Origin of the sequence: Burkholderia sp. Z1, assembly GCF_014893795.1 — a bacterium.
Lineage (GTDB): Bacteria > Pseudomonadota > Gammaproteobacteria > Burkholderiales > Burkholderiaceae > Burkholderia > Burkholderia theae.
In genome coordinates, this window is record NZ_JACFYL010000002.1 from 170894 (window position 1) to 227086 (window position 56193).

Here is a 56193-nt window from a genome sequence, read left to right on the forward strand (position 1 = left end):
TCGTAGAAGGTGCGGCTGCGGCCGATGTGGGCCACGCCGAAGGAGAGGTGATCAATCATGTGCATTGGCTCCTTGAACTGAAAGGGGACGTCAGTGCGGCAAACCTGCTTACAGGCACCATGCCAGCCGCTTGTAGCGGAGCGCGCCGAGCATGCTGTCGTGGAACGGGCGGCTGCCGTCGTTGTGGATAACTCTGCAGGAAAGGCGATCGATCATCTGTGGCTCCTTGAACTGAAGGGGACGTCAGTGCAGTCAACCTGTTTTTAACCACCATGCTGGTTATGTTAGGAAGCGTCCGCGAGCTTGTCAACCGGCATGGTGGTTAGATACGATGCGTGCATGAGCAATACGCAACCTTCCGTCACGATGGACTGCCTGATTCCGGCGCCGCCCGAAACCCTGAGCATCGATTTCGCGAACACGCTGTACTGGCGCGGCAGCGACCCGCCGACGGAAACCTTCGGAACGATGGACGACCTGCTGGCGTGGTGCCGCGAGCAGGCCCGCGTGCCGGCCGGCCTGGCCGACCGGTGCCGCGCCCGTGGCGTGGAGGAAGACGAGCCGGCGATGCTGGCGCGCGCGCTCGCGTTGCGCGAGGCGCTGTATCGGCTCTTTCATGCGCAGGCCGAGCGGCGCGAGCCGCAGGCCGACGATCTCGCGCTGCTCGGCGGTTTCCTGGCGGAAGCGTCGCCGCGCGTCGCGCTGGCGCGCGTCGACGGCGGTTATGCGTGGCGGATCGGGGAAACGGGCGCGACGCTCGCGGGGCTGCTGAGCCCGGTGCTGTGGTCGGCGATCGACCTGCTCGGCGGCGCGCGGCTCGCGAAGGTCAAGCGTTGCGCGAACGACGCATGCCAGTGGCTGTTCATCGACGACAGCAAGAACGGCAGTCGCCGCTGGTGCTCGATGTCGTCGTGCGGCAATCGCGCGAAGGCGTACCGCCACTATCACAAGGCCGACTGACGGGCCCGTTCTGCCGTGCGCGTACCGGCGCGTCGAACCCGAGTAGGCCTATTTCGCCGACAGCTTCCGCCACAGCGTCGTCTTGCTGATGCCGAGCATCGCGCATGCGCGGTCGCGATCGCCGCCGCAGGCGTCGAGCACCGCGCGGATCTCGTCGGCTTCCGCGCGGCGGCGGCGCGCGTGCAGCGTCTGCGCATCGTCGGTGTCGGCCGCGTCGGGCGGTGCGGCGAACAGCTCGGGCGCGATCGCCTGCAGCGCGTCGGGATCGAGCGCGCCGCACGCGGCGGCCGGATCGTTTTCGTCGACTTCCTCGGCCAACTCCACCGCGATCCGTTCGATCACGTTCTGCAGTTCGCGCACGTTGCCGGGCCACCGGTAGCGCGCGAGCGTCGCCCGGGTTGCGCCGAGCACGCGCGCCGCGTCATCGGCGTCGCGCAGGCGTTCGGCGAGGCGCGGTTCGCGCCGTGCGGCCTGCACGAGCAGCGTGGCGGCGAGTGCGGGGATGTCGGCCGCGCGCTCGCGCAACGGCGGCAGGCCGACGTTCAGGATGTTGAGCCGGTAATAGAGATCCGCGCGGAACGTGCCGGCCTCGACGGCCGCGAGCAGCGGACGGTGCGTCGCGGCGATCACGCGCACGTCGATGCGGATCGGCTCGGTCGAGCCGAGGCGGATCACCTCGCGCTCCTGCAGCACGCGCAGCAGCCGGCTCTGCAGCGACGGCGGCATCTCGCCGATTTCGTCGAGAAACAGCGTGCCGCGGTGCGCGGCCTCGAACAGGCCGGTCTTGCCGCCGCGCCGCGCGCCGGTGAACGCGCCTTCCTCATAGCCGAACAGCTCGCTTTCGAGTAGCGCTTCCGGAAACGCGCCGCAATTGACCGCGACGAACGGATAGCTGCGCCGCGCGGACAGCGCGTGCAGGCTCTGCGCGATCATTTCCTTGCCGGTGCCGCTTTCGCCGAGCACGAGCACGGTCGCGTCGGATTTTGCGTAGCGGCGCACGAGGTCGCGCACGCGCGCCATCGGCGCCGATGCGCCGACCACGTCGTCGAGTGCATAACGCGCCGCGAATTGCTGCGTGGTCGGCTGCGAACGCAATGCGCGGTCGAGCCGTTCGACCGCGCGCGATTCCTGGAACGTCAGCACGCTGCCCGACGTCACGCCGCGATCGACGAGCGGTCCGCGGTGCACGACGTAGCGCACGCCGCGCACGGTCGCGAGCGTGTCGCCGTCCTCGCCGCGCAGCGTGCGCAGCTCGGGCCGCAGGTCGACCAGCGCACGGCCGACGGCCGACGCGGGTTCGACCCCGAGTGCCGACGCGAGCCGCTCGTTGATCGCTTCGACGCGGCCGCGCGCATCGAGCGCGACCACGCCGTCGCGCAGGTGTTGCAGCAGGTTGTCGAGCCGCTGGCGGCGGAACGCCTCGGCGTGCGTCGCATACGCGACTTCAAGCGCCGTATCGACGGCCTTGCGCACCGACGCATGCGAATACAGGAACACCGCGCCCATGCCGGCGCTGGCCGCGAGATCGGTGACGAGCCCGGGGCCGACGATCGTCTCGATGCCGCGATCGCGCAGGTCGTGCACGCAGGCTTCCGCTTCCTGCGCGGACTGATATGACGCAAACTGCACGTCGAGGCCGTATGCGGCGACGAAGCGGCGCACCTCGGGCGGTGTTTCTCCGGCGCTGACGAGCGCGATCCGCGACGCGTCGCGCCGCGCGCGCGCGAGCGCCTGCATCACGTCGAAGCCGGTCGGCGACACGACCACGACCGGCACCTGCGCGCGCGTCTTCAGGAAGCCGCCGTTCGAGCCGGCCGCGACGATCACGTCGGGCCGCATCGTGCCGGCCTCGGCGATCGCGCTGAGCGCATCTTCATACGCGCGCGTCACGATGCGCACGTCCGCGCGTTCGTCGAATTCGCCGGCGATCTCGCGAAACAGCTCGCGCAGGCGGCTGATGCCCATCGCCCAGATGCGCGGGCGCACCGCGCGATCGGCTGGCCCGACGGGCTTGGTCGAGGAGAGGTCCATGACGGTCGATTATGCGCGCGGGATTTCATTTTTGAAACATGAAATTGCCAAATTGAAATCGATGGGCACCGCAGCGCCCGGGCCGGTTGCTTAAGAATCAGTGGGTTAGCGGTGTTTCGCGAGCTGGCCCGGTCCTTGCTGTTATCGGGCATTCCTTCAGGAGGCCGTTCATGAGCAATACGCATCTTCAGAGCGCCGGCGCGAAATTCCGCGCGGCAGTCGCGGCGGAGCAGCCGCTGCAGGTGGTCGGCGCGATCACCGCGTACGCGGCCAAGATGGCGCAGGCCGTCGGCTTCAAGGCCGTGTACCTGTCGGGCGGCGGCGTCGCCGCGAACTCGCTCGGCATTCCCGACCTCGGCATCAGCACGATGGAAGACGTGCTGATCGACGCGAACCGGATCACCAATGCGACCGACCTGCCGCTGCTGGTCGACATCGATACCGGCTGGGGCGGCGCGTTCAACATCGCGCGCACGGTCCGTTCGTTCATCAAGGCCGGCGTCGCCGCCGTGCACATGGAAGACCAGGTCGGCCAGAAACGCTGCGGCCATCGTCCCGGCAAGGAAGTCGTCCCGACCGACGAAATGGTCGATCGCATCAAGGCCGCGGTCGACGCGCGCACCGACGACCAGTTCGTGATCATGGCGCGTACCGACGCGGCCGCGGCCGAAGGGATCGATTCGGCGATCGAGCGCGCGGTGGCTTATGTCGAGGCCGGCGCGGACATGATTTTCCCGGAAGCGATGAAGACGCTCGACGACTATCGCCGCTTCAAGGCGGCCGTGAAGGTGCCGATCCTCGCGAACCTGACCGAGTTCGGCTCGACACCGTTCTTCACGACCGACGAGCTGCGCGAGGCGAACGTCGACATCGCGCTGTACTGCTGCGGCGCGTATCGCGCGATGAACAAGGCCGCGCTGAACTTCTACGAGACGGTGCGTCGTGACGGCACGCAGAAGGCGGCCGTGCCGACGATGCAGACGCGCGCCGAGCTGTACGACTTCCTCGGTTATCACGAATACGAGCGCAAGCTCGACGAGCTGTTCGCGCAGGGCAAGAAGTAACGCGCCCGCCCCCCACGAGACACGAATCTGGAATCGGAGAATCCAAACATGAGCGAGACGAAAGACGCAGCAGCACCGGCCGCCGCAGGCGCATTCAAGCCGAAGAAGTCGGTGGCGCTGTCGGGCGTGACGGCCGGCAACACGGCGCTGTGCACGGTCGGCAAGACCGGCAACGACCTGCACTACCGCGGCTACGACATTCTCGACGTCGCCGAGTCGTGCGAATTCGAGGAAATCGCGCACCTGCTCGTGCACGAAACGCTGCCGAACCTGACCGAACTGGCCGCGTACAAGACCAAGCTGCGCGCGATGCGTGGCCTGCCGAACGCGCTGAAGGCGGCGCTCGAGCAGATCCCGGCGTCCGCGCATCCGATGGACGTGATGCGCACGGGCGTGTCGGTGCTCGGCACCGTGCTGCCGGAGAAGGACGACCACAACCTGCCGGGCGCGCGCGACATCGCCGACCGCCTGATGGCGTCGCTCGGCTCGATGCTGCTGTACTGGTATCACTTCTCGCACAACGGCAAGCGCATCGAGACGGAAACCGACGACGACTCGATCGGCGGCCACTTCCTGCACCTGCTGCACGGCAAGACGCCGTCGAAGTCGTGGGTCGAAGCGATGCACACGTCGCTGATCCTGTACGCGGAGCACGAATTCAACGCGTCGACGTTCACCGGCCGCGTGATCGCGGGCACGGGCTCGGACATCTACTCGGCGATCACCGGCGCGATCGGTGCGCTGCGCGGGCCGAAGCACGGCGGCGCGAACGAAGTCGCGTATGAAATCCAGAGCCGCTACAGCTCGCCGGACGACGCCGAAGCCGACATCCGCCGCCGCGTCGAGAACAAGGAAGTCGTGATCGGCTTCGGCCACCCCGTCTACACGATCTCCGATCCGCGCAACAAGGTGATCAAGGGCGTCGCGCACAAGCTGTCGAAGGAAGCGGGCGACCTGAAGCTGTACAACATCGCCGAGCGCCTCGAATCGGTGATGTGGGACGCGAAGAAGATGTTCCCGAACCTCGACTGGTTCAGCGCGGTGTCGTATCACATGATGGGCGTGCCGACCGCGATGTTCACGCCGCTGTTCGTGATCTCGCGCACGTCGGGCTGGAGCGCGCACATCATCGAGCAGCGCGTCGACAACAAGATCATCCGCCCGAGCGCGAACTACACGGGCCCGGAAGACCTGCAGTTCGTGCCGATCGAGAAGCGCTGAAACGCCAGCCGCGCGCACCGGCCACCCGCGTGATGCGGGGCCGGCGCGCGCCGGACGTCATACCCGAGTTCCCCACATGATGAATACCGCCAACCGCAAACCCCTGCCCGGCACGTCGCTGGACTATTTCGACGCGCGCGCCGCGGTCGACGCGATCGCGCCCGGCGCCTACGACACGCTGCCGTACACGTCGCGCGTGCTCGCCGAAAACCTCGTGCGCCGCTGCGATCCGGCGCTCCTCGCCGAGTCGCTGAAGCAGATCATCGAGCGCAAGCGCGAACGCGACTTCCCGTGGTTCCCGGCGCGCGTGGTGTGCCACGACATCCTCGGGCAGACGGCGCTCGTCGATCTCGCCGGCCTGCGCGACGCGATCGCCGACGGCGGCGGCGACCCGGCGAAGGTGAACCCGGTCGTGCCCGTACAACTGATCGTCGACCACTCGCTCGCCGTCGAATGCGGCGGCTTCGATCCGGACGCGTTCGCGAAGAACCGCGCGATCGAGGATCGCCGCAACGAGGATCGCTTCCACTTCATCGAGTGGACGAAGAAGGCGTTCGAGAACGTCGACGTGATCCCGCCGGGCAACGGCATCATGCACCAGATCAACCTCGAGAAAATGTCGCCGGTGATCCAGGTCAGCGGCGACGGCGTCGCGTACCCGGACACCTGCGTCGGCACCGACAGCCACACGCCGCACGTCGACGCGCTCGGCGTGATCGCGATCGGCGTCGGCGGGCTCGAAGCCGAGAACGTGATGCTCGGCCGCGCGTCGTGGATGCGCCTGCCCGACATCGTCGGCGTCGAGCTGACCGGCAAGCGCCAGCCCGGCATCACCGCGACCGACGTCGTGCTCGCGCTGACCGAGTTCCTGCGCAAGGAAAAGGTGGTCGGCGCGTACCTGGAATTCCGCGGTGCGGGCGCGGCGAGCCTCACGCTCGGCGATCGCGCGACGATCTCGAACATGGCACCCGAATACGGCGCGACGGCCGCGATGTTCTTCATCGACGGCCAGACGACCGACTACCTGCGCCTCACGGGCCGCAGCGACGAGCAGGTGAAGCTCGTCGAGACCTATGCGAAGGTAGCCGGCCTGTGGGCCGACACGCTGGACGGCGCGCAGTACGAGCGCACGCTGACGTTCGACCTGTCGAGCGTGGTGCGCAACATGGCCGGCCCGTCGAACCCGCACAAGCGGCTGCCGACGTCCGACCTCGCCGCGCGCGGCATCGCCGGCCAGTGGGAAGAGAAGGCGGGCGAGATGCCCGACGGCGCGGTGATCATCGCCGCGATCACGAGCTGCACGAACACCAGCAACCCGCGCAACGTGATCGCCGCGGCCCTGCTCGCGCGCAACGCGAACGCGCGCGGCCTCGTGCGCAAGCCGTGGGTGAAGAGCTCGCTCGCGCCCGGCTCGAAAGCGGTCGAGCTGTATCTGGAAGAAGCGAACCTGCTGCCGGAACTCGAGAAGCTCGGCTTCGGCATCGTCGCGTTCGCGTGCACGACCTGCAACGGGATGTCCGGCGCGCTCGACCCGAAGATCCAGCAGGAGATCGTCGATCGCGACCTGTACGCGACGGCCGTGCTGTCCGGCAACCGCAACTTCGACGGCCGCATCCATCCGTATGCGAAGCAGGCATTCCTCGCGTCGCCGCCGCTCGTCGTCGCGTATGCGATTGCCGGCACGATCCGCTTCGACATCGAGAAGGACGTGCTCGGCCACGATCAGGACGGCAAGCCCGTCACGCTGAAGGACATCTGGCCGACCGACGAGGAGATCGATGCGATCGTCGCGTCGAGCGTGAAGCCCGAGCAGTTCCGCAAGGTCTACGAGCCGATGTTCGCGCGCAGCGCCGATGCGGGCGAGCGCGCGGCGCCGCTGTACGACTGGCGCGCGCAGAGCACGTACATCCGCCGTCCGCCGTACTGGGAAGGCGCACTGGCCGGCGAACGCACGCTGCACGGGATGCGTCCGCTCGCGGTGCTCGGCGACAACATCACGACCGACCACCTGTCGCCGTCGAACGCGATCCTGCTGGACAGCGCGGCCGGCGAATACCTCGCGAAGATGGGCCTGCCGGAAGAAGACTTCAACTCGTACGCGACGCACCGGGGAGACCACCTGACCGCGCAGCGCGCGACCTTCGCGAACCCGACGCTGATCAACGAGATGGCGGTCGTCGACGGCGCGGTGAAGAAGGGCTCGCTCGCGCGCGTCGAACCGGAAGGCAAGGTCATGCGGATGTGGGAAGCGATCGAGACGTACATGAATCGCAAGCAGCCGCTGATCGTCGTCGCCGGCGCCGACTACGGCCAGGGCTCGTCGCGCGACTGGGCCGCGAAGGGCGTGAGGCTCGCGGGCGTCGAGGCGATCGCCGCCGAAGGGTTCGAGCGGATTCACCGCACGAACCTGATCGGGATGGGCGTGCTGCCGCTCGAGTTCAAGCCCGGCACGAACCGGACGACGCTCGGCATCGACGGCACCGAGACCTTCGACGTGATCGGCGAGCGCACGCCGCGCGCCGACCTGACGCTCGTGATTCACCGCAAAAACGGCGAGCGTGTCGAGGTGCCGATGACGTGCCGCCTCGATACGGCCGAGGAAGTGTCGATCTACGAAGCGGGCGGCGTGCTGCAGCGCTTCGCGCAGGATTTCCTCGAATCGTCGCAGGCGGCCTGACAGGGTTACATCGAGAACACGGACATGGCTCACATTTCTCAAATCAGGATTCCCGCGACCTACATCCGCGGCGGCACCAGCAAGGGCGTGTTCTTCCGGCTGCAGGACCTGCCCGATGCCGCGCAGGCGCCGGGCGCCGCGCGCGACGCGCTGCTGCTGCGCGTGATCGGCAGCCCCGATCCGTACGGCAAGCAGATCGACGGGATGGGCGGCGCGACGTCGTCCACCAGCAAGACGGTGATCGTGTCGAAGAGCTCGCGACCCGGCCACGACGTCGATTACCTGTTCGGGCAGGTCGCGATCGACAAGGCCTTCGTCGACTGGACCGGCAACTGCGGCAACCTGTCGGCGGCGGTCGGCCCGTTCGCGATCAGCGGCGGCCTCGTCGATCCGGCGCGCGTGCCGCGCGACGGTGTCGCGACCGTGCGGATCTGGCAGGCGAACATCGGCAAGACGATCGTCGCGCATGTGCCGGTCACGAACGGCGCGGTGCAGGAGACGGGCGACTTCGAACTGGACGGCGTCACGTTCCCGGCCGCCGAGGTGCAGCTCGAATTCATGGACCCGGCCGCCGAGGAAGAGGGCGCGGGCGGGTCGATGTTCCCGACCGGCAACCTCGTCGACGATCTCGCGGTGCCGGGCGTCGGCACGCTGAAGGCGACGATGATCAACGCGGGGATCCCGACGATCTTCGTCGAGGCGGAGGCGATCGGCTATACGGGCACCGAACTGCAGGACGCGATCAACGGCGACGCGAAGGCGCTCGAGAAGTTCGAGACGATCCGCGCGCACGGCGCGTTGCGCATGGGGCTGATCGATACGCTCGATGAAATCGCGACGCGGCAGCACACGCCGAAGATCGCGTTCGTCGCGAAGCCGGCCGATTACGTCGCATCGAGCGGCAAGCGCGTGAATGCGGGCGACGTCGACCTGCTGGTGCGCGCGATGTCGATGGGCAAGCTGCACCACGCGATGATGGGCACGGCGGCGGTCGCGATCGGCACGGCCGCGGCGATCCCCGGCACGCTCGTCAATCTGGCGGCGGGCGGCGGTGCACGCAACGCGGTGCGCTTCGGGCATCCGTCGGGCACGCTGCGCGTCGGCGCGGAAGCGCAGCAGCAGGAGAACGGCGAGTGGACCGTCACGAAGGCGATCATGAGCCGCAGCGCGCGTGTGCTGATGGAAGGCTGGGTGCGGGTGCCGGGGGATGCGTTCTGACGCATGCCGGTTCCGGCGTGCCGAGCGGTACGTGTTGTTTGCCCCGATCCCTGCGAAGCGGAAGTCGCTGCGCAGGGATTTTTCGTTTGGCGCGCCTGGGGCGCTATGTATGGGATCGGCGTAGGCGCTAACACGCTAACGCGGGTCGACCGCGAAGCATGGGACCCACGTAAGCGCTAAAGCGCTAACTCCATCCAGCCACGCCATGGGACCCACGTAAGCGCTAAAGCGCTAACGTGGGTCGACAGGAGAATCACATGTCGCTTGATGCGCCGCTTTCTGGCATCCACATCGTCGAATTCGAAGGCCTCGGCCCCGGCCCGCTCGCGGGCTGGATGCTCGCCGGGATGGGCGCGCGGATCACGCTGATCGCGCGCCCGTCCGGCCGCACGAGCGCGCCGGACGCGCTGCGGGGCCGCGACGGCGACCTGCTGCGCGAAGGCAAGACGATCGTCGAACTCGACCTGAAGGCGCCGGCCGGCCGCGACGCCGCGCTCGAACTGATCGCGCAGGCGGATGCGCTGGTCGAAGGGCTGCGGCCCGGCGTGATGGAGCGGCTCGGCCTCGGGCCCGACGACTGTGCGCGCCGCAATCCGACGCTCGTGTACGGACGGATGACGGGCTGGGGTCAGCACGGCCCGCTCGCGGCCGCGGCCGGGCACGACCTGAACTACGTCGCGCTGACGGGGCTGCTGTCGCTGTCCGCGCCGCGCGACGGCCGGCCGGGTTTGCCGCCGACCGTCGTCGGCGATGCGGGCGGCGCGCTCGGGCTCGCGTTCGGGATCGTCTGTGCGCTGTTCGACGTGCGCGGCGGCGGGCCGGGGCGCGTGGTCGACGGCGCGATCGTCGACATCGTGTCGATGCTCGGTTCGCTTGCGCTGTGGGCGCGCGCGAACGGGCAGCTCGACGGCGCACAGCCGAGCCTGTTTCACGACGCGCCGTTCTACGACGTGTATCGCTGCGCGGACGGCGAATACGTGACGATCGGCGCGCTCGAACCGCCGTTCTATGCGCTGCTGGTCGAACGGCTCGGGCTGACCGACGTCGATCCGGCGTCGCAGTACGACCGCACGCGCTGGCCCGCGCTGAAGGCGCGTTTCGCCGACGTGTTTGCCGGGCAGCCGTCCGCGCACTGGCGCGCGCTGCTCGAAGGCACCGACGCGTGTTTCGCGCCGCTGCTGAGCGTGGCCGACGCGGTGGCGCATCCGCACAATGCGGCACGCGGGATCTATCGCACCGACGAGCATGGAAACGTGCGGGCGCGCGTGGCGCCGCGGTTCCTGCCGTTGACGGGCGGTGGGACCGAGTAACGCGCGTCGAACTTCACGGCCGGGAGCGAATTCGGCATGGCCTGTATGGCACTCTGAATCGAGCTAAATATGGTGCTAAATAAAGTACAATAAAAATTCGATCGAACAAGGAGCGGACATGCCCCACACCATCCTGGCCAGCGTGACGGCGAGCGTCTCGGAGCTGAAGCGGAACCCGATGGGAACCGTGGCGGCAGGAGAGGGCTTCCCGGTCGCGATCCTGAATCACAACGAGCCCGCGTTCTATTGCGTCCCGGCGAAGACATGGGAGGCGATGGTCGAACGTCTCGAAGATATCGAAGACAACGCGCTGGCCGACTCGCGCGCCAAGGAGAAAGTCGTCAAGGTCAAGCTGAATGACCTTTGAGCTCGCTTTTCTCGAACCTGCGTTGAAGGAGTGGAAGAAGCTCGATCGCACGATTCGCGATCAGTTCAAGGCCAGACTTGCCGAACGGCTCGAGAATCCGCGCATTCCTTCGGCGAAGCTGCACGGTCATCCGGACCGCTACAAGATCAAGCTGCGCGGTGTCGGCTATCGCCTCGTGTACGAAGTGCGCGACGCGGAGGTCGTCGTACTCGTGGTGGCGGTGGGGCGTCGCGAGCGCGATGCGGTCTATCTTGCCGCGATGAAACGCTAGCGCGCACGCGCTGCGTATTCGGCGTTCGCTCATCGACCTCGGGCCGGGCAGCCGCTCAGGCCGTTTCCTCCGGCATATCCGGCGCCTTGCCGTCGCCGACGCGGTTGATCGTGCCTTGCGCGATCGCGACGAGCCGCTCGTGATCGCCGTCGATGACGAACACGTGACACTGGCAGGTCGCCTGGTGCCGGCCCGCGTAGACGAGCTTCGCGCGGGCGACGAGCGTGCCGTTCACCGCCGGCCGCAGGTAGTTGATCTTGTATTCGGCCGTGATCACGCGCGGGCCGAGCACGAGCGCGCCGGCGAACGTCAGCGCGTTGTCGGCGAGGTAGCTGATGACGCCGCCGTGCACGAAACCGTGCTGCTGCCGCAGTTCTTCGCGCACGTGCAGGCACAGCGACACCTCGTTGTCGCCGATATGCATCAGCTCCGTGCCCAGCAGCATGCTGAACGGTTGCGCACGCAATGCGCCGCGCGCGTGGTCCGTGAAGTCGGTCATCCGCTTTCCTCGAAATGAGTGCCCGCTTGCGCTGAACTCTAGGAAGGGGGCTGCGGATAAGCAAGGAAATTCGTCCACGTTTCCTGCAATTTACGGCGCGATGCGACGCGATTGTTGCGTCGAACGCGGGAGTTGTCCTTGTTTACGGGCGATTCGGCGGGAATGCGCGAGCGACGCGCGTTATTAGTCGGCTTCATCGCCGGCTGAGCCTAAAGTCCGACGAAGAAATGCCGCTAATGCCGGGGCATTGCCTCATCTCGCTCCCCAGGAATCTCCCCATGTTCGGAAAAATCAAGCTCGCGTCGGGTCTGCTCGGCGTGTTGACCGTGTTTTGCCTCTTCCTGTTCGCGATCGAGGCGCTCGGCTTCTGGGCGCTCGCGTCGACGCGCAGCGGCGTCGACGATCTGTCGAACGTCGCGATCGCGCAGGTCAATGCGGCCAACCAGGCGACCGAGCACCTGCTCGACGCGCGTATCAACCTGTCGCGTGCCGGCACGCGGATGGTGCGCGGCGGCCCGAAGCCGGAAGACATCATCCGCCATGCCGGCGCTTCGCTTGCCGAAGCGGACAAGGCGTTCGCCGCACTGACGGCCGCGCCGCCGGTCGACGACACGAACCGTGCGCGCGTCGCGGCGCTCGCCGAGCGTTATCGCGCGCTGCGTGGCGCGCTCGGGGAACTCGTGCAGTTCCTCGACGCCGACAACATCCAGGCATTCCTCGATCAGCCGACGCAAGGCATCCAGGACGCCTACATCGCCGAACTGCATCGATTCGCCGACTACGGCAGTGCGTCGAGCCGCACGGCGCTCGACACGATCGACGGCGGCATGCTCTGGTTCAAGTCGGTCGGCATCGTACTGCTGGTGGCGATGCTCGCAGCGAGCGCGGCCATCTACGCGGCCGCGCGGCGCGCGGTCGTCGCGCCGTTGGAGGAAGCCGGCCGCCATTTCGAGCGGATCGCGCGGGGCCGGCTCGACGAAGCCGTGCGGGCGGGCGGCGTGTACGAGATCGACCGGATGCTGCGCGGCCTTGCCACGATGCAGACGAGCATCGCGGGCACCGTGCGCACGGTGCGCCACGCGTCCGACGCGATCCACCTCGGTGCGGGCGAGATCGCGAGCGGCAACGCCGACCTGTCGGCGCGCACGGGCACGCAGGCCGCGTCGCTCGAGGAAACGGCCGCGAGCATGGAGGAATTGACCGCGACCGTCCGGCAGAACACCGACAGCGCCCGCGCGGCCAGCGCACTGGCCGACGCGGCGCTCGAAGCGACGAGCCACGGCGGCGGCGTGGTCGACAGCGTGATCGACCGGATGCGCGGCATCGCGCAGAGCTCGGGGCGGATCGCGGAAATCATCTCGGTGATCGACGGCATCGCGTTCCAGACCAACATCCTCGCGCTGAACGCGGCGGTCGAGGCCGCGCGGGCCGGCGAGCAGGGCCGCGGTTTCGCGGTGGTTGCGGGCGAAGTGCGCTCGCTCGCGCAGCGCAGCGCGCAATCGGCCAAGGAGATCAAGGCGCTGATCGAGGATTCGGTCGCGCAGATCAACGGCGGCGCGGAGCTCGTCGAGCGTGCCGGCGAAGCGATGCGGACGGTGTCGACGTCGATCACGCGTGTGGTGCAGACGATGTCCGAGATCACGTCGGCATCGGTCGAGCAGAGCGTCGGGATCGAACAGGTGAACCAGGCCGTCACGCAGATGGATCAGCTGACGCAGCAGAACGCGGCGCTGGTCGAGGAAGTCGCGGCGGCGGCCGCGTCGCTGAACGACCAGACCGCGCACCTGATGCAGGCGGTGTCGGTGTTCGAACTGGGCGATGGACGTGCCGCACGCGGCGAACGCGCGGCGCCGTCGTTTGCCGATACGGGTTACGCGCCGGTCGGCAACGCCGCGTAGGCGGTCGCGAGGTGGTAGGGCGTCGTCGACGGCATGTCGGCGCGCGACACCTGCCCGTCGGCCGTCTTGCACTCGAACCAGCCGCGCGGGTGCAGGAAGCGCGCGGCGAACCGCTCGATCTGCTGCGCGAGCGGCGCGGAGGCCGGCGTGCCGCCGTGCGTCGCGAGCGCGCGCAGGTATTCGGTCTGCGCCCAGATCCGCTGCGTGCCATCGACGCACGCGCCTTGCGCATCGAGCGCCGCGCAGACGCCGCCCGTGTGCGCATCGACGCCGTATTGCTCCGCGAACGTGAATGCGCGCGACAGCGCGCCGGGGAGCCCGGTTTGCGCGAGCCGCGCGCCGGCCGCATCGACCAGATAGAACCACTCGAATTGATGGCCGGGCTCGAAACGGTTGTCGGCCGCGCCGAGCGGCAGCTCGGCCACGCATCCGGTCGCCGCATCGACGAAGGTGCGCTCGACGGCCTGCGCGGTGCTGACGAGCGCATCGTCGAACGCCGTGTCGCCGAATGCGTCGGCGGCCGCGAGCCACGCTTCGGTCAGGTGCATCAGCGGATTCTGCAGCGCGCCGCTGCCGGATGACGAGAAATCGGCGTGGCGCGCCGCATCGAGCAGCGCGTCGCCGCGGTGCGGCGCGAAGCGATCCTGGATCAGCGCGGCGGTCTCCTCGGCCACCTTGCGCGCGGCGGCATCGCCCGACGCCGCATGCCACGCGGCGCATGCGAACACGATGAATGCGTGCGTATAGAGATCCTTGGTCGTATCGAGCGGCGCGCCCTGCGCGTCGACGCTGTAGATCCAGCCGCCGTGGCGCGTGTCGCGGAAGCGGCTGCACAGCGCGTCGAACAGCGTGGCCGCGTGCGCGGTGTCGCCGGCCTGCGCGAACACGAACAGTTGCCGCGCGCAGGCCATTGCGCGATAACGGGTGGCGGGCAGCGGCGCGTGGCTGGCCGGATCGACGGCCTCGAACGGCAATCGCAATGTGTGGTCGAACCCTGAACCCCGCCAGATCGGCAAGACGACGTGCGCGAAATGGTGGCGCAGCTGGGCGGCCTGGGCGGAAGCGGAGTCGGAAACGGACATGACGGGGTTGAGCGCTTGGATCGAAACGTGTCGGCGCGGCCCGGAGGATCGGCGCGGCCGGGGCCAAGGATAAAACATTCCGCGCGGCCGGCACAAAAAAAGGAGAGAAATCGGATGCTCAGCAACCTGGAACTCGTGATGCGGCTCGTTCTCGCGGCGGCGCTCGGCAGCGTCATCGGCTTCGAGCGCGAGCGCCTGTCGTGGGCAGCCGGCCTGCGCACGCACATGCTCGTATGTGTCGGCTCGACGCTGATCATGATTGTGTCGGCGTTCGGTTTTGCCGACGTGCTCGGCAGCAGTGACCACATCGTGCTCGATCCGTCGCGGATCGCCGCGCAGGTCGTGTCGGGCATCGGCTTCCTCGGCGCGGGCTCGATCCTGCTGCGCGGCGAGATCGTGCGCGGGTTGACGACCGCCGCGAGCCTGTGGTCGGTCGCCGCGATCGGCCTCGCGGTGGGCGGCGGGCTCTACGTCGCGTCGATTTCGGCGACGATCATCATCCTGATCATCCTGGCCGGCATCAAGCCGCTGGAGCGGCGCTATTTCACGGTACGCCAGCGGCGCCAGCTCGCGCTGACGGTCGTGAGCGGCGCGCTGACGTTCGATTCGCTGCACGCGGCGCTCGGTGCCGACAGCGCACGGGTGAAGCAGTTCATCCTGCAGCGTGCCGACGACACCGGCGAGCACGACGAGGTGCGCATTGCGCTCGCGCGGGTGTCGGAACTCGAATACCGGGCGATCTGCGACAAGCTGCGCGGGCTGCGGGGCGTCACGCGTTTCGAAGAAGGGAACGGGCTGTCGGGCGACGAATAGGCTGAATCGGTTGCGGGGCGTGCGGCAATGGCCGACCACTGATTCCGTTCGATTCCCGTGATTTTCGCCGTGATTTGACGGAAATTCACGTAAATTCAATGGATTGTGATGGTTTTTCCGGGGCCTCGCCAGGCCCGTCAATCAATAATCAGTTCAGCCGCCCAAGCGATCTCATGATCGGTGATAGGCGGCATTGCGGCCGTTGCCCCTCAATGGCAGCCCGGCCGCACGCGGCTGACTGTGCCCAGGGATTCGGTTGAAGTGCGTGTCGAACAGTGCCGGCGTCGGCGACACCGGCCGTCACCAGTCGCGAGCGACGGCCGTTGATCGACGCGCGATCAGCGCCAGTTCGACTCCACCCAATCGCAAACGTGTTGCCACGCGGGGGAATTCATGTACGCCCGGGTTTCCTTCTCCATCGCCGGCACCTTTTCCCACTCGTCCAAACCGATGGGTTGTCCGAGCAGGAAATTTCCGCGCTGATAGCCGCTGTTCAGTATCTGTTCGACCTGGCGTGCGGCAATCGCCGCCGTGGTGTCCATCGTCAGCCCGAGCAACGCCGCGGCCGGAACGTTCTCGCTCGCGGCCGGCCACAGCCATTTCGACACGCCCCAGTTCAGCGGGGTGCCGATCGCATCCGGCGCAATGCCTTGCGGGCTCATCCCGGTGCCGAGGGACAGCAGGCGAATGTCGTTCAGGTTGCCCGCCTGCCCGTTGCCCAACGCTTCGGCAATGGCGGCCACGGAAGGATTGTTCGCGAACACGCCGCCGTCGGCGAAGTAGCCGAGGCCGTTGACTTCGTACGGCGGGAAATAGGACGGCGCGGCCGATGTCGCAAGCGCGGCGTCGAGCATGCGGATGTCGCGATAGGGGTTCTTGCTGCCGTTGGAGAATGTGCAGGGCGCCCAGCTTTTCGCGGACGGATCCCACAAGCGCGCCGAGTTGACCACGACGAAGCGGGACAGATCGGCCAGCTTGCCGGTGCCGAGCAGCTTCCTGGCGATCTGCTGAAGCCCGGTGTTGACATACTGGCACGCGAACAGGCCCGGTCCGGCCAACTCGGCGTCCTGCCCGGGCGCTTGCTGTTGCGTCAACCACGCGTCGTTTTCCTTGAAGATCGCCGAGCCCTGCGTGCGGTAGATGTCGACGATCTCCGCAATCGGTGCGCCACGCGCGAGCCCCAGGGCGATCAGGCCGCCCGTGGACGTGCCGGCAAAGCCGTCCGCTTTCGCGATGATCTGGCTTCGCTTGTCGAGGTCCTGGATGAGCAGGGCGGTGATCAACCCGCGAATACCGCCGCCGTCGCAACTGAGAATTTTGAAGGTCATCGTGCTTCTCCTTGTCCAGTAAGAGGGATACGAATGTCGCTTCGGGCCGCGCACAGGGCGCGACCGCCTATTTGTTTTCCGCCGGCTTGGGGGCTGCGTAAACCTTGCGCCCGCTGACCCATGTTTCGTGCACGTCGATTTCGCGCAGTTGATAAGGACCGGCCGGTTCAACGTGCAGCGGATCGTGTTGCAGAATCACGAGGTCGGCCTGTTTTCCCTCTTTCAGGGAACCGACCTGATCATCGAGGTGGCATTGCCACGCCGCGTCGATGGTCACCGCGCGCAGCGCCTCGGGCGCGCTCAGGCATTCGGCTGCGTTGAGTACCGCAAGCTCCGGGTCGGCTTCCATTACCCGCCACATTGCCTGATCCATATAGCGCAACGGCCCTAGCGGAGAGACGAAGTGATCGCTGTGCAGGCTGACACGCAGGCCCTCGCGCAGCGCGGACTTGCATCGATCGAGCTTCTGCGCGCGTTCTTCACCCAGAATGGTGTTCCGGAACGCGCGTCCCCAATAGCCCACGTGGCCGATCAGGAAACTGGGCGAGATGTCCAGCCGCTTCATGGTGCGGAGATCGTCGTCGTCCAGCAGCGACGCATGCTCGAGCCGATGACGCAACGGCTCCCGTTTCGCCTCCGGCCCGGGCGGGCACGAAACGGGCTCGGGAACCTGGCTCAGCACCAGCTGGTATGCGGCCAATACATTGGCGATCCCCTCATCGCCATTCGCATGGACCATGATCGGCCATCCCGCCGCATCGACCTGCTGCATGATCCGCGCGAGCGATTCGATCGGCGTGAAGTTGAAAAGACCATTCGGCCCGACGCCGGGAACGCTGTGCTCGGCGCAGCATTTGTATGGCGTACTTTGCAAGCCGGTCAAGCCTTGGTTGGAGCCATCGGCAATCAGTTTCATTGCGCGGATGGTAAACAACGACTCGGGCGGGCTGTTCAGTTGCGGTTTGAATTGATTGAGCCACAACGGCCAGAGGTCGTTATTGCCGAACAACGCCCCGCCCATGCGAACCGTCATCCATGGCGTGCTCGCCAGCGCCTGCAACAGGACGACTTCATAGAACCCCAGACCCATCCCGACGCCGGCGTCGAACAGGGTGGTAATACCGTACTGGTTCGCGGTCGACATCACCTTCCGCATGGCGATCAGCAGATCGGCCGGCTGCGGGCGCGGGACGGTGTTCGTCATCTGGGTGACATTCGATTCGGTCAGCACGCCCTCGGGGAATTTGGCTTCGAGGTTGGCGGCCTGCAACGCGGCGCCGTTGGCATAACCGAGATGCCCGGAGGCATTGATCAGGAACAGGCACACGTCCTTGCTGATCCCATCCAGCCAGTGACGGTCGATATCCACCCAATCGCGCATCAGCGACGGGTCGACGCCGCTGCCGCATACCCACTTTTCCCCCCTGCCTTGCGCGTCGCGGACCAATCCCGTGAGCTTGTCACGGATAGCCTCGGCGCTGTAGTGGAGATTCAGTTTTTGACCGTCGAACGGTGACAGGTCGTGCCAGGGCGGGGTAAGGAAAACCGCGCTGGGCAGCAGATGTGCGTGCGGTTCGATCAAGCCGGGAAGCAAGGTCTGACCGGGTTCGAGCCCCTGCTCGCGTGCGTCGGGGTAGCTGTCCCGCATGCGTCGGCGCACCTCGTCGAGCGTACCGGTGGCGATGACCTTGTGCTCGGCGATACCCAGTGCTTCGACGCGCGTGTTGCAATCCTCCGGGTCCGGGTAGATGTGCCCGCCGTGAAAGATGACGGCCTCGGGCGAGCTTTGCGCTTCAAGCTGGCTCAATTCCTTGAGCAGTTCCTGCCATTCGCTCTCGTTTTGTCCAAGGGCGCCCGCCAACAAATGGGGGCTGCAGCATGCACATCCGAGCTGGTGTCGATGGAACATATTCAGATCCTTTTCAGTTTTATTGCATTACCCGAAATTGTTATCAAAAGGAGCATCAAGTTGACCGGCGAGGCAGTACGTGGAATCCGTGAATCGTTGCGCGCAGGAAGCGACGAAATCGATGCATGCCTGCGTATCGGTTTCGCGGGAATAACGGTGCCGCGTCGCTGTCAATATCCACTGCGGATTGTTTCTGATATAAAAACGCCGAGAGGGATAATGTGTCGAATATCGTGATGCAGAAGCGGCAATGCTGTTTTATAAAGCCTGTTTTACGAATGATGCGGATTCCGAAATCAATGCGACGGTGCGAATCAGGTGAAACGTTCGAGCGCAATCATATGTATATGCGTTGAATGGAAATGGAGCAAGCTCCGGTCGACGACCGTGACAGGGTCCGCTGCGATGTGCCCGTGTGTCCAGGCCCACTGCATGACTGCTGCATACGTCGACGCGTGCAGCTGGCTGTAGCAGTCTTTTCGTCAACTGGGTTGGGCGCAGGATGTCAGCACATTCACCACGGCGAATTGCATCGAGCTTGCGATTGCCTGGCTTGGGAAAGACATCAGTTTCAAGACTGCTGATCTATTGGATTGCATGCTTCTCGCTTTTTCGGCCTGGTTTTAGTTTTTCATGAAATTGGCCTTCATGAAATTGGCGAGCGGCTTTCTCGAACGTCAGGGCAGTGGCGACAGCACCAGTACCTTCGCACAGAGGTTATGACGGTTTATCAAAGGTCGATGCTGGTTGGGTTTTGTCCAATTTTTTCCGGGCCGTTTCGGTAGAGAACATCGAGTTGATGCGAGCGCCGATGGCGTGCCGCAGTTGCTTCCAGGCCGCGATCTCCCTGATCAGCCGGTCGCGGTAGCCGATGCGGCGATCCAGACATTGGCTTTGCAGCACGCCGATTTCGATCTCTACCATGTTGAGTCAACTGGCGTGTTTGGGCGTGCTAGCGGCATTCGATTTGCTGCGGGATGTAGCGAGCCTCTGCTGGTGGCAGGGCTCGGTAGAGCGCAGCTGGCGTGTGGATCACGGATCGTCCAGCGCGCCCCGGATGCGCGGTGTTCCGAAGGTAGTGATAGCGATATCGACCAGATCGCGCACGCACTGGGCGAAGACCTGGTCGGGGTTGGCCGCCGTCCAGTCACTTTCCCGTCGAAGACGGGTTTGTCGGCTGGTTTGAGCGTTTTGGCTTGTTTGTCGGTTAGCATCGCTTTTCAGCCCATCATGCAGCCCATCGGGAATCAACGGATAGCGCTGGATGGCGTGAGCGCATAGTGGGCGAATTTGTTATGCAAATAATTGATTTGTTTGAAGATAATTGGGCTATCGATTGATGTTCTCGGACGATGATTTCGCAGACGTGACCGAATTCGTTTCCACGCCTCGCTCCCCTTCCCGTTCCAACCGTTCGTCGACCCGTGCCCGCCAGCGCTCGGCTGCTGCCGCGGGCAGTACGTCCGCGAGGGCGACGGCGCGGTCCGGTAGCGCGCCGGCCGGCGATGCGTCGCGGGACGAGCGGACGTTCGACCTGTTCGGCGATCCGGTGCTTGAGCCGGGTGAGCGTATGCCGGCCGCCGCGCGCGACGAAGCGGTTGCGGAAGCCGAGACGGCGGCGGGTGTCGCCGATGACGTGGCCGCGGGGCGGCAGGCGGCGCTGGACGGGTTCAGTGCGCCGGAGGCCGCGAGTGCGGTGGGGCAGGCGGAAGCTGAGAGCGCGGTGAAGCCGGATGTCGCGGTGGCAGCCGACGGCGTTTCGGTGCCTGAAGGCGGTGATGCCTCGGACGCCGGCGATGTGCCCGCTGCCGATGGTGCCGCAATCAAGCTAGCCGATGTGCCTGCGGTCGATGGCGCTACGGTGTCGGCAACCGAGCGGCAAGCGGCCGACGCCGCATCGGCGAAGACGTCCGAACCGCAAGCGGTCGATGGCGAAGTCGCGAAGCCTGTTGTCGAAGCCGCGGCCGTCAAGTCTCGCGAAGGGCGATCTTCCGGCGACGCCGTGAAGGAGCGCCGCTCGTCGTCGGGCGGCAAACGCCGGGCGGCTGTTAGTGCGAGCGAAGCGACGGCGGTGCGATCCGTGTCGGTTGCGGCGAGCGTCGACACGCCGCTGGAAGCGGCCGGATCGAACCCGACGCCGGATGCTGTTTCGACGGTCGAGCCGCAGACGCCGGTACAGCCGGTCGAGGCGGCGAACCCCGCGAACACCGCGAACACCGCGCCCCCCCGTGACGCTGCCCCTGCCGACGCGTCACTGTCGGCCGTCGCACAGCCAGTCGCTTCCGCCGCGTCCTTCGTGACCAAGCCGTCGGCGGAACGCGCGCAACCGGCCGTGCCGGCCTTCGATCCGGACACGCACCTGCGCCCGCTGACCGACCGGCTCGCCGTGCTGCAGTCCGACGTGGACGGTCTGACGCGCGCGGCCGATCGCGAGATGCGCCGCGTCAACCGCCTGCTGCTGGCGCTGGCCGTCGTCGTGCTGGCGGGGCTCGTCGCGCTGATGCTGCAAACGCGGCAGATCGCGCACCTGAAGCAGGACGCGGCAGCCAAGCAACAGCGGATCGATCGCCTCGCGGCCGATCTGTCGACGCAGCAGGCGACGCTGATGACGCTCGAGGAGCACCACGAGGCGCTGCTGTCGCAGGTCGACCGGCTTCAGCGCAGTGCGAACCGCGAGGCGGCCGTGGCCAAGCGCGCCCGCCGCACTCGTTGATCGTTCCGACCCTATCCTGAAAGCCAGGCGGGGCAAGGATCGTCGTTCCGTGCCCGCGACTGGCGACAACACGCGTGCGGCAAACTGATGCGGTGCACTGGCAGAATTTAGGGAAAACCCTTAGAATGGAGTCTGTCTAAGGGAAAACCCTAGAAACATCTGTCAGGAGTCTCACATGAGCTTCATCTTCGCCCTGCTGCAAAAGATCGACGACCTGTTCGTGTCGCCGCACCTCCCGCTCGACGCCGACTACTCGTACGCTGCACGTCGCGCCGAAGCCGAGCGCGTGCGCCGTGCGCATCTCGTGCCGATCGTCCTGTATCGTCGCTGATTCGCTGATTCGCTGATTCGCTGATTCGCTGATTCGCTGATTCGCTGATTCGGCGCGGCGCCCGCCGCACCTGCCTGCCCGTTTTCCGCCGCTGCATCGCGCGCCGGCGCGACCGTCCCGCTACACTGGAAGTTCGATTTCCCTCACGGTGACCGGGCCATGCTGCAGATGCGGCCGATGACAGCCGGCGAATTCCACGCGTACCGCACGCGAGCCATCGACGGCTACGCGAGCGATCTTGTTTCATCCGGACAAAATGCTGTCGAAGACGCCGCCGATCGTGCGCGCGCCTGTTTCGACACGCTGCTGCCGGACGGCCTGCGGACATCCGGCCAGACACTCGTCGTGCTGATCGACGGTGCCAGCGGCGACGCGGTGGGCGACCTCTGGTACGCGATCGTGCCCGAAGGACCGAACCGCACGCTGTTCATCTATGACCTCGACATCGTCCCGTCCCGACGCCGCCAGGGATGGGCCACGCGTACGCTCGATGCGCTCGACGCCGAGGCGCGCCGGTACGGCGTCACCGAGATCGGGCTGTCGGTGTTCAATCACAACGCGGCGGCCCGTGCGCTGTATCGCGCGTGCGGCTTTGCGCCGATCACGACGACGTTGATCAAGCCGGTTATTCCGGGCTGAATCCATCTGCGTTGCGATGTGCCGGCGATTCGGCACGCCGCTGCCGCCAACGCCGGCAATCCTTCCGATCCTTCCTGTTCGCTGAGCGCCGAACGGCCGTTAGGCCGCTCGGCCATCACTGCCGGCCGCGTCAGCGCGCGCGGCCTTTCCATCTCCGCAGCAGCAGCGCATTGGTCACGACGCTGACGCTGGAAAACGCCATCGCCGCACCCGCGATCACCGGGTTCAGCCAGCCGAGCGCCGCGAGCGGCACACCCACCAGGTTGTAGACGAACGCCCAGAACAGGTTCTGCTGGATCTTCCGGTACGTGCGCCGGGAGATGTCGATCGCGTCGGCGACGAGCGCCGGATCGCCGCGCATCAGCGTGATGCCGGCCGTGTGCATCGCGACGTCCGTGCCGGTCGCCATCGCGATGCCGACATCGGCCGCGGCGAGCGCGGGCGCATCGTTGATCCCGTCGCCGACCATCGCGACGATCCCGCCGTGCGTGCGCTTCAGTTCGGCGACGACGCGTGCCTTGTCGTCGGGCAACACCTGAGCATGCACCTCTCCGATGCCGAGCGACGCCGCGACGGCCGCCGCGCTGCCGCGGTTGTCGCCCGTCACGAGCACGCTTGCGACGCCGCGCGCCGACAGCGCCGCGATCGCGTCACGAGCGCCGGGCTTCACGGTGTCGCCGAACGCGATCAGCGCGAGCAACGCGCGCGGCGCGTCGGCGCGCATCAGCCACGAGATCGTGTTGCCCGCGCGCTCGAGTTCGGCCGCGCGTGCGTCGAGTGCGGGCGGCACCGCGATGCCGAGCTCGTCGCGCCAGCGCGTGCTGCCGAGCGCGAGCAACTGCGCGCCGACGCGCGCTTCCACGCCGCGCCCGGCTACCGCGCGGGCATCGGCTGCAGCGACCGCAGCGGCCGCCGGCGCCGTGTTACCGCGCGCGGCAACGTCCGCATCGTGTGCGGCGACCACCGCACGTGCGAGCGGATGGTCACTCTGACGCTGCACCGCCGCCGCGAGCGCGAGCGCTTCGTCGCGCGGCATGCCGACGGCCTCGAACGCCGTCATGGACGGCTTGCCTTCGGTCAGCGTGCCGGTCTTGTCGAATGCGATCACGGTCGCGCGCTGCGCGAGTTCGAGCGCCTGTGCATCCTTGATCAGCACGCCGTGCCGCGCCGCGACGCCCGTGCCGGCCATGATCGCGGCGGGCGTCGCGAGGCCGAGCGCGCACGGGCACGCGATGACGAGCACCGCGACCGCATTGAGGATCGCGGTTTCCATGCCGGCACCGGCAATCAGCCAGCCGACCAGCGTCAGCAGCGCGATGCCGAGGATCGCCGGCACGAACACTTCGCTGACGCGATCGACGAGCCGCTGGATCGGCGCCTTCTCGGCCTGCGCGGATTCGACGAGGCGGATGATGCGTGCGAGCGTCGTCTCCGCACCGATCGCGGTGGTTTCGACGACCAGCGCGCCTTCGCCGTTGATCGAGCCGGCCGTGACGGGATCGCCGCCGTCCTTCGGCACCGGCAGGCTTTCGCCGGTGATCAGCGATTCGTCGATATGCGAGCGGCCCGACACGATCCGGCCGTCGACGGGCACGCGCTCGCCGGGGCGGATGCCGACCTTCGTGCCGACGCGCACCTGCGACAGCGGCACGTCGCGTTCGACGCCGTGCTCGACGACGCGCGCACGGTCGGGACGCAGCGCATTCAGCGCGCGGATCGCGTCGGTGGTCTGGCGCTTCGCGCGCGATTCGAGCCATTTGCCGAAGCGCACGAGCGTGACGATGACGGCCGACGCCTCGAAATACAGGTGGCCGGGATGCGCGGGATCGCGCAGCAGCATCCACACGCTCAGCCCGTACGCGGCCGACGTGCCGAGCGCGACGAGCAGGTCCATGTTGCCGGCGCGCGCCTTCACCGCATGCCAGGCCGCGCGGTAGAAGCGCGCGCCGAAGCCGAACTGGACGATCGACGCGAGCACGAGCTGGAGCCAGCCGGGCAGCATCAGGTCGAAGCCGAACGGCGCGACGAGCATCGGCGCGACGAGCGGCGCGCTCAGCACGGCGGACCAGATCACGAGGTTGCGTTCGCGAACCGCTTCGCGGCGCTTGCGGGCATCGGGGTCCTGCGCGGGGCTGGCCGGTTGCGCGTCGGCACCGGCCGCGGGCGCGGCTGAGAGCGACGCACGGTAGCCGGCCGTCGTGACCGCCGCGATCAGCGTGGCGGCGTCGAGTGCGCCGGCGCCGTGCACCGACGCGCGCTCGGTCGCGAGATTGACCGACGCGCGCGCGACGCCCGGCACGGCGGCCAGCGCTTTTTCGACGCGGCCGGCGCAGGACGCGCAGGTCATGCCGCCGATGTCGAGTTCGAGATCGGCGGAGGCGGTGGATGTTGCGGGTGGGGTGGCGGCGACGGCGACCGGCGTCGCGCCATAGCCGGCTTGCTTGACGGCGTCGGCGAGTTGCGCGGCGGAAACTTCGGCTGCGGCGTCGATCGTGGCCCGTTCGGTTGCCAGGTTGACCGACGCGCGCGTGACGCCCGGCACCTTAGCGAGCGCCTTCTCAACGCGCGACACGCACGACGCACAGGTCATACCGTCGATGTCGAGTTCGATCGAGGCAGCAGGCAAGGTGGCCGCGATGGTCGTATCCGGCGTAGTTGGCGTCGCGCCATAGCCGGCCTGTTTCACGGCGTCCGCCAGTTGAGATGCGGAAACGTCAGCCGTGGCGTCGATCGTGGCCCGTTCGGTTGCCAGGTTGACCGACGCGCGCGTGACGCCCGGCACCTTCGCGAGTGCCTTTTCGACGCGCGACACGCAGGACGCACAGGTCATCCCGTCGATGTCGAGTTCGATCGTGGCACCGGCTGCGGGAAGCGCCGGCACCGCGACGGGCGCCGCTGCGTCGAGCAACGCATGCGGGATCGCGACGGCCTCGACCGCCGCGTCACGCACGGCCGCACGGTACCCGGCCGCGCCGACCGCGTCGACGAGCTGGCCGGGCTCGACCGTTTCCTGCGCGGTCACCGTTGCCGCGTGTGCATCGAGATCGACCGTCGCCTCGACGACGCCCGGCACGGCCGCCAGCGCGCGCTGCACGCGGCCCGTACAGCCGCCGCAATGCATGCCGTCGACGCTCAGTTCGATCGTTTGCAGCGCTGCGGAGGCAAGTGGTTCAGTCATGTCGGATTCCCCAAAAGCGCGGTTCGTGCCGCGAATGAATCCAGTATCAACATTCCCATGATGGTAAGGTCAAGCGGCGATCACGCTGTTGAAGCACACAGGTTGTCACAACGCGGAAAAAGCAGACGCCCGGCTTCCAGACGGAGCGCCGGGCGGGTCGTGTTTTTGCGCTCGACTACGCGTTCAGGCGCAGAGCTTGGCGCTCGCGAGGCGATTCAGGCTGACGCCTTGCTCGGCGGCCTGGATCACCAGCGCGCGGTGCGCCTGCGGTGGGATGCGAACCTTGAATTCGCCGCTGTAGGTCCGGTCGGCGATCGGCTCGGGTACCTTCTCCCCGTTCGCGGCCATGTCGCGCACGACATCGGCGACGAGCCGGCGAATGCCGGCCAGCGCGCCTTCCGGCGTTTCGTCGAGCCACGAAAGAGACGGGAATTCCGCGCACAGGCCGACGTGCTCCCCGTCTTCCGGGGACCACGTTACGCGGTACGTAAAGTGGTCTTGGGTCATGATTGCTGTTCCTTCAGTCGATCGATCGCGTCGAGAACCTGCCGCACCTGATAGGCCTTTGCTTTCCCGCGATCATTCTGGATATTCACTCGAGGATCGCCTTGCCACGGTGTCTTGAAAATAGCGTGGCTCGAACCGGATTGGCGGGCCGCTCCGAAGTGGGTCTCGCAGACCTTGAACAGATCGTTGAATCGCACATTCGCGGGCTCGCGCCTCATCCGTTCGAGGATCTTCGATACGCTAGCCATACCGAATGGTGTCAATATTGACACCATTCGTCAATCCGGAATTCGCCCCTTCCACCCGCGATTGTTTCGGCGCATGCGCGTGTCGTTCCGATATCTCCGATTTTGTGACGAATCTCGCGAACTATTTCGAATTCGTCGACAGTGCGGCCAGCGTTCACCCCGCTATTCGGCATATTAGGGATTGCCCCGAGGCGCTATGATACCGGCCTGACATCAGCGCCCATCGTAGCGAAACGGCGATCCGGGCAGGCTGGGGTGCCTTGCTTTCGCCGTTCGCGAGACGAACAAGGCGTTGACTGAAAAGAACGATATTCGGCCAGTAATCGATGATTGAAAACCAGCAGGAAGCAGTTTCTCTGCGGCGCGCGTGCGCGTCGCTCGCCATGGCGGCGTTGCTCGCGGGGTGCGCGTCGCAACCGGATGCAATCCAGCGGAAAACCGGCTGGATGCGCACGGAAGTCGCCGACTCCTATGTCTATGCGTATCCGCTCGTGCTGATGGACGTCGCGAAGGAAGCGGCGACGGGCGGCGACGGCGCGCAACCGGGGCAGGCGCCGCTCAACACGCTGCGCCACGCGCAGGCGCTGCCGCCCGTCGGCGCGGTCAATCCGCCGCTGCCGGGCGTCGACACGCTCGACTCGACCGGCTGGCTCGACGTCGCCGCCGAACCCGTGATCGTCACGCTGCCGGACACGCGCGGCCGCTACTGGGACGCACGTGCGCTCGACATGTGGACGAACGTGCTGTGGTCGTCGTCGAGCGTGGCCGCACGCGGTGCTCGCGGCGGCGCGCGATCGCAAACGATTGCCTTCGCGGCGAAGGACTGGCAGGGCACGCTGCCGAAGGGCGCGTTGCGTGTGGACGTGCCGTCGGCCAATGCGTGGCTCGAAGTGCGGCTGCAGACGAGCGGCGGGCGCGACCTCACGAACGTGAAGAAATTGCAGCGCGCGATCCGCGTGGTGCCGCTGTCCGTTTACACGGGCGCCGCGCGCGGCGCGTCGGTCGCGGTCCATGCGGGCAGTGCGCCGTCCGAAGCGCTGAGCGGCGGCACGCCGGCCGAGCAGGTGGCCGCGCTCGACCCGAAGGCGTTCTTCGCACGCTTCGCGCAGGCGCTGCAGGACAACCCGGCGCTGGCCGACGACGCGCACGCGCAGGAACTGCTCGGCGACATCGGCGTGTCGGCCGGCTACCCGGTGCTGTGGACGGGCGACCGCCTGACGGCCGCGACGGCCGGCGTGGCCGAGGCGCGCGCGCGGCTCGCGGCGCCGCCGTCGAACCTGCTGAACGCGAACGGCTGGAGCTGGATCGGCGACGCGGCCGGCAAGTACGGCCAGGACTACGCGCTGCGCGCTTACGCGGCCTACACGCAGTTCGGCACCGCGACGCGCGACGACGAGACGCTCGCGGTCGTGCGCGTCGACAGCGACGGCCATGCGCTGAACGGCGCGAACCGCTACGTGCTGCATTTCGCGCCGGGTGCGCTGCCGCCGGTGCGCGCGTTCTGGACGCTCACGCCCTACACGACGAACGGCGCACTGCCCGACGTCGGAGCAGCACGCCGCTCGCTCGGCGATCGCGACCGGCTGCGCCGCAACCACGACGGCTCGATCGACATCGTCGTGTCGGCGTCGCCTAGCGGCACGAATGCGGCCAACTGGCTGCCGGCGCCGCGCACCGATTTCGCGCTCGCGTTGCGCCTGTACGCGCCGAAGCCTCAGGCGAGCGACGGGTCGTGGATGCCGCCCGTCGTCGTCCGGAAATGAACGGATGACCGCCGCCGTTGTCCGACCGGCGGGCGCGGTGGCGCCCCGATTCCGTACCGTCACCTCCTGAGCCTATACTTTCGGGATAGCGTGCATGGCCGCCCGGTTCTCCGGTGCGGCCCGGCATCCGTTCCCGAGGCATTCAAGCATGGCAAGCGCAGACAAAAAAACCGTATCCTCGACCCTCCATGCCCTCGGCGGCGTTGCACGCTCGCGCCGGACCCGGCGTATCGGCATCGGCGTGCTGATCTTCCTCGTTTTGTTCGGACTGCTCGGGTTCTTCGCGGCGCCGCCGCTGATCCGCCATATCGCTGAACAGCAACTGAGCCAACAGCTCGACCGGCCGGCCACGATCCAGCGCATCGCGCTGAACCCTTACACGCTGAATCTCGAAGCCGACGGCATTCACGTCGGCGAGCGCGGCGGCCAGGGCAACTTTATCGACATCGGCAAGCTCGTCGTGAGGCCGTCGTGGTCGTCGCTGTTCCGCGGCGCGCCGATCGTCAACGAAATCCTGCTCGATTCGCCGCGCTTTCACATCGTCCGCTACGATGCGCAGCGCTTCAACTTCACCGACCTGATCGAGAAGTTCTCCACGCCGTCCAAGCCGGCGAGCAAGCCGACGCAATTCTCGGTGTCGAACATCCAGGTCAACGACGGCCGGATCGATTTCGACGACCGCCTGCTGAACGAAAAGCACGTCGTCGACAACTGGATGCTCGGCATCCCGTATATCGCGACGCTGGCGTCGAAGACCGACATCTTCGTCCAGCCGACGCTGCGCATGCGTTTCGACGGCAGCCCGATCGCGATCGACGGCAAGACCAAGCCGTTCGCGCAGTCGCGTGAATCGGAAATCGCGCTGAAATTCGACCGGCTCGACGTGCCGAAGCTGATCTCGTATGCGCCGACCAAGCTGCCGGTGGCCGTGGCGAGCGGCTTGCTGAGCAGCAACCTCACGCTCAACTTCGCGATGAACGGCGAAACGCCCGCGCTGCGCGTGTCGGGCACCGTCGACCTGAACGACGCGAAGGTGACGAGCCCGGCGTCCGAGCCGCTGTTCGCCGCGCGCGGCGTGCACGTCGCGGCGACCAGCCTCGAGCCGCTGCGCAATGCGCTGCATTTCGACGAGATCCGGATCGACCAGCCCGTCGTCGACCTGTCGCGCGACAAGCAAGGCGTGCTGAACGTCGAGAAGCTCGCCGCGCAGCCGGCCGCCGCACCGAAGGCCGCCGAGGGCAAGCCGGCGGCATCGGGCGCGGCGGCGTCCTCCGCCGACGCCGCGAGCGGCGCGAAGGCCGAGGCCGATGCGAAGGAAGCGCCGCCGCTCGACCTGACGATCCGTCATTTCGCGATCGACGGCGGCACGATCAACGTCGACGACCACGTGCCGGCCACACCGAACGCGGTGTCGCTGACGAAGCTCGCCGCGACGCTCGACGGTTTCTCGCTGCAGGGCAAGACGCCCGCTAAATATACGCTGTCGACGTCGCTGTCGCGCGGCGGCGACGTGCGGGCGGAGGGCGCGTTCACGCTCGCGGAGAAGCAGGCCGACACGAAGCTGACGATCGACGCGCTCGCGCTGCCGGCATTGCAGCCGTACCTCGGCGAAGCGACCCGCGCGCGCGTGCTCGACGGCACGCTCGGCGCGACGATCAACGCGAAGACTGACTGGGGCAAGACGCCGCTCGAAGCGCAGGTCGCCGACAGCACGGTGAGCCTGAAATCGCTGAAGATCGCGACGCCCGATAGCAAGACGCCCGCGATCGTGCTGCCCGACGCGAGCGCGAAGATCGCGAAGATCGACGTCGCCACGCGCACCGCGGAGATCGCGAGCGTCGATGCGAGCGGGCTCGCGCTCGACGTGAAGCGCCTGAAGGACGGCAACATCGACCTCGCGGCGCTGGCCGGGCCGGCGCAGGCGTCGGTGCCCAAGCGCACGGTCGCGCACAAGGCCGCGGTGGCCGCGCCGTCGTGGCACTACCGGATCGACGCGCTGAACGTGAAGGATTCGTCCGCGAACTTCACCGACCTGTCGACGCCGCGCCCGGTGAAGCTGGCGATCAAGCCGCTGGAGCTGTCGGTGCAGAAGCTCAGCGACGACATGACGAAGCCGCTGCCCGTGCAGCTGAAGGCGACGCTGAACCGCAAGGGCTCGCTGAACGTGACGGGCGACGTGACCGCGCAGCCGCTGAAGCTCGGCCTGAAGATCAACGGCAACCGTCTCGACGCGGCCGCGTTCGAACCGTACTTCGGCAGCGCGCTGAACGCGACCATCGCGAGCGCGCTGCTCAACGCACAGGGCAACCTGACGTTCGCGCAGGTGAAGGACGCGCCGCGCGCGACCTATCGCGGCGACGTCGCGCTGGTCGACGTGCGGATGCTCGACAAGGCGACCTCCGACCCGTTCGCGGGCTGGCGCTCGCTCGCGCTGACGAACCTGAAGGCGAACTACGACGAGAAGGGCACCGACGTCGACGCCGCGCGTGTGACGTTCTCGAACTTCTACGGCCGCGTGCTGCTCGACGCGCAGGGGCGCCTGAACCTGAAGGACGTCGTCGCGAAGGAGACGGGCCCCGCGCAGTCGCTCACGCGCGACGCGAGCAAGGGCGAACCGGTGCCGCTGTCGCCGCAGGCCGCGTCGGCGCCGGCGGTGGCGCAGCCCGCGTCGGCCGCGTCCGCGACGGTGGTCGTGAAGGCCGCGACGCCGCCGCAGAACCCGGTGCGGATGCATTTCGGCGAGCTGCTGCTGCAGAACGGCCGCGTCACGTACACCGACAACTTCATCAAGCCGAACTACACGGCGAACCTCGTCGCGATCACGGGCACGATCGGCGCGTTCGGCACGGATTCGACGACGTCCGCGCCGGTCGACGTCGCCGCGAACCTGTCGGGCAACGGGCCGATCTCGATCAAGGGCTCGGTGAACCCGCTGATCGAGAAGCCGGCGCTCGACCTCACGGCGACCGCGCACGACATCGAGCTGACCAACCTGACGCCGTATTCGGCGAAGTACGCGGGTTATCCGATCACGAAGGGCAAGCTCAACGTCGATCTGCACTACCAGCTTGTGAACGACCAACTGCAGGCGAACAACCACATCTTCATCGACCAGCTCACGTTCGGCGATCGCGTCGAGAACGATACGGCGACGAAGCTGCCGGTGAAGCTCGCGATCTCGCTGCTGAAGAACACGCGCGGCCAGATCGACGTGAACCTGCCGGTGTCGGGTTCGCTGGCGAATCCGGAGTTCAGCGTCGGCGGGCTGATCTGGCATGCGGTGCTGAACCTGATCGCGAAGGCCGTCACGTCGCCGTTCACGCTGCTCGCGAACGCGTTCGGCGGCGGCGGCGAGGATCTCGGCTACGTCGAGTTCGCGCCGGGTACCTACGCGCTGACCGACACGCAGCAGAAGAAGCTCGACACCGTCGTGAAGATGCTGACCGAGAAGCCGTCGATCCGCCTCGACCTGATCGGCCGCGTCGATCCGGCGAAGGACACGCCGGGGCTGCGCGACGCGTACGTCGACCGGCTGGTGCGCCAGCAGAAGCTGAAGGACGTGGTCGGCCAGGGCGAGAGCATCGATCCGATGTCGGTGAAGGTCGAGCCGGCCGAATACAGCAAGTACCTGACGCGCGCATACAAGGCCGCGGACTTCAAGAAGCCGCGCAACCTGGTCGGCCTGCAGAAGACGCTGCCCGATGCGGACATGAAGCAGGCGCTGGCCGATCACGCGCCGGCCGACGACAACGCGCTGCGCGCGCTCGCGCAGCAGCGCGCCGAGTCCGTGCGCCAGTACCTCGACGGCAAGATCGATTCGAGCCGTGTGTTCGTCGTCGCACCGAAGCTCGATGCGAAGGGCATCGAGGACAAGGGCGCGACGACCCGCGTCGACTTCGGGCTCCAGTAACGCGTCGTTTCATCTGCTGCCGCCGCGCCCGCACCTGCCGGGCGCGGCGGCTTTTTTTCAGCGCGCGGCGATCGCCGGCTCGCGCTTGTCCAGTTCCTTCTTCGCGGCCAGCGGCAGACGCGCGTCATCCCAGTGCGTCAGCCATTCGACTTCCTTCGCCGTGAACACCTGTCCGTAATTGCGCAGCGCGTACTGCAGCGCGTCGACGACGTGATGGCGAATGATTTCGGGGGTGCGTGCATCGTCCAGCACGAACCGGAGAGCTTCCAGGGTCGACATACTCGTGCTCCGGGTCAGGGAAAACCCTTTATCACACGCCAATAGTCGCGGGCCAAGCCGAAAAAAATTCCGGGCGCGTGCCGATGCCCGGCGCACCAACGCATTGCGACGGCTTCATGTCACTTGCGATTGGTTACGTTTGACAGAGAACAGAAAGCCCCGCTTCATCCGACCGCCGCACGATCCGGCGATATTTTGCGCGCCTGATGGCAAGTCACGCAGTTCAACATCAATCGATGAGGTGGGGTGATGATTTCGTTTTTCGGTAAGCAGCGGAAGATGGCCGTGGTGGTGGCGGGCGCGCTGGCGCTCGCCAGCATGGGTGCGCACGCGGCGCAGCAGGACGGCGACAGTCAGGGCGAGGACCGTGGCCACGCGAGCCGCGTCGTGAAGCACGTGCTGCTGATCAGCGTCGACGGTCTGCACGAGCAGGATCTCGCGCGCTGCATCGGCGCGAACACGTGTCCGAACATCGCGGTGCTCGCGCAGCACGGCGTGACGTACACGAATGCGTACACGCCCGGCCTGTCGGATTCGTTCCCGGGCCTCGCGGCGCTCGTGACGGGCGGCTCGCCGAAGACGGCCGGCTTGTTCTACGACGTGTCGTATGACCGCAACCTGTATGCGCCGAGCGACACGACGTGTTCGGGCAAGCAGGGCTGGAACGTCGTGTTCGACGAAACCACGGGCATCGACGCCCAGAACGGCGGCGCGCTGATCCACCTGAACGGCGGCGGCGCATTCAACCCGCAGGCGATCCCGCATGCGCGCGTGGGCGGCCAGTGCGTGCCGGTCTACCCGCACAACTACGTGAAGACCAACACGGTGTTCGAGGCCGTGAAGGCGGGGATCCCGAATGCGCATACGGCGTGGGCCGACAAGCACGCGTGGGGCTACGACTGGCTGAACGGGCCGTCGGGCACCGGCGTCGACGATCTCGCGCGTACCGAGATCAACTCGATCGACCCGGCGACGGGCACGAACTACACGGACGTCTACTCGCATACCGCGCGTTTCGACAACCTCCATGTGCAGGCGCTGATCAACCAGATCGAAGGCCGCGATTCGACGGGCACGAAGAGCGCGCCGGTGCCGACGCTGTTCGGCGCCGACTTCCAGACGCTCAGCGTCGCGCAGAAGGCGACGGTCGCGACGGGCGGCGGTTATCTCGACGCGAACTTCACGCCGAGCGGGCAGGTCGCGAATGCGATCACGTACGTCGACAACTCGATCGGCCATATCGTCGCGGCGCTGAAGCAGGCCAACCTGTATTCGTCGACGGCCGTGATCGTCACGTCGAAGCACGGCCAGTCGCCGACCGATCACACGAAGCTCGTGAAGAACGGCGACACGCTGACGAAGCTGCTCGAAGCGAACAACTACCTCGACCCGAACGGCAACTTCGGCCAGAACAACACGACGACGGGCAACCTGAACGACGGTTCGGGCCTGGTCGGCACGGGCTTCGTGCAGACCGACGACGTCGGCCTGATCTGGCTGCGCGACCGCAACCAGCGCACAGCCGTCGTGCAGACGCTGAAGGCGAACCTGAGCTGCAATGCGCCGGGGATCTGCGCGGACGGCTCGCAGGCGTACATCCTGTACGGCGCGGCGCTCGCCGACCGCTTCGGCGATCCGGCCAACGGCCGCACGCCGGACATCATCGTCCAGCCGAATCCGGGCGTGATCTATACGTCGAGCACGAAGAAGGACGAGGAGCACGGCGGCAACGCACCGGACGACAGCCACCTCGGCCTGCTCGTGTCGTACCCGGGCATCCATCGCGCGCGTACCGTGAACGATCTGGTCGGCACGAAGCAGGTCGCGCCGACGATCCTCGAGTTGCTCGGTGCTGAACCGCGTCTGCTGCATGCGGTCGTGGCCGAGAACACGCGCGTGCTGCCGGGGCTCGGTATCGGGCGCTGATGGAGCGTGCCGGCGGCCGCCTTCGGGCGACTTCCGGCACCGGACGCGCGGCGTCGTTCGGCCGATGGCCGGCGGCGCCGCGTTTTTTTGGGCATGACGATGCCGGCTGTGCCGGCGCTCACGTGCTCACGTGCTCGCGCACTCGCCGAGCATCCATTCCCTGAAGCGCCGCAACGCGGCGCTCGTCTCCAGGCGTTCCGGCGCGTAACACAGGTAGTGCCCCTGCGCGTCGACGTCGACGGGCGCGTCGAACGGTTCGACGAGCGTGCCGGCCGCGAGATTGTCGGCGATCAGGAAGCGCGGCACGAGCGCGAGCCCGAGCCCGGCCTGCGCGGCCTGGATCAGCACCGAATACTGTTCGAAGCGCGGCCCCGCCAGCGCGTTCATGTGGGCCGCGCGATGGCGCTCCGCCCACATCGACCACGCGATCTCCGCCTGCTCGTGCACGAGCCGCGGCGCGGACACCGCGTCGGCGGGCGCGCGCAGCGCATGCCGTGCCGCGAATTCGCGGGAGCAGACCGGCACGAACGTGCGGCCGTCCAGGTAATCGCACCGGACGCCTTCCCATGCACCGTCGCCATAACGGATCGCCGCGTCGAGCCCGAACGGAAACACGTCGCCATGCGCCAGATGGCGGCGAAAGCTCAATGTGACGCCCGGTGCGTCGGCGAGGAAACGCGCGAGCCGCGGCACCAGCCATTTCGTCGTGAAGGTCGGCACGCTCGCGATCGTCAGCAGGTCGCTGTTCTCGCGCGCGCTCAGCAGTTCGATCGACGCGTTGCCGATCTCGCGCAACGGACCGATCACGCGCGCGTGATAGACCTGTCCGGCCCGTGTCAGCGCGAGATTGCGCCCTTCGCGCACGAACAGCTTGACGCCGAACAGCGCCTCGAGGTTCGCGATCTGCCGGCTGACCGCGCTCGGCGTCAGCCCCAGCTCGCGGGCCGCATACGAGAAGTTCAGGTACTTCACGGAAGTCGCGAACGCGTGCAGTTCCGCGACGTTCGGAAACAGGTGCTTCATGGCGAACTATTCCTTGCGCGCACAGATCGATGCGGGCGTTGTACGTTTTTTTCATGACGATGCCATGTCGCGTCCGCACACTGCGCCTGTCACGACAAGGTCCGCCGGTCACGTCCGGCGGACCTTGCGCGGCCCGTTCCGTTTCCGTCAGCGAGCCCGTCCATGCATCCGTCAACCGCGCCTGCCGCAGCTGCAGGTGTTCCGATTCGTCGTAACAAACGGCCGCGCGCGCTGGCGGGACGCCTGCTGTTGCACGCATTCGTCGCGGCCTTCGCGCTGTACCTCGCGCTGCCGATCGCGCTGCTGCTGATCGGCTCGGTCGGCGGGTCGTGGACGAACACGCTGCTGCCGACCGGCATCACGTCGCACTGGTTCGCGGATCTCGCGGCGAACCGCAGCTTCACGCGGGCATTCGGCGTGAGCCTCGTGGTCGCGCTCGCGTGCTGTGCGATCAATGCCGCGCTGGGATTGCCGCTCGCGTATGCGCTGCATCATCGTGCGGTGGCGGGCCGCGGCTTCGCGGCGCGCGTCGTGATGCTGATGCCGATCGCGGTGCCGGCGCTGACGCTCGGCTTCGGCTACATCGCGATCTTCAGCGGCGACACGCTGCCGTGGCTCGGCACGCTGCCGCTGATGATCGCGGCCCACGCGGTGCTGACGTTGCCTTATCTGCTGCAAACGCTGCTGAGCGACCTGCGCCATCTCGGCCTCGAGCGTCTCGAGGCGTGCGCGGCGACGCTCGGCGCGACGCCGCTGCGCCAGTTCTTCACGATCGTGCTGCCGAACCTGCGGCACAGCCTGTTTTCCGGGCTCGTGATGGTCGCCGCGCTGTCGATCGGCGAATTCCAGATCTCGAACCTGATCGCGGGCTTCCGCTATCGCAACTATCCGATCGTGCTGCTGCAGGCGTTCTACGGCGCGTCGGGGATGGCGTGCGCGGCGACCGTCGTGCTGCTCGTCCTCGCCGTGCTCGCGACGCTTGTGTCCGTCTGCACCGTGCAACGCCTGAAGTGAAACCATCATGAGCCTCGATTTCGAAAACGTCAGCTTCCAGTATCCGGGCGCCCGTCACGGCGTCGACGCGGTCACGCTGTCCGCGACCCAGGGCGAACTGCTCGCGGTGATGGGCCGCAGCGGCTCCGGCAAATCGACGCTGCTGCGTCTTGCCGCCGGGTTGCTCGACGGGTACGCCGGCCGCATCGCGATCGGCGGCGGCGACATGGCCGGCGTGCCGGTGTGGCGGCGCGAGGTCGGCATGGTGTTTCAGCACTACGCGCTGTTCCCGAACCTGTCGGTCGTCGACAACGTCGGCTACGGGCTGAAGATGCGCGGCGTGGCGGCAGCGCCGCGGCGGCGCCGTGCGCTCGAGATGCTCGAACGTGTCGGCCTCGCGGCGCAGGCCGAGCGCGGCACGGCGATGCTGTCCGGTGGCCAGCAGCAGCGCGTCGCGCTGGCCCGCGCGCTCGTGATCGAACCGAAGCTGCTGCTGCTCGACGAGCCGCTTGCGGCGCTCGATGCCGGGATTCGGCACCAGTTGCGCGACGAGATCCGCGCGCTGCAGCGTGCGTGCGGTGCGACGACGCTGCTCGTCACGCACGACCAGGACGAGGCACTCAGCATGGCCGATCGCGTGGCGATCGTCGACGGCGGGCGCGTGCTGCAGGCCGGCACCCCGCGCGAACTATACGAGCGTCCGGCGACCGCGCAGGTCGCCCGTTTCGTCGGCCATTCGACGTTGCTGCGCGGCCGCGTGCTCGCGCACGGCACCGTCGACGTGCGCTTCGCGATGCTGCGCGCGGATACGGGCGCGCACCGGCCGGGCGATACGGTCGACGTGCTGGTCCGGCCGGAACACCTGCAGCCCGATCCGCCCGAGCAGGCCGCGAACCGCATCGACGGCCGGGTCGGCGAGGTCCGCTATTTCGGCGCGACGCAGCGCTTCGATTTCATGCCGGCGGGCGCGACCGACGCGCTGCTCGGCGAAGGGCGCGAACTGCCCGCGCGCTGCGTGTCGATCGAACCGCGCCATCTGCTCGTGCTGCCCGCCGCGTAAGCGCGTTACCCCATTCATTCAACGGAGAATCTCGATGTCTGCACGCCGCCTGTTCCTCCATGCCATGCGCCGCCGCCTGCTGGCGCTCGGTGCGTTCGCGATGCTCGCGCCGGCGCTCGCCCATGCCGCGCCGCTGTACCCCGGCGAGGACGCGCTGTACGAGAAGGCCGCCGACGAAGGGCTCGTCGTATCGTTCGACACGGGCCCGGAATGGGCAAACTGGAAATCGCTGTTCGCCGAATTCCGCAAGCGCTACCCGAAGGTCGAGATCACATACAACGACATCGGCTCGGCGGCGACGGTCGTCGCGCTCGACAAGTCGCGCCGGCGCCCGCAGGCCGATACCGCGTACTACTTCGCCGCATCGGCGCTCGACGCGACGGCCAAGGATGTCGTCGTGCCGTTCAAGCCGGTCAATTTCGACAAGCTGCCGACGGTGTTTCGCGCGCCGGACGCGCGCTGGTTCGCGGTGCATTCGCTGAACATCGCGTTCCTCGTCAACCGGAAGCTCGTGAAGAACGTGCCGCAGCGCTGGTCCGACCTGCTGAAGCCCGAGTACCGCAACGCGGTCGTTTATCTCGACCCGCGCTCGACCGGGCAGGGGCAGGTCGCGGTGTTCGCGGCCGCCTATGCGAACGGCGGCAGCGTCGACAACCCGAAACCGGGCGCGGATTTCTTCGGCAAGCTGAAGCAGGCGGGCAACGTGTTGCGCGTCGAGGGCACGACGCCGTACGCGAAGTTCGTCAAGGGCGAGATTCCGATCCTGATCGGCTATGAGAACGACGGCCTCAAGGCCAAGTACACGGACGGCATGGGCGACGCGGCCGACGTCGTGATTCCGCAGGACGGCAGCGTGTCGGCACCGTACGCGATGAGCCTCGTGAAGAACGGCCCGAATCCGGCCGCCGCGCAGTTGTGGCTCAACCTCGTGATGAGCGATGTCGGCCAGGTGCTGTTCGCGCAGGGCTACGTGCGGCCGGCCGTGCCCGGTACGCCGGTCGCGCAGGACGTCGCCGCGAAGCTGCCGAACGCACCGCAGGTGCGTCCGCTCGACGTCGCGAAGGCCGCGACGCGCAAGGCCGAGGTCGACCAGCTCTGGTCGCAGGCCACGCTCGGCAAATAAGGGGCGCACGATGCGGGTCTCGTCCATGCAGCGCGGCATCCTGCGCCGCTACGGCGCGGTGCCGGCCGCCGCGCTGTTCGCGGTGTGCTTCGCGCTGCCGCTCGCCGCGCTCGTCGGTGCCGCGTTCGACGGCGGCGGCCATGCGTTCGCCGCGGTATTCGGCGATCCGCTCGTCGCCGACGCGATCGTGCGCTCGGTGGCGCTCGCGATCGCCGCCGGCACGTTGTCCGTCGCGGTCGGCGTGCCGGTCGCGTTCGTGCTGGCCGCGCAGTCGCCGGCGCGGCGCCGCTGGTCGCTCGCGCTGCTCGGCGTGCCGCTGGCGTTCTCCGGTCTCGTGATCGCGTATGGCTTCATCCTCGTGTTCGGCCGCGCCGGGTTTGTGACGATGCTGCTCGCGTCGCTCGGCGCCGATCCGGCCGTGGTCGGCGGCGCGATCTACACCATGCCGGGGCTCGCGTTCGCCTACGCGTACTACCTGATTCCGCGCGTCGCGCTGATGCTTTACCCGGCGCTCGCGAATCTCGACCGGCGGCCGCTCGAGGCGGCGCTGACGCTCGGTGCGCGGCCGTGGCGTGCCTGGTTCGACGTCGCGTGGCGCGAGCTGTGGCCGTCGATCGCGTCGGCCTGGTGCCTCGTCGCCGCGATCGCGCTCGGCACGTACGGCACGGCGCTCGCGCTGGCCGGTACGCAGATCAACATCCTGCCGCTGCTGATGTACCTGAAGCTGTCCGACGGGCAGACCGATTTCTCGCAGGCCGCCGTGCTGTCGATCGTGCTGACGGCGCTCTGCACCTGTGTGCTTGCATTGGGGGAAGGACTTGTACGGCAACGGCATCATTGAATGGTCGAACGACGCGCGCGACGCGCTGGCGCAACTCGCGCAACGGCAGCGTGGCGCGACCCGGCACCGGATGCCGGTCGGCGTGATCGGGCCGCGCGATGCGACGGCGGCCCAGCTTGCAGCCGCCGAACGGATCGCGCACGGGCTCGCGGGGGCGGGCGTCGTCATCGTCGGCGGCGGCAAGCAGGGCGTGATGGAGGCTGCCGCGCGCGGCGCGCACGCGGCGGGCGGATGCGCGATCGGGCTGCTGCCCGAGGACGATGCGCGCGAAGCGAATCCCTATCTGTCGGTTGCGCTGCCGACCGGGCTCGGCATCACGCGCAACGCGCTGATCGCGCGTGCGTCGCTGTGCCTCGTCGCGGTGGGCGGTGGCCTCGGCACGCTGTCCGAAATCGCGCTGGGGCTGCAATGGGGCAAACCGGTGTTCGCGATTTGCGACGCACCGCAGGTGGCGGGTGTCGAGCGCTTCGACGAAGCGGACCCGCTCGTCGCGCGGGTCGCGCGCTGGCTGTGCGGTCCGGGGTAGGTCGGCGTTCCGGTTGACGCGATGCATGGGTTCGAACGGCATCGGCCGAATGAGCAGGAATCCTCTGCATGACGAAGATCACGGCCGCGCGTTGCGCGGCCGGCGGTCTCGGCACGGCGGCGCATGCGCAACGTACCGTCACGTTCCATGGCAAGCGGGGCGCGTGTTCGCGGCGCGGGGCTTGAAATGACGCGCACGACGCGCCATATTGGCCGCGTATGCTTCGTTTCAACGAAATCGAAAGGGATTCTCGATGCGCCTTCTGCTTGCCCTGCTGCTGCCGTGGTTTCAGTTCTTCACGATCGGCCGCCCGATCGCCGGGGTCATCTGCCTGATCCTGCAACTCACGATCATCGGCTGGCTGCCGGCCGCGATCTGGTCGGTGTACGCGCTGAGCCAGTACAAGACCGATCGCAAGATCGAAGCGGCGCTGCGCGAGCGTCGCTGACGCAAACGGCAACGGGCCACGTTGCCCGCCCGTCGCCGGTTACTGCGGTGGCGGCCCGTCCAGTTCCTCGGCCCGCGCGAACAGCCAGTCGACGAACGTGCGCAGCGACGGATCGTCGTCGTTGCGATACAGGCAATGAAACGGCGGCCCTTCGAGGTGGACCTCGGGGAACAGCGCGACGAGCCGGCCGTTTGCGATGTCGTCGCTGACGACCGCGCGCGGCGCGAGGCACACGCCGAGCCCGCTCGCGGCAGCCTTCACCATCAGGAAGAACTCGCGATAGAACGGCCCGCGCAATGTCTCGGTGACGTCCGACCCAGCCTGGTGGAACCAGTATTGCCACGCCTGCGGCATGCCCGCGAAGTGCAGCAGCGGCGCGTTGCGCAGGTCCGCCGGTGCGCGTACCCGTTCGAGCACCGGATGGCCGGGCGCGCACACGGGCACCGCGACGGTCGCGAGCAGCGGGCGCGACACGAAGCCCTTGCGGCGCAACTCCGGCGTATAGCGGCGGATCACGATGTCGCACGATTCGTCGATCTGGTCGCGTTCGGCGTCGGCGGTCGTGACGAGCTGCACGTCGATATCCGGATGCGCGGCCTCGAATACGGCCAGTTGCGTCAGCAACCAGCCGTGCGCGAACGACACCGATGCATTGATCCGCACCGGCTGGCCGCCTTCCGGCTCGAACATCTGCCCGGTCGCCTGCGCGAGCCGGCCGAGGCAACTTGCGACGTCGACGAGGTAATGCCGCGCGCGCGGCGTGAGCCGCAGCGAACGCCCGTCGCGTTCGAACAGCTTCTGCCCGAAGAACGATTCGAGTACGCGGATCTGCTGCGCGATCGCGCTCTGGGTCACGTTCAGTTCCTCGGCGGCGAGGGTAAGGCTCTGCAGGCGGCCGGCGGCTTCGAAGCTGCGCAGCGCGTTCAGGGGCGGTAATCGGCGCATCGTGAGATCGCGAAGAAAAGCTAAACAGTGGGTCAAAAAATGTCGTTTGTGGCGGCCGGGGCGCCTCCCTATCATGGCGCCGACAGGAGAATGCCCCGATGACGATCATAGCGCCGCCCGATTGCCGATCAACTGGAATTCGCCACCGCCTTCGCCAACGACGCGCGCGGCGCGCCGTGCTGCCGGCGGCGCGCGGTCGCGGTGCACTGGCGCTTGCCTGTGCCGGGTTGTTCGCGACGCTGACCGGGTGCGCGGCGAAGCCGGACACCGAGCGCCAGATCGGCAGCGGCGGGTCGCTGGTGCGCTACAGCTCGAGCCAGACCGAGGTCGACCTGACGGAGACCGAACAGCAGACGCTGCGCATGTTGAGCGACCGTCGTTATGCGGGCATCTCGCAGGCGCGCGCGCTCGACGCGGTGGCCGGCGTGCTGCGCGCGCAGGGCTACGCGCCGGTGACGGTCGATCGGGACGTGGGGCTGATCGAAGGCGGGCGCAGCGACACGCTGATCCCGAAGTGGCGGCAACTGCTGCGCGGCGCGCTGAAGGCGCGCATCGGCGGGTTGCCCGCGAAGCCGGATCACGAGCGTGTGGCCGCCGTCGTGACGGTCCGCACGGCGCCGGACACGCGCGGTGCGATCGTGCGCGCGCGGTTCGATCGCACGGTGTGGGACAGCAACGGCGATTCGCGCACGAAGACCGTCGTCGAGCCCGCGTACTACCAGACCTTCTTCGGCGAAATGGACAAGGCGATGTGCACGATGTCGTGCGAGCGGTGAGCGGCGCGCGTGCGCCGGCGCAGGGGAGCGTGGAGGGACGGAGGGGGAGGGCTGCCGCCCGGTGACGAACGGAGAGGCCGGGCATCGCGCCCGGCCGAAAGGCTTACTTCACCGCAAACAGCGTAAGGTTCATGAAGATCTTGAACGCATAACCGAGCGTGACGGCGCCGATCACGCCGCCCGCCCACAGCACGACGAACCACATCCAGCCGCGCATCCGCGGCCGCGGCGCCTCGGGCGGGCGGTCGGCGGAATCAGTGGTGGTAGTAATGCTGGTCTTCATGGCGCACCTTGCCTCGGAATACCCAGTAACCCATCGTCGTGTAGGCGATGATGATCGGGAGGATAACCGCTGCGCCGACCAGCGTGAAGGTCTGGCTGGAACGCGGGGCCGCCGCTTCCCAGATCGTCATGGTCTGAGGAATCGCATACGGGAACAGCGTGACGAGCAGGCCGACGTAGCCGAGCAGCACGAGCGCCAGCGCGAGCACGAACGGCGTCATGTCGTGCCGGTCGCGCACCGCGCGCCGCATCCACACCGCGCACCCGGCGACCAGGAACGGCACCGGCAGCAGGCGCCAGAACAGCCCCGAGTCGAACCAGCGCTGCGCGATGGCGGGATCCTGCAGCGGCGTCCACAGGCTGACGACCGCGATGAAGCCGAGCAGCACGATGGTCAGCGGCCACACGACGCGATGCAGCCGGCGCTGCAGGTCGCCTTCGGTCTTCGCGACGAGCCAGCAGCAGCCGAGCAGCGCATAGGTCACGATCAGGCCGAGGCCGGTCAGCAGGCTGAACGGCGTCAGCCAGTCGAACGCGTCGCCCGCGAACACGCCGTCTTTCACGTTGATGCCCTGCAGGAACGCGCCGAGCGCGATGCCCTGGAACAGCGTCGCGCCGGCCGAGCCGCCGATGAACGCGAGATCCCACAGGTGCTTCGTGCGCCGCGCCTTCGCGCGGATCTCGAACGACACGCCGCGGAAGATCAGGCAGACCAGCATGAAGATCAGCGGCAGGTACAGTGCCGACAGTACGGTCGAATAGACGATCGGGAACACCGCGAACAGCCCGGCGCCGCCGAGCACGAGCCACGTCTCGTTGCCGTCCCACACGGGGGCGACCGTGTTCATCATCAGGTCGCGTTCCTTCTCGTCCGGGAAGAACGGGAAGACGATGCCGATGCCGAGGTCGAAGCCGTCGAGCACGACGTACATGAAGAGCCCCAATGCGATGATCGCGGCCCAGATTACGGTGACGTCCATAGGTTTTCTCGTATGCGGATGGGGTGGGCTCAGACGGTCTCGATCAGCTCGTCGACGGCCGACATCGGGCGGCGCGCGGTGTGATCGGGGCGCGTGTCGGGCGTGTCGTCGTGCTTCACGTCGGGCAGCGCGGGGCCGGCCTTCATCAGCTTCAGCATGTAGTACACGCCGGTGCCGAACACGAGGAAGTACACGATCACGAACGTCATCATCGACAGGCTGACCTGCTGCACCGACAGCGGCGACACGGCCTGCGCGGTACGCATCACGCCGTACACGACCCATGGCTGGCGGCCCGCCTCGGTCGTCACCCAGCCCGCGAGCAGCGACACGAAACCGGTCGGGCCCATCACGAGCACGAAGCGCTGGAACGCCTTCGATTCATACAGGCGGCCGCGGCGGCGCAGCAGCCAGGCGAGCGCGGCGAGGCCGATCATCGCGAAGCCGAGGCCGACCATGATCCGGAAGCTCCAGAACACGACCGTCGAGTTCGGGCGATCTTCGGGCGGGAAATCCTTCAGCCCGCGGATCTCGCCGTCCCAGCTGTGCGTGAGGATCAGGCTGCCGAGGTGCGGCACCTTCAGCGCGTAGTGCGTCGTTTCCGCCTTCATGTCCGGAATGCCGAACAGGTTCAGCGGCGTGCCGCCCTTCTCGGTTTCCCACAGTCCTTCGATCGCGGCGATCTTCGCGGGCTGGTGCTTCAGCGTGTTGATGCCGTGCTGGTCGCCGATCACGGCCTGCAGCGGCGCGAGCACGAGCAGCAGCCACAGCGCCATCGAGAACATCTTCTTCACGCTCTTGTCGCGGCGGCCCTTCAGCAGGTGCCATGCGGCGGTTGCGGCCACGACCAGCGCGGCGACGATGAACGCGGCGATCGCCATGTGGAACAGGCGGTACGGGAACGACGGGTTGAAGATGATTGCGAACCAGTCGGTCGGCACGACGCGGCCGTCGACGATCTCGAAGCCCTGCGGCGTCTGCATCCAGCTGTTCGACGCGAGGATCCAGAACGTCGAGATCAGCGTGCCGATCGCGACCATCAGCGTCGCGCCGAAGTGCGCGCGCGGGCTCACGCGGTTCCAGCCGAACAGCATGATGCCGAGGAAGCCGGCCTCGAGGAAGAACGCGGTCATCACCTCGTACATCAGCAGCGGGCCGGTGACGGCGCCGGCGAAGCTCGAGAAGCCCGACCAGTTGGTGCCGAACTGATAGCTCATCACGACGCCGGAGACGACGCCCATCCCGAACGCGACCGCGAAGATCTTCGACCAGAACAGACAGAGGGTTTTGTAGTACTGCTTGCCGGTCTTGAGCCAGCGATATTCGAGCACGGCGATGAAGCTGGCGAGGCCAATGCTCAGCGCCGGGAAGACGATGTGAAAGGAGACGGTGAACGCGAATTGCAGGCGGGCCAGATCGAGGGCCGAAAGTGCGGTGTCCATACAGTTGACCGAAGCTGACGATACCCGCCGACGGGTGCCGGCGGACCCCGGCGGACAGGCGTCGGGGTTGGCTGGAGTATGTGCCGCGATGTTGCACCGCGAAATGTGCCAACTCGTCGCAGATGTCCAGCCCGCCGCGCGCGATTTCGGGATAAATCGTTGATTCGTATCAAGAAGGTCGTTCGCCGCGCGCGCGGCCGCGGCGCGGCGGTCTGACGCACGTGCGTCAATATGGCGCGTCGCGTCAACGGAACGGATTCGCGCGTGCGGAAGTTGCGCGCCGGGCGGCCGATCCGTTTCGATGCGTTAGCCGCGTAATGCGGACGACCGCGCGGAAGGGGCGTCGCAGGTGGGGTCTGTCACATTGGTAACGTCGCGCAACATTCGCGTGTTCGCCGGTAATGGATGCCGCATCGCGCGCGGCGTAGCGTGCGGGGTATCGGGTTCGCATCGGCGAACCGGCCTGTCGGAGAACGTGACGTGAATGGATTGAAGCTCGCGCTGGGCGCGGCAGCCGCGGTGGCGCTCGCGACGGGCGGCGTGGCGCATGCCGCCCGGGTCGGGGTCTATGTCGGCCCCGGCTTCGGCTACCCGTATTACTACCCTGTCGTTCCCGCGCCGTATTACTACCCGCCGCCCGTCGTCGCGGTGCCGGTCGATCCGCCTCCACCGCCCGAGTATGTCGAAAAGGGGCAACCGCAGGACAGCGGCGACGCGAACCTCTGGTACTACTGCGACGCGTCGAGGCATTACTACCCGTATGTGAAGACCTGCAAGTCGGGCTGGCGATCGGTGCCGGCGCGACCGCAGTGACGGAGGCGCGACGATGAAATCCGCATTTCGATTCGTGCGCGTGCCGGCTGCGCTGGCGCTGGCCGGCCTCCTTGGCGCATGCGCATACATGCCGACCGGGCCGAGCGTGATGGCGCTGCCCGGCACCGGCAAGTCGTTCGACCAGTTCCGCGCCGATGATGGAAGCTGCCGCCAGTACGCATTCCAGCAATCGGGCGGCGTGAGTGCCGGGCAGGCCGCGACCGCGAGCGCGGTCGGCAGCGCGGCCGTCGGCACCGCGCTGGGTGCCGCGGCGGGCGCCGCGTTCAACGGCGGTACCGGTGCGGCCGTCGGCGCCGGTGCGGGGCTGCTCGCGGGCAGCGTCGTCGGCGCAGGCGCCGCGCAGGGCTCGGCCTACGACATCCAGCGCCGCTACGACTACGCGTACCTGCAGTGCATGTATGCGACGGGCAACCGCGTGCCGGTGCCGGGCGGGATGAGCGGCGGTGGCGGTGGCGGATATGGCGGGGGCGCGCCGCGCGCGGCGCCGCCGATGCCTCCCGCGGGGATTCAGCCGCCGCCGCCGCGGTATTGACGGCGGCGTTCGCCGGTTGCGCCGGCGCGGGCGTACCGCACGCGTCGGGGTGCGATCGACGATCGACCGTGGGCAGGCGCTGCGTGAATTGCGTACACTCTGAGTCTCGTTTCGGCAGGGCCGGGCGCATCGGTTCCGGTCCGCGTTTACTCAGGGCACAGCGATGATCGATTTACGCAGCGATACCGTGACACGTCCCAGCCAGGCCATGCTGGCCGCGATGACTGCCGCCGAAGTCGGCGACGACGTGTGGGGCGACGACCCGACCGTGCTGCGCTTGCAGTCGGTCACGGCCGAGCGGGCCGGCAAGGAAGCCGGCCTGTTCTTCCCGAGCGGCACGCAGAGCAACCTGGCCGCACTGATGGCCCATTGCGAGCGCGGCGACGAATACATCGTCGGCCAGCTCGCGCATACCTACAAGTACGAAGGCGGCGGCGCGGCCGTGCTGGGCAGCATCCAGCCGCAGCCGATCGAGAACGCGCCGGACGGCACGCTGCCGCTCGCGAAGATCGCCGCGGCGATCAAGCCGATCGACAATCACTTTGCCCGCACGCGCCTGCTCGCGCTCGAGAACACGATCGGCGGCCAGGTCTTGCCGGAAGCTTATGTCGAGGAAGCCGTCGCGTTCGCGCGCAGCCGCGGGCTGTCCGCGCACCTCGACGGCGCGCGCGTCTGCAACGCGGCCGTCGCATCGGGCCGTCCGATCGCCGAGCTGTGTGCGCCGTTCGACAGCGTGTCGATCTGCTTCTCGAAAGGGCTCGGCGCACCGGTCGGCTCGGTGCTGGTCGGCAGCCCTGCGTTGATCGAGCGCGCGGCGCGCTGGCGCAAGGTGCTCGGCGGCGGGATGCGGCAGTCGGGCATTCTCGCGGCGGCGTGCCTGTATGCGCTCGACCACAACGTCGAGCGCCTCGCGGACGATCACGCGAATGCCGCGCATCTCGCGGCAGGCCTCGCGCAAATCGAAGGCGTGAAGGTGATGTCGCATGCGACGAACATGGTGTTCGCGCAATTCCCCGAAGCCGATTGCGCGCCGCTCGAGGCGTGGCTCAAGGCGCGCGGGATCCTCACGCAGATGCTGTACGCGTCGCGCTTCGTCACCCACTGCGACGTATCGCGCGCGGACATCGACACGTTCCTCGACGCGGTCGGCGCGTATTTCTCGCAGCGTCGCGCGTAACGGCCGCGGGCCGGGCCCGTCACCGGCTCATGTCATTTCGGCAGCGGCGCGAGCAACCGGCGCGCCGCTTCGACGACCCGCGCGGACAGTGACGCCATCGTCGGCGACTGCACGGTCCACGCGTGCCAGTACAGCGTGACGTCGGTCGGATGCGCGGGCGCGAGATCGACGAGCCCCTGCGCGTCGAGCGGCGCGGTGCCGATCAGCGGCTCCGGCACCATCGCGTAACCGAGCCCGTGCCGCACCGCCGCAAAATGCGAATGGGTGCCCGGCACGTAGTGGCACGGGTAGGCGCCTTCGGGCAACCCGAACTTCTCCTTCAGGAACGACGACTGCAGCGTGTCGCGCCGCGAATACGCGACGACGGGCGCCTTGCGCGCGCTCGTGCGGTTCAGCCCGCGCGGAAACCAGCGCACCGCGAATGCGGCGGCCGCGAGCAGCCGGTAGCGCATCGTGCCGAGCGGCGTCGCGATGCAGCCGCGCATCGGCTTCGGCTCGGTCGTCACGCAACCCACGGCCATCCCGCTTTCGAGCAGCGCGAACGTGTGGTCCTGGTCCTCGACGATCAGTTCGAACAGGATGCGCTCGCCCGCGAGCACGGAGGTCAGTGCGGGCAGGAACCACGTGCCGAGGCTGTCGGCGTTCAGCGCGATCGTCACGGAGATCGGCGATGCGCGCTCGGTCGCGAGCGTGCTTTGCAGGTCGGCCTGCAGCAGCGCGACGCGGCGCAGGTGCTGCAGCACGCGCTGACCGGCCACCGTCGGGCGGCACGGGCGCGTGCGCAGCACGAGCGGCGTGCCGAGGCTCGCTTCCAGCGCACGGACCCGCTGCGTGACGGCGGACGCGGTCACGTGCAGGCGCACGGCCGCCTGCTCGAAGCTGCCGGTGTCGGCGACGGCCAGCAGCGCGGCGGCCTGCTTCGGATCGATCGTTAGAGACATGTATCAGATTAACCGAGACAGATTGCGTTACTCAAACCAATAAAGCCTTGCCAGTTGTTGCGCTGCGGATGATCACGACGCCGGACGGGCAAATGCGACATCGAAAATGGGCACACCCTGGGACCCAATTGTGACCGATTCGGAATGTTTCACCAGATGGTCGGGCGCGAGGTGCACATACCGGAGAACCATGTCGTAGCTTGACCACCTACCAAGTTCCTTCAGCCGTTCGAGGGGCGTACCGCTCTGAATATGCCAAATTGCTCAAGTGTGCCGCATATCGCGAAACCGAAAATTTTCGATATTTGCCCGGGCACAGGTGGCGAGAGGGCGACTGAAGCGAGTTGATCATCTTCAGTCGGGATGACGCGGCGCAGCCCGTGGAGCTGTTCTAACCCAGGACGCCGGCGCGGACTATCGCGCCGGTATCACGCTTATAGATTTTTGAAGGCGGGTAGGAGATCTTGCTCGACGAGTCGGATCTCGATGCGATTTGCCGTCTCGATGTGCTCGGGATTCTTCATCGAGAACGGTGCATCGGTTGTGCTGACGACGATTGTGCCGGTCTGGCTTTTTCCGGCCTCCGGAGTGGGAACGACTTCGCGTGCCTCCGGAACCTGCTGCTGCGTAATCACGATGGGCAAGTAGATCATCCAGCCGACGCCGGGCTTGTCGTCGAACACCTGCCGAGCCGCATAGCTTCTCGGTCCGACAGCGGCGTATACGGGTTTGAATGCGGTCACTGCAGCGCGAACGATTTTCAGCACCGAATCCAGATTGCCGAGAATCGCCTTGTCGGACAGTGACAGTTCAAACGTGTTGATATAACCCGGTTCATTGAGATGGCATGAAATGGTTGTACCTTGATTGATGTCCTCGTTGCCGTCCCAAAGACTCACGTACGTCGAATCCGGATGTTCGCCAAACTTGTGTTTCAGTACGGCTTGAATGGCGGTCGACGGCGATCCATCTTCGAACGCCTGATACAGCAGTGCTTCCTCTTTGCTCTGTCCGCGTGCATACCATCGATTGATCTTCGGCTCGATCTCGGCGAGAGTGGCCGTGACGATCTGAATGCGTGACAGGACTTCCGAGAAGTTGGTCGGCTCGAGTGAGTCATCCTTGAATTTCAGTCTGATGTCCATGATCGTCGCGGGTTACGGTTGCCAGACGGATGCTACTTCATTCTCGATGAGTGCTGGAAGCATGTACTCTCGCAATTCAGCTTCCTCGAAGTACCACTTCAAGCGGGATGGCGGGTTCAGGCTTACCTTCTTCGCTTGGTTGTTCAATTGCTTGAACAAGGAATCGTATCCCTCGAACCACGTTTGAGCCTTCATTTCGCCTTCGTCATTGCGTCGAAGGAACTGAGCATAGTGTGACTTGGCCTCTTGAAGTAGGCATTCCGCTGGCACAAAACCATCGAACTCCGTGCCGCTCCAAACCCACTCTTCGCTCCATCCCTCCTTGATGTTGTACGGCCGCCCGGTTATTCGCCCCTGGTACTTGCGGGAGCGCGCTGACATGCTGTGGTTTTTGTTTTCCGGGACGCCGGTTTCTTCGGGTGGACATTTTTTGCATTTTTCTCCCGTGCGCGGAACTGCTTTGGCGTCGGTCTTGGCTTTAGTCTCGTCCTTCGGTGTGTCGCTAGACAGGCTCGCCGTCCCCGCCAGTCCGACCCCGCCCAACAAGGCGGCGCCAGCTCGCGCCAAAACCGGCCCAAGTTCCGCCAATACTCCCTCCAGTAGTGGAAGTGCTGCTGCCATTCTCAAGTCCCCCGTTGTATTCCGGATGTTCGACGCGCCACTTTATGACGCGAAAGTAATCGTGAAATCGTTCGTCTGGTGATCGACCGGGCCGCGTGAGCCACGCTTGCGTGGCTGGCTTCGTGTAGAAGCTCGGTGCGTACGCTTCGATTCGCAGAAACGCCTCGACGTTTTCGTCCGATTGGATGCCGAGCTGTCGTGCAGCGACGTAGGCATTCCAGAGTCGCGTGGGCAGCGTGCTGTCGTCGGCAAGTTTCGGATCAGCTTTGACGAGATCCTGCCTGACGCGCTCGACGTATCCGCGCGCGTCGATCTCGGCAAGGCCGGCGACCTGTTCGCTTGTCAGCTCAAGCATGCGGGTGTACTCCCCTCAGTTTTCCATTCGCTTCGACGAGCCAGTTGAACGTCGGCACGAAGAACTGCATACGCTGGGTGAATTCCATCAGCGACGCCATGTCGGGCATGATGCGAGCATCGTAGAACCGCAGAAGGGCAGTGCGGCCGTCCGGGAGACGTACGTCGAGGCGACTGCGCAGATCGTCAGCGAGCGATTCGATTGGGTATGCGCTGATCAGCCAGGACACGCCAGTGGGGCTGCTGGCCATCGTGGCGAGCGCTTGTCGGATGCGGCCGGATGCGCGCTCATAGTCGACTAGCCACGGCCCGGCATCGGCCAGCGACGCATCGGACGTGTTGTCGAACAGTGCGGCGGCCGCCTGTGATCGTTGAGGTGACGAACCGTTGGCTGCGTCGGCGTAAAGAAGGCCGTCCACTAGGGCGTACAGGTGCACCTTCATGGTCAGTTGCTGTTGCCGCTTGATGAACAATGCTTCGATCGAATTCTCGGTCATGTTCTACCCGCGCGCGATCATCGTCGCGGCATTCTCTGCCGCAGCTTTCAGGCATTCGAGGCAGAGCGTGGGCGAGGGGGCAAGCGCTGCCGCAGTGGCTGCGACGGCAGCGACTGCGCCGCCAGTCGTCGCTTCGCCGGATCCGACGTCGTCGAGCGTGGCGGACGACTGCGATGCGATCAATGTCGCCCCGCACGCGGTCTTCATGCCCTCGATGGCGGTTTCGCGCCCGTCAAAGGTGTGTGGATATCGCCGACCTGTCGCGGGCAGAATCGGAAAGACCCCCTTGCACTGCGGGCAAAGCACCATGTGCCCGACGCCTGCAATGGGTTTCCCGTCAATGGTCGCGGTCGCGCTGCCCTCCAGCACGCGGCCGCCATGCGTCGTCGTGTCGCCGACGCAGATCATGGCTCGGGCCATATGTTCTCTCGTAGGTGTGGTTTTCGTATGAATTTACCATTTCCGGGAGAGAGGCCGACCGTTGGCTATCTCGCACTCAGTCAACTATTGTCAATCGAAGCGAGTGCCGTCGATCAGGCGGCGGAGCTGGTCAAGTGCGAACAAGTCGGGCGAGCCGTTCTTCTTCTATTCCAGTTCGGCGGCGCAGACCATTTTTTCCATCAGCCGCAGTGTTCGGCGCACATGAACGACTTCCAGCACAAACCGTTGCTCTATCGCAAGCGATCGATTTTTCTTGAAATTGGGTGCGCTCGACAAGTCGTGCAATTCATTCCATGTCAGGCGCTGGAACTTACCGGCCGCTGCATGCATGCAGCCTGCGGCAACGCAATCACGGGCCCCTGATGAGCACTGCTCCCGCCGACATGAACCTAAAAGGTCGCGGAGAGCAAGGGCAGCCCAGAAGCCAGTCCGCGACGTGGGAATCACTGGGCATCACGGCTCCTGCGTCGAAAACCAAAATACTGTATATTTATACAGTCATGGAAAGCCATCCTGTTATCTTCTCGACCGCCCTCCGCCTCCACTGGTGGCGAGGGTACATGGTTGGCGTAAGCCCGTTTATCCTTCCGCCTCGGCGGCATGGAAAACGGGATGGTGCTGCGCGCGCAAATCTGTTAAAAATAGCGCGCACGGTAGTCCGGGGGATGAGAGAAGAGAACATGGACATTATCCATGACAAAGCGCCGCGGGAAACCGTCGGCCGAGAGACGACCAATCGCTTTCGAATGCAGTTTCAAGCTGCAGCATTCGCAGCTCTGGAGATTCTTAGCGGCAAGGATGTTGATCGCGTTTACTGCGACTATCACGATGACTTTGTCGTGCGGCGCAACGTTGGCGGTTCCATCGAATATCACTTCTTCCAAGTCAAGACAAAGGGTCGAGCTAATCAACAGTGGAAGGTCGACGAGGTTTTCTCGCTGAAGAAGAGGGAAAAACTCGACACTCAGGAAAAGCTCGCTGCAGTTCGAAACAGCATTGCTGGAAAACTTCTTGTTCACACGATAGAGTTTGGAGAGCAGTGTCGAGGGGCAACTGTTCTTAGCAATGTTCACTTTCAGGATGATGTCTTTGAGGTCCGAGAGGGTCTCATGGTCGGGAAATCCAACCGTGCTTACGTCACTCAATTAATAGACAAATTTTGTGAAATCTTCTCGCCAAGCAATCCGCTGTCTGACGATGAGCTGAAGGCAGCGAAGTCGAAGCTTACTTTCTTGCAAGTGTCGTATCTTGGTGAAACCCTTGAACCTTTTGCAGACGCTGCGCGAAACGCAATTTGGAAGCATAGTGAAATTGACCTGCACAAACACGAGGTTGACGAGATAGCAAACAGTCTCGTCAACCTCGTCGAATCAAAATCTTGTGCTCCGATTGGTGGACTCACTAAAGAACAAATAGAAATTATTGCGGGAATTGGGCTTGGCGATCTCCTAAAAGTCCTAAGCATTTCCACTGAAGTTTATAAGAACCTGCTTGATGGGGGCGATCCCGCGGCAATTAAAGCCGCGTCCATTTTGCAACGACAATTGAAGACGGCTGGCGCGCCCGAGAGCATGATTGAAACTGCGTCCCGTGCGAAGGTCTCTTGGGATGTCTGGCTTCGTACGGCGCGACATACGTTCCCAGAATTCGACCTCGGACTGTTGCTCGAAGATATTGACACCAAATGTAAGGCGTGGATTCTTAGCGGCAGTGCTCTTGGCGATCTTCGAAAACAGGTAGAAGAAGTGCTCAGATCAGACCTTGCCAAGAAATTCCCACCGCTGGATATTGATTTGTTACTTGGTGGTTTTTGTGCATCGATTGTTCGGAGGGCGTCACGATGAATGCTACCCAATTCTTCGATGAAGCGGCCAGGCTCGATATTCGCTTGAACCTTCCTGCCGAGTTGTCGGTTCCGGCGCACTCATTGAGCAATGAAGCACTCTTTCATCTACCTTTGTTGGCGATGACAATTCTGGCGATTACAAAGGGGACGGCTAAACCGCTATTGCCGGAAATTGGGCAGCTGGTTGGTGAATGCCTCGAACGCACGGTGGCTGGCTTCAAAGGATCATCGCAAGATATAGGCTGGTCGGGTAACTTACGCATTCGAACCATTAAAGCGCTGACATTCCTGGAAACCACCAAACAGATTGCCGTGGACAAACATACGCGACGGATTTCGGCCACCGAACTTGGTAAAAAGGTCTATCAAGATGCCATCGCGGGCGAAAGCTTGCTTGCCATGTCTATGAAAACTATCGAGCTGAGCTATCAATATATAAGAGACGAAGCTCGAATTAGGGGGGAAGTAAATTGAGGCTGCGGTCACTCAAAGTTGAGCCGCTCGGACAGAACGGCTGGGAAAGCCCGTTGCTTGAATTTGGATGGCGAACCACGCTTATCTTTGCAAAGAACGGCAGCGGCAAGACACCAATCATTCAATCTCTTGCTGCGAGCTTGGGGTTCCCGCCAAAGTTTCGTGATGAAATATTCGGAAAATGCGCTTCCGTGACGCTGGAGGCGGACCACGATGGGGAGCCATTGGTCATTCGCCGAATTCTGGGGACCAGTAATCGCGAATTTCACGCCATCCTGGGCTATCGTGGCGAAGAGTCAGAACACTTTAATGAGGGCTCGTTTTCCATAGCACTCTTCGAGGCACTTGGCCTGCAGCCGCCTCGGCTTCTATCAAACAAGGGTGATGCCGCGCAACCCTACATATCCACGGTTCTGCCAGTTTTCTATTTGAATCAAGGCGATGGTTACACCGCAGCCTACAAATCGGCGAGCTCGTTTATTTTGGACCAATTCGTGGAGATGGTCCGTTTCGTATTTGGCCTGAACCCCAAGCACTCGTTTGATGTCAAAAAGGATCTCGTTACTGAGAAGGCAGCACTGGAGGCGCAGACACGGAAGATCGTTGCTTCTCAACGTATATTTGAGTTTCAATCCCGAGGCGTTGACGACAGCTCAGCCCACGAGGAAGCGCTTCAGCATCGTGCCACTGAATTGGTCACACAAGTCGAATCGCTACGTGATTCGGTTGACGCGAAGGGTACGGCGAATTCTACCCTCAACGATCTTCTTCGGCAAAAGGACCAACAGATTCGTGCAAAGCGAATGGAGCTTTCCGATGTTCAAAATCGAGTCTCGGGGATCGATGCAATACGAACCGAGATTGAAGGTGAGATTAAGACTCTCGGCCTCAACGAAGAAGCCCGTCGAGTATTCTCCTCGTTCCATGAGATTTGTAGTGTTCCAAATTGCGGCCTTTTTATCGGTAGTACCGAGTCGTACGGGAAAAATCTGCTCTATCTGCGCGATCAGATCAAAGATCTGGACCGAAATGCGTTGCGAGCGGAAATGCGAATTGAGCAACTCGAAGAGGTCTTGAAAGATTTGCGCGAGGAGCGTCAAGTGCTAGTGGACAAGTTGGACTCGCCTGCTGCGGCCGGCGTCGACCAATTGGTGACTGCGGTGCAGGCGCTGACGAAACAGATGGTGGAAACCCAGGCTGAACTCGGACGAATTGCTGCACTCAAGGAGGAACGCTCCAAGCTCTTCAAACTGGAAGTGGAGCGTTTGCGCATTCAGGATCGCATCGATAGCTTGTCTAATAGCGGGCGAGCCGACAATGAGTTCAACAAACTGCGCCTCCAACTGCGCGAGTTGGCTGTCAAATGGATGGACATATTGGATGCCCAGAATGTGTCGAGGAACGTCGACATCGATTTGGAACTCCGGTTCAAGTTCAACGGCGAATCGCTGGACCTCTTCTCAGGTAGCACGAAAATTCGCCTAGTATTGGCTATCCACGCCGCGCTGTTCGAGGCGTACATCTCCGAGCCATCACGCCCGTTCAGGTTCCTCATCTTGGATACGCCGAAGCAGCAAGAGCTCCATACTGAGGACCTAGCCAACTACCTGTGCAAGCTTGAGAGTCTTTGCGCAGCAAACAATGCCCAGCTCATCCTTTCGTCGACCGAGTACGACCACCCGACTGGACAGCAAGACAAGCGCTGGTTGCCGATGTACAAGGGATTGGACCATCCGATGTATCTGGGAACACACGCCGATTTCCTTGGCAACTAGGCATGCGAGTAGTCAGCGTGGGTGGACAGTGAGCCCCTACCTGACTGGCCGCAGCTTCTGCGTAGCGTTCGACGGGTGCCAACGTTGACCATCTGCTGAGGGGCGGCAACGAGTGGCTGCATCCTTCTGCAACCGGCCATATCAGTCATCGGTTTGATCGAAGACGTCGTCACTCGAGTGTCCCCTTTGCATTCGACATGGAACAGTTATTTTGTGCCGATTCTTGCTGCGATACTCCGCGCATGTGTCGACGCTCGATCTGAGTAACTGCTGCTACCCAAGTGAGGATGGGCATTGCCGTCGCGGAGAGCTGAATGACGGCAACGGGTCAGTAGCGATTATTGAGAACTGTGACCAAGCTGTGCCTGCGACAAAGATAGATAGTTTGGAAATTCAATAAAGATCAGCAAAATCCGCATAGCCTGCGTTCTGACCGGCGCGAGACTAATGTTTAAAGATCAATGGATTACATGTCTTTGTCGGTGATCGATCGTCATCGATATATTGGTGGAATTCCTGTGAGCGGGGACGAGAGCAGGCCGTAGTGTAAGGCAGCGTGCGCAACCGTCTAGGCGCGGCGAATCGTCCCGCCGCGCGTCATTCGTCATCGGAATCGGTTGCCGCGGAGGGTACGGCGGCGCGCGCATTTTGATCTACGCTGTATGAATGTGCGAAACGCGGCAGGCGCGGCGCCGGTTGCTCGGCGGGGCGCAGCGTACCGGCCGGACAACACCAACCTGAACAGGCGACGGAGCGACCTCGCGATGATCTTCCGGCAACTTTTCGACCCGCAATCGTCGACCTACACCTATCTGCTCGCCGACCGCGGGTCGCGCGAAGCGCTGCTGATCGATCCTGTGTTCGAGCAGGTGCGCCGCGACGTGGCGCTGCTCGACGAGCTCGGGCTGCGGCTCGTCGCGACCGTCGACACGCACGTGCACGCCGATCACGTGACGGGCGCGTGGCTGCTGAAGC

At 65.8% G+C, this 56193-nt stretch carries 54 protein-coding genes (2 of these 54 only partly in view); 32 read left to right on the forward strand and 22 right to left on the reverse strand.

Annotated elements, in window-relative coordinates; genetic code table 11:
- Window positions 1-59: the 5' end (the start) of a VOC family protein gene (locus tag H3H55_RS17870; protein ID WP_193099606.1), read on the reverse strand. It extends 325 nt beyond the left edge of the window; 59 of the gene's 384 nt are visible here — the first part of the coding sequence; its start codon is at window positions 57-59; the stop codon falls past the left edge of the window.
- Between the two features lie 280 nt (window positions 60-339).
- Here H3H55_RS17870 and H3H55_RS17875 point away from each other — a divergent pair, with 280 nt between their 5' ends.
- A complete protein-coding gene (locus H3H55_RS17875; protein ID WP_226800283.1) occupies window positions 340-960 on the forward strand; it encodes a CGNR zinc finger domain-containing protein in 621 nt (206 codons plus the stop codon).
- 48 nt (window positions 961-1008) lie between these two features.
- On the opposite strand, the gene prpR is transcribed toward H3H55_RS17875, so the two are convergent.
- Window positions 1009-2991 carry a propionate catabolism operon regulatory protein PrpR gene (gene prpR / locus H3H55_RS17880; RefSeq protein ID WP_193099607.1) on the reverse strand — a complete coding sequence of 661 codons (1983 nt, stop codon included), beginning with the start codon at window positions 2989-2991 and terminating at the stop codon, window positions 1009-1011.
- A gap of 170 nt (window positions 2992-3161) precedes the next feature.
- Here prpR and prpB point away from each other — a divergent pair, with 170 nt between their 5' ends.
- From prpB to H3H55_RS17915, 7 genes are all read left to right on the forward strand, one after another.
- A complete protein-coding gene (gene prpB / locus H3H55_RS17885; protein WP_193099608.1) occupies window positions 3162-4055 on the forward strand; it encodes a methylisocitrate lyase in 894 nt (297 codons plus the stop codon).
- 48 nt (window positions 4056-4103) lie between these two features.
- On the forward strand, window positions 4104-5276 hold the full coding sequence (prpC, locus tag H3H55_RS17890) for a 2-methylcitrate synthase (protein ID WP_129515988.1): 1173 nt from the start codon (window positions 4104-4106) through the stop codon (window positions 5274-5276).
- Window positions 5277-5355: 79 nt separating this feature from the next.
- Entirely contained in the window at window positions 5356-7953 is a 2598-nt protein-coding gene (gene acnD, locus H3H55_RS17895) for a Fe/S-dependent 2-methylisocitrate dehydratase AcnD (RefSeq protein ID WP_193102046.1), read from the forward strand.
- Window positions 7954-7977: 24 nt separating this feature from the next.
- Window positions 7978-9171 (forward strand): 2-methylaconitate cis-trans isomerase PrpF, encoded by a 1194-nt coding sequence (gene prpF, locus H3H55_RS17900; RefSeq protein WP_193099609.1) that lies wholly within the window; start codon window positions 7978-7980, stop codon window positions 9169-9171.
- 257 nt (window positions 9172-9428) lie between these two features.
- Window positions 9429-10481: a CaiB/BaiF CoA transferase family protein gene (locus tag H3H55_RS17905; RefSeq protein ID WP_193099610.1), complete on the forward strand. Its 1053-nt coding sequence runs from the start codon at window positions 9429-9431 to the stop codon at window positions 10479-10481.
- 118 nt (window positions 10482-10599) lie between these two features.
- Entirely contained in the window at window positions 10600-10848 is a 249-nt protein-coding gene (locus H3H55_RS17910; protein ID WP_193099611.1) for a type II toxin-antitoxin system Phd/YefM family antitoxin, read from the forward strand.
- Complete coding sequence (locus H3H55_RS17915) at window positions 10838-11119, forward strand: type II toxin-antitoxin system RelE family toxin (protein WP_193099612.1); 282 nt, start codon at window positions 10838-10840, stop codon at window positions 11117-11119. The genes H3H55_RS17910 and H3H55_RS17915 overlap by 11 nt, the downstream gene beginning before the upstream one ends.
- 55 nt (window positions 11120-11174) lie before the next feature.
- On the opposite strand, the gene H3H55_RS17920 is transcribed toward H3H55_RS17915, so the two are convergent.
- Window positions 11175-11618, reverse strand: coding sequence for a PaaI family thioesterase (locus tag H3H55_RS17920; RefSeq protein WP_129515982.1), 444 nt, complete (start codon window positions 11616-11618; stop codon window positions 11175-11177).
- A 278-nt stretch (window positions 11619-11896) separates the two neighbouring features.
- On the opposite strand from H3H55_RS17920, the gene H3H55_RS17925 reads away from it, so the two are divergent.
- The gene (locus H3H55_RS17925) at window positions 11897-13516 is read left to right on the forward strand and encodes a methyl-accepting chemotaxis protein (RefSeq protein ID WP_193099613.1); all 1620 of its coding nucleotides are present in this window, start codon (window positions 11897-11899) and stop codon (window positions 13514-13516) included.
- Here H3H55_RS17925 and H3H55_RS17930 read toward each other — a convergent pair.
- The gene (locus H3H55_RS17930) at window positions 13489-14598 is read right to left on the reverse strand and encodes an AGE family epimerase/isomerase (RefSeq protein WP_193099614.1); all 1110 of its coding nucleotides are present in this window, start codon (window positions 14596-14598) and stop codon (window positions 13489-13491) included. The genes H3H55_RS17925 and H3H55_RS17930 overlap by 28 nt on opposite strands.
- Before the next feature lie 114 nt (window positions 14599-14712).
- Here H3H55_RS17930 and H3H55_RS17935 point away from each other — a divergent pair, with 114 nt between their 5' ends.
- The gene (locus H3H55_RS17935) at window positions 14713-15411 is read left to right on the forward strand and encodes an MgtC/SapB family protein (protein WP_129515979.1); all 699 of its coding nucleotides are present in this window, start codon (window positions 14713-14715) and stop codon (window positions 15409-15411) included.
- 338 nt (window positions 15412-15749) lie between these two features.
- Here H3H55_RS17935 and H3H55_RS17940 read toward each other — a convergent pair whose 3' ends face one another.
- A complete protein-coding gene (locus H3H55_RS17940) occupies window positions 15750-16739 on the reverse strand; it encodes a patatin-like phospholipase family protein (protein ID WP_193099615.1) in 990 nt (329 codons plus the stop codon).
- A 67-nt stretch (window positions 16740-16806) separates the two neighbouring features.
- Window positions 16807-18648, reverse strand: a complete 1842-nt coding sequence (locus H3H55_RS17945) for an amidohydrolase (protein ID WP_193099616.1) — start codon at window positions 18646-18648, stop codon at window positions 16807-16809.
- Between H3H55_RS17945 and H3H55_RS17950 the strand changes: the two genes are divergently transcribed.
- Entirely contained in the window at window positions 18640-18885 is a 246-nt protein-coding gene (locus H3H55_RS17950; RefSeq protein WP_129515976.1) for a hypothetical protein, read from the forward strand. The genes H3H55_RS17945 and H3H55_RS17950 overlap by 9 nt on opposite strands.
- A 480-nt stretch (window positions 18886-19365) precedes the next feature.
- On the opposite strand, the gene H3H55_RS17955 is transcribed toward H3H55_RS17950, so the two are convergent.
- The gene (locus tag H3H55_RS17955; RefSeq protein ID WP_193099617.1) at window positions 19366-19572 is read right to left on the reverse strand and encodes a hypothetical protein; all 207 of its coding nucleotides are present in this window, start codon (window positions 19570-19572) and stop codon (window positions 19366-19368) included.
- A 442-nt stretch (window positions 19573-20014) separates the two neighbouring features.
- Here H3H55_RS17955 and H3H55_RS17960 point away from each other — a divergent pair, with 442 nt between their 5' ends.
- From H3H55_RS17960 to H3H55_RS17970, 3 genes are all read left to right on the forward strand, one after another.
- On the forward strand, window positions 20015-21361 hold the full coding sequence (locus H3H55_RS17960) for a flagellar hook-length control protein FliK (protein ID WP_193102049.1): 1347 nt from the start codon (window positions 20015-20017) through the stop codon (window positions 21359-21361).
- 175 nt (window positions 21362-21536) lie between these two features.
- Window positions 21537-21692 carry a hypothetical protein gene (locus H3H55_RS17965; protein ID WP_164992063.1) on the forward strand — a complete coding sequence of 52 codons (156 nt, stop codon included), beginning with the start codon at window positions 21537-21539 and terminating at the stop codon, window positions 21690-21692.
- A gap of 159 nt (window positions 21693-21851) precedes the next feature.
- Window positions 21852-22331 (forward strand): GNAT family N-acetyltransferase, encoded by a 480-nt coding sequence (locus H3H55_RS17970; RefSeq protein WP_193099618.1) that lies wholly within the window; start codon window positions 21852-21854, stop codon window positions 22329-22331.
- Between the two features lie 130 nt (window positions 22332-22461).
- On the opposite strand, the gene H3H55_RS17975 is transcribed toward H3H55_RS17970, so the two are convergent.
- The 3 genes from H3H55_RS17975 to H3H55_RS17985 form a co-directional block, all read right to left on the reverse strand.
- Window positions 22462-25509, reverse strand: a complete 3048-nt coding sequence (locus tag H3H55_RS17975) for a heavy metal translocating P-type ATPase (protein ID WP_193099619.1) — start codon at window positions 25507-25509, stop codon at window positions 22462-22464.
- 183 nt (window positions 25510-25692) lie between these two features.
- Window positions 25693-26016, reverse strand: coding sequence for a type II toxin-antitoxin system HicB family antitoxin (locus H3H55_RS17980; RefSeq protein WP_047902238.1), 324 nt, complete (start codon window positions 26014-26016; stop codon window positions 25693-25695).
- Window positions 26013-26264 (reverse strand): toxin HicA, encoded by a 252-nt coding sequence (locus tag H3H55_RS17985; RefSeq protein ID WP_193099620.1) that lies wholly within the window; start codon window positions 26262-26264, stop codon window positions 26013-26015. Before H3H55_RS17985 ends, H3H55_RS17980 begins: the two co-directional genes overlap by 4 nt.
- Before the next feature lie 326 nt (window positions 26265-26590).
- Here H3H55_RS17985 and H3H55_RS17990 point away from each other — a divergent pair, with 326 nt between their 5' ends.
- Window positions 26591-28027: a DUF1254 domain-containing protein gene (locus H3H55_RS17990; protein WP_193099621.1), complete on the forward strand. Its 1437-nt coding sequence runs from the start codon at window positions 26591-26593 to the stop codon at window positions 28025-28027.
- Between the two features lie 148 nt (window positions 28028-28175).
- The gene (locus H3H55_RS17995; protein ID WP_193099622.1) at window positions 28176-31937 is read left to right on the forward strand and encodes a DUF748 domain-containing protein; all 3762 of its coding nucleotides are present in this window, start codon (window positions 28176-28178) and stop codon (window positions 31935-31937) included.
- Between the two features lie 57 nt (window positions 31938-31994).
- Here the strand turns inward: H3H55_RS17995 and H3H55_RS18000 are convergent, their stop codons facing one another.
- Window positions 31995-32216, reverse strand: coding sequence for a hypothetical protein (locus tag H3H55_RS18000; RefSeq protein ID WP_048246048.1), 222 nt, complete (start codon window positions 32214-32216; stop codon window positions 31995-31997).
- A gap of 249 nt (window positions 32217-32465) precedes the next feature.
- On the opposite strand from H3H55_RS18000, the gene H3H55_RS18005 reads away from it, so the two are divergent.
- Window positions 32466-34142, forward strand: a complete 1677-nt coding sequence (locus tag H3H55_RS18005) for an alkaline phosphatase family protein (protein WP_129515967.1) — start codon at window positions 32466-32468, stop codon at window positions 34140-34142.
- A gap of 126 nt (window positions 34143-34268) precedes the next feature.
- Here H3H55_RS18005 and H3H55_RS18010 read toward each other — a convergent pair whose 3' ends face one another.
- Window positions 34269-35165: a LysR family transcriptional regulator gene (locus tag H3H55_RS18010; RefSeq protein WP_193099623.1), complete on the reverse strand. Its 897-nt coding sequence runs from the start codon at window positions 35163-35165 to the stop codon at window positions 34269-34271.
- A 162-nt stretch (window positions 35166-35327) separates the two neighbouring features.
- Between H3H55_RS18010 and H3H55_RS18015 the strand changes: the two genes are divergently transcribed.
- From H3H55_RS18015 to H3H55_RS18040, 6 genes are all read left to right on the forward strand, one after another.
- Window positions 35328-36179: an ABC transporter permease gene (locus H3H55_RS18015; protein ID WP_193099624.1), complete on the forward strand. Its 852-nt coding sequence runs from the start codon at window positions 35328-35330 to the stop codon at window positions 36177-36179.
- Between the two features lie 7 nt (window positions 36180-36186).
- Entirely contained in the window at window positions 36187-37218 is a 1032-nt protein-coding gene (locus tag H3H55_RS18020; RefSeq protein WP_129515963.1) for an ABC transporter ATP-binding protein, read from the forward strand.
- 34 nt (window positions 37219-37252) lie between these two features.
- Window positions 37253-38341, forward strand: a complete 1089-nt coding sequence (locus H3H55_RS18025; RefSeq protein ID WP_193099625.1) for an extracellular solute-binding protein — start codon at window positions 37253-37255, stop codon at window positions 38339-38341.
- A gap of 10 nt (window positions 38342-38351) precedes the next feature.
- Window positions 38352-39182, forward strand: a complete 831-nt coding sequence (locus tag H3H55_RS18030; protein ID WP_129515961.1) for an ABC transporter permease — start codon at window positions 38352-38354, stop codon at window positions 39180-39182.
- Window positions 39183-39252: 70 nt separating this feature from the next.
- Window positions 39253-39708: a TIGR00725 family protein gene (locus H3H55_RS18035; RefSeq protein WP_413463986.1), complete on the forward strand. Its 456-nt coding sequence runs from the start codon at window positions 39253-39255 to the stop codon at window positions 39706-39708.
- A gap of 253 nt (window positions 39709-39961) precedes the next feature.
- Window positions 39962-40156, forward strand: coding sequence for a YqaE/Pmp3 family membrane protein (locus H3H55_RS18040; protein ID WP_044848494.1), 195 nt, complete (start codon window positions 39962-39964; stop codon window positions 40154-40156).
- A 39-nt stretch (window positions 40157-40195) separates the two neighbouring features.
- Here H3H55_RS18040 and H3H55_RS18045 read toward each other — a convergent pair whose 3' ends face one another.
- Complete coding sequence (locus H3H55_RS18045) at window positions 40196-41101, reverse strand: LysR substrate-binding domain-containing protein (protein ID WP_226800285.1); 906 nt, start codon at window positions 41099-41101, stop codon at window positions 40196-40198.
- Window positions 41102-41199: 98 nt separating this feature from the next.
- Here H3H55_RS18045 and H3H55_RS18050 point away from each other — a divergent pair, with 98 nt between their 5' ends.
- Window positions 41200-41877 carry a hypothetical protein gene (locus tag H3H55_RS18050; protein WP_193099628.1) on the forward strand — a complete coding sequence of 226 codons (678 nt, stop codon included), beginning with the start codon at window positions 41200-41202 and terminating at the stop codon, window positions 41875-41877.
- A gap of 103 nt (window positions 41878-41980) precedes the next feature.
- On the opposite strand, the gene H3H55_RS18055 is transcribed toward H3H55_RS18050, so the two are convergent.
- Genes H3H55_RS18055 through H3H55_RS18065 form a run of 3 tightly spaced genes read right to left on the reverse strand, consistent with a single transcriptional unit; the run spans window position 41981 to window position 44581 of the window.
- The gene (locus H3H55_RS18055; RefSeq protein WP_034187692.1) at window positions 41981-42160 is read right to left on the reverse strand and encodes a hypothetical protein; all 180 of its coding nucleotides are present in this window, start codon (window positions 42158-42160) and stop codon (window positions 41981-41983) included.
- Window positions 42132-43139, reverse strand: coding sequence for a cytochrome d ubiquinol oxidase subunit II (gene cydB / locus H3H55_RS18060; RefSeq protein ID WP_129515958.1), 1008 nt, complete (start codon window positions 43137-43139; stop codon window positions 42132-42134). The genes H3H55_RS18055 and cydB overlap by 29 nt, the downstream gene beginning before the upstream one ends.
- 29 nt (window positions 43140-43168) lie before the next feature.
- Window positions 43169-44581 (reverse strand): cytochrome ubiquinol oxidase subunit I, encoded by a 1413-nt coding sequence (locus H3H55_RS18065; protein WP_193099629.1) that lies wholly within the window; start codon window positions 44579-44581, stop codon window positions 43169-43171.
- A 480-nt stretch (window positions 44582-45061) separates the two neighbouring features.
- Between H3H55_RS18065 and H3H55_RS18070 the strand changes: the two genes are divergently transcribed.
- The 3 genes from H3H55_RS18070 to ltaE all read left to right on the forward strand — a co-directional run bounded on the left by H3H55_RS18070 (window position 45062) and on the right by ltaE (window position 47124).
- A complete protein-coding gene (locus H3H55_RS18070) occupies window positions 45062-45394 on the forward strand; it encodes a hypothetical protein (RefSeq protein WP_193099630.1) in 333 nt (110 codons plus the stop codon).
- Between the two features lie 13 nt (window positions 45395-45407).
- Window positions 45408-45947 carry a YMGG-like glycine zipper-containing protein gene (locus H3H55_RS18075; RefSeq protein ID WP_193099631.1) on the forward strand — a complete coding sequence of 180 codons (540 nt, stop codon included), beginning with the start codon at window positions 45408-45410 and terminating at the stop codon, window positions 45945-45947.
- A gap of 163 nt (window positions 45948-46110) precedes the next feature.
- On the forward strand, window positions 46111-47124 hold the full coding sequence (gene ltaE, locus H3H55_RS18080; RefSeq protein ID WP_193099632.1) for a low-specificity L-threonine aldolase: 1014 nt from the start codon (window positions 46111-46113) through the stop codon (window positions 47122-47124).
- Between the two features lie 32 nt (window positions 47125-47156).
- Here the strand turns inward: ltaE and H3H55_RS18085 are convergent, their stop codons facing one another.
- The 6 genes from H3H55_RS18085 to H3H55_RS18110 form a co-directional block, all read right to left on the reverse strand.
- Window positions 47157-48065: an HTH-type transcriptional regulator ArgP gene (locus tag H3H55_RS18085; protein ID WP_193099633.1), complete on the reverse strand. Its 909-nt coding sequence runs from the start codon at window positions 48063-48065 to the stop codon at window positions 47157-47159.
- Window positions 48066-48499: 434 nt separating this feature from the next.
- Complete coding sequence (locus tag H3H55_RS18090; RefSeq protein ID WP_193099634.1) at window positions 48500-49210, reverse strand: immunity 52 family protein; 711 nt, start codon at window positions 49208-49210, stop codon at window positions 48500-48502.
- A 12-nt stretch (window positions 49211-49222) separates the two neighbouring features.
- Window positions 49223-49798, reverse strand: coding sequence for a restriction endonuclease fold toxin 5 domain-containing protein (locus tag H3H55_RS18095; RefSeq protein WP_226800291.1), 576 nt, complete (start codon window positions 49796-49798; stop codon window positions 49223-49225).
- Entirely contained in the window at window positions 49713-50186 is a 474-nt protein-coding gene (locus H3H55_RS18100; protein ID WP_193099636.1) for a hypothetical protein, read from the reverse strand. The genes H3H55_RS18095 and H3H55_RS18100 overlap by 86 nt, the downstream gene beginning before the upstream one ends.
- On the reverse strand, window positions 50179-50682 hold the full coding sequence (locus H3H55_RS18105; RefSeq protein ID WP_193099637.1) for a DUF4123 domain-containing protein: 504 nt from the start codon (window positions 50680-50682) through the stop codon (window positions 50179-50181). The genes H3H55_RS18100 and H3H55_RS18105 overlap by 8 nt, the downstream gene beginning before the upstream one ends.
- Before the next feature lie 3 nt (window positions 50683-50685).
- Window positions 50686-51102, reverse strand: a complete 417-nt coding sequence (locus H3H55_RS18110) for a PAAR domain-containing protein (protein ID WP_193099638.1) — start codon at window positions 51100-51102, stop codon at window positions 50686-50688.
- A gap of 27 nt (window positions 51103-51129) precedes the next feature.
- On the opposite strand from H3H55_RS18110, the gene H3H55_RS18115 reads away from it, so the two are divergent.
- The 5 genes from H3H55_RS18115 to H3H55_RS18135 all read left to right on the forward strand — a co-directional run.
- Window positions 51130-51486 (forward strand): hypothetical protein, encoded by a 357-nt coding sequence (locus H3H55_RS18115; RefSeq protein WP_193099639.1) that lies wholly within the window; start codon window positions 51130-51132, stop codon window positions 51484-51486.
- Window positions 51486-52967, forward strand: a complete 1482-nt coding sequence (locus H3H55_RS18120) for a dsDNA nuclease domain-containing protein (protein ID WP_226800293.1) — start codon at window positions 51486-51488, stop codon at window positions 52965-52967. The genes H3H55_RS18115 and H3H55_RS18120 overlap by 1 nt, the downstream gene beginning before the upstream one ends.
- Window positions 52964-53443, forward strand: coding sequence for a hypothetical protein (locus H3H55_RS18125; protein ID WP_193099640.1), 480 nt, complete (start codon window positions 52964-52966; stop codon window positions 53441-53443). The genes H3H55_RS18120 and H3H55_RS18125 overlap by 4 nt, the downstream gene beginning before the upstream one ends.
- Window positions 53444-53496: 53 nt before the next feature.
- On the forward strand, window positions 53497-55218 hold the full coding sequence (locus tag H3H55_RS18130) for a hypothetical protein (RefSeq protein ID WP_193099641.1): 1722 nt from the start codon (window positions 53497-53499) through the stop codon (window positions 55216-55218).
- 764 nt (window positions 55219-55982) lie between these two features.
- On the forward strand, window positions 55983-56193 hold the 5' portion of the coding sequence (locus H3H55_RS18135; RefSeq protein WP_193099642.1) for a rhodanese-like domain-containing protein. 860 nt of this gene lie beyond the right edge of the window; only the first 211 of its 1071 coding nucleotides appear in the window; it begins with the start codon at window positions 55983-55985; its stop codon lies off the right edge, out of view.

Bases quoted from the DNA above. Each gene is read 5' to 3' on its own strand.
- H3H55_RS17980 (WP_047902238.1), bottom strand. From the start codon at position 26,016: ATGACCCAAGACCACTTTACGTACCGCGTAACGTGGTCCCCGGAAGAC.
- prpC (WP_129515988.1), top strand. From the start codon at position 4,104: ATGAGCGAGACGAAAGACGCAGCAGCACCGGCCGCCGCAGGCGCATTC.
- ltaE (WP_193099632.1), top strand. From the start codon at position 46,111: ATGATCGATTTACGCAGCGATACCGTGACACGTCCCAGCCAGGCCATG.
- H3H55_RS17985 (WP_193099620.1), bottom strand. From the start codon at position 26,264: ATGGCTAGCGTATCGAAGATCCTCGAACGGATGAGGCGCGAGCCCGCG.
- H3H55_RS18055 (WP_034187692.1), bottom strand. From the start codon at position 42,160: ATGAAGACCAGCATTACTACCACCACTGATTCCGCCGACCGCCCGCCC.
- prpF (WP_193099609.1), top strand. From the start codon at position 7,978: ATGGCTCACATTTCTCAAATCAGGATTCCCGCGACCTACATCCGCGGC.
- H3H55_RS17945 (WP_193099616.1), bottom strand. From the start codon at position 18,648: ATGTTCCATCGACACCAGCTCGGATGTGCATGCTGCAGCCCCCATTTG.
- H3H55_RS18000 (WP_048246048.1), bottom strand. From the start codon at position 32,216: ATGTCGACCCTGGAAGCTCTCCGGTTCGTGCTGGACGATGCACGCACC.
- prpB (WP_193099608.1), top strand. From the start codon at position 3,162: ATGAGCAATACGCATCTTCAGAGCGCCGGCGCGAAATTCCGCGCGGCA.
- H3H55_RS17950 (WP_129515976.1), top strand. From the start codon at position 18,640: ATGGAACATATTCAGATCCTTTTCAGTTTTATTGCATTACCCGAAATT.
- H3H55_RS18025 (WP_193099625.1), top strand. From the start codon at position 37,253: ATGTCTGCACGCCGCCTGTTCCTCCATGCCATGCGCCGCCGCCTGCTG.
- H3H55_RS17995 (WP_193099622.1), top strand. From the start codon at position 28,176: ATGGCAAGCGCAGACAAAAAAACCGTATCCTCGACCCTCCATGCCCTC.
- prpR (WP_193099607.1), bottom strand. From the start codon at position 2,991: ATGGACCTCTCCTCGACCAAGCCCGTCGGGCCAGCCGATCGCGCGGTG.
- H3H55_RS17940 (WP_193099615.1), bottom strand. From the start codon at position 16,739: ATGACCTTCAAAATTCTCAGTTGCGACGGCGGCGGTATTCGCGGGTTG.
- H3H55_RS17925 (WP_193099613.1), top strand. From the start codon at position 11,897: ATGTTCGGAAAAATCAAGCTCGCGTCGGGTCTGCTCGGCGTGTTGACC.
- H3H55_RS17930 (WP_193099614.1), bottom strand. From the start codon at position 14,598: ATGTCCGTTTCCGACTCCGCTTCCGCCCAGGCCGCCCAGCTGCGCCAC.
- H3H55_RS18085 (WP_193099633.1), bottom strand. From the start codon at position 48,065: ATGTCTCTAACGATCGATCCGAAGCAGGCCGCCGCGCTGCTGGCCGTC.
- H3H55_RS18105 (WP_193099637.1), bottom strand. From the start codon at position 50,682: ATGACCGAGAATTCGATCGAAGCATTGTTCATCAAGCGGCAACAGCAA.
- H3H55_RS17875 (WP_226800283.1), top strand. From the start codon at position 340: ATGAGCAATACGCAACCTTCCGTCACGATGGACTGCCTGATTCCGGCG.
- H3H55_RS18050 (WP_193099628.1), top strand. From the start codon at position 41,200: ATGACGATCATAGCGCCGCCCGATTGCCGATCAACTGGAATTCGCCAC.
- H3H55_RS17905 (WP_193099610.1), top strand. From the start codon at position 9,429: ATGTCGCTTGATGCGCCGCTTTCTGGCATCCACATCGTCGAATTCGAA.
- H3H55_RS18115 (WP_193099639.1), top strand. From the start codon at position 51,130: ATGAATTTACCATTTCCGGGAGAGAGGCCGACCGTTGGCTATCTCGCA.
- H3H55_RS18035 (WP_413463986.1), top strand. From the start codon at position 39,253: ATGCCGGTCGGCGTGATCGGGCCGCGCGATGCGACGGCGGCCCAGCTT.
- H3H55_RS18010 (WP_193099623.1), bottom strand. From the start codon at position 35,165: ATGAAGCACCTGTTTCCGAACGTCGCGGAACTGCACGCGTTCGCGACT.
- H3H55_RS18015 (WP_193099624.1), top strand. From the start codon at position 35,328: ATGCATCCGTCAACCGCGCCTGCCGCAGCTGCAGGTGTTCCGATTCGT.
- H3H55_RS18125 (WP_193099640.1), top strand. From the start codon at position 52,964: ATGAATGCTACCCAATTCTTCGATGAAGCGGCCAGGCTCGATATTCGC.
- H3H55_RS18110 (WP_193099638.1), bottom strand. From the start codon at position 51,102: ATGGCCCGAGCCATGATCTGCGTCGGCGACACGACGACGCATGGCGGC.
- H3H55_RS18065 (WP_193099629.1), bottom strand. From the start codon at position 44,581: ATGGACACCGCACTTTCGGCCCTCGATCTGGCCCGCCTGCAATTCGCG.
- H3H55_RS18040 (WP_044848494.1), top strand. From the start codon at position 39,962: ATGCGCCTTCTGCTTGCCCTGCTGCTGCCGTGGTTTCAGTTCTTCACG.
- H3H55_RS18005 (WP_129515967.1), top strand. From the start codon at position 32,466: ATGATTTCGTTTTTCGGTAAGCAGCGGAAGATGGCCGTGGTGGTGGCG.
- H3H55_RS17935 (WP_129515979.1), top strand. From the start codon at position 14,713: ATGCTCAGCAACCTGGAACTCGTGATGCGGCTCGTTCTCGCGGCGGCG.
- acnD (WP_193102046.1), top strand. From the start codon at position 5,356: ATGAATACCGCCAACCGCAAACCCCTGCCCGGCACGTCGCTGGACTAT.
- H3H55_RS18045 (WP_226800285.1), bottom strand. From the start codon at position 41,101: ATGCGCCGATTACCGCCCCTGAACGCGCTGCGCAGCTTCGAAGCCGCC.
- H3H55_RS17970 (WP_193099618.1), top strand. From the start codon at position 21,852: ATGCTGCAGATGCGGCCGATGACAGCCGGCGAATTCCACGCGTACCGC.
- H3H55_RS18075 (WP_193099631.1), top strand. From the start codon at position 45,408: ATGAAATCCGCATTTCGATTCGTGCGCGTGCCGGCTGCGCTGGCGCTG.
- H3H55_RS18090 (WP_193099634.1), bottom strand. From the start codon at position 49,210: ATGGACATCAGACTGAAATTCAAGGATGACTCACTCGAGCCGACCAAC.
- H3H55_RS17990 (WP_193099621.1), top strand. From the start codon at position 26,591: ATGATTGAAAACCAGCAGGAAGCAGTTTCTCTGCGGCGCGCGTGCGCG.
- H3H55_RS18020 (WP_129515963.1), top strand. From the start codon at position 36,187: ATGAGCCTCGATTTCGAAAACGTCAGCTTCCAGTATCCGGGCGCCCGT.
- H3H55_RS17975 (WP_193099619.1), bottom strand. From the start codon at position 25,509: ATGACTGAACCACTTGCCTCCGCAGCGCTGCAAACGATCGAACTGAGC.
- H3H55_RS17915 (WP_193099612.1), top strand. From the start codon at position 10,838: ATGACCTTTGAGCTCGCTTTTCTCGAACCTGCGTTGAAGGAGTGGAAG.
- H3H55_RS17955 (WP_193099617.1), bottom strand. From the start codon at position 19,572: ATGGTAGAGATCGAAATCGGCGTGCTGCAAAGCCAATGTCTGGATCGC.
- H3H55_RS17920 (WP_129515982.1), bottom strand. From the start codon at position 11,618: ATGACCGACTTCACGGACCACGCGCGCGGCGCATTGCGTGCGCAACCG.
- H3H55_RS17910 (WP_193099611.1), top strand. From the start codon at position 10,600: ATGCCCCACACCATCCTGGCCAGCGTGACGGCGAGCGTCTCGGAGCTG.
- H3H55_RS18120 (WP_226800293.1), top strand. From the start codon at position 51,486: ATGAGCACTGCTCCCGCCGACATGAACCTAAAAGGTCGCGGAGAGCAA.
- cydB (WP_129515958.1), bottom strand. From the start codon at position 43,139: ATGGACGTCACCGTAATCTGGGCCGCGATCATCGCATTGGGGCTCTTC.
- H3H55_RS17965 (WP_164992063.1), top strand. From the start codon at position 21,537: ATGAGCTTCATCTTCGCCCTGCTGCAAAAGATCGACGACCTGTTCGTG.
- H3H55_RS18030 (WP_129515961.1), top strand. From the start codon at position 38,352: ATGCGGGTCTCGTCCATGCAGCGCGGCATCCTGCGCCGCTACGGCGCG.
- H3H55_RS18100 (WP_193099636.1), bottom strand. From the start codon at position 50,186: ATGCTTGAGCTGACAAGCGAACAGGTCGCCGGCCTTGCCGAGATCGAC.